56 protein-coding genes (2 of these 56 running past the window's edge) are annotated in these 57671 nt (G+C 40.8%); all 56 read right to left on the reverse strand.

Annotation, left to right across the window (positions count from 1 at the left end):
- Positions 1-388, reverse strand: partial view of a ribonuclease Y gene (gene rny, locus E2L03_RS01465; RefSeq protein WP_038480582.1) — the beginning only. It extends 1190 nt beyond the left edge of the window; only the first 388 of its 1578 coding nucleotides appear in the window; its start codon is at positions 386-388; the stop codon falls past the left edge of the window.
- Between the two features lie 135 nt (positions 389-523).
- Complete coding sequence (locus tag E2L03_RS01470; protein ID WP_038480585.1) at positions 524-1186, reverse strand: AAA family ATPase; 663 nt, start codon at positions 1184-1186, stop codon at positions 524-526.
- Positions 1179-1430 (reverse strand): hypothetical protein, encoded by a 252-nt coding sequence (locus E2L03_RS01475; protein ID WP_038480588.1) that lies wholly within the window; start codon positions 1428-1430, stop codon positions 1179-1181. Before E2L03_RS01475 ends, E2L03_RS01470 begins: the two co-directional genes overlap by 8 nt.
- On the reverse strand, positions 1427-2860 hold the full coding sequence (locus tag E2L03_RS01480) for an AAA family ATPase (RefSeq protein WP_166740166.1): 1434 nt from the start codon (positions 2858-2860) through the stop codon (positions 1427-1429). The genes E2L03_RS01475 and E2L03_RS01480 overlap by 4 nt, the downstream gene beginning before the upstream one ends.
- Positions 2847-3836 (reverse strand): metallophosphoesterase family protein, encoded by a 990-nt coding sequence (locus E2L03_RS01485; RefSeq protein WP_134258479.1) that lies wholly within the window; start codon positions 3834-3836, stop codon positions 2847-2849. Before E2L03_RS01485 ends, E2L03_RS01480 begins: the two co-directional genes overlap by 14 nt.
- A 104-nt stretch (positions 3837-3940) precedes the next feature.
- On the reverse strand, positions 3941-4990 hold the full coding sequence (recA, locus tag E2L03_RS01490) for a recombinase RecA (RefSeq protein WP_038480594.1): 1050 nt from the start codon (positions 4988-4990) through the stop codon (positions 3941-3943).
- A 186-nt stretch (positions 4991-5176) separates the two neighbouring features.
- The gene (locus tag E2L03_RS01495; RefSeq protein ID WP_038480597.1) at positions 5177-6793 is read right to left on the reverse strand and encodes a DEAD/DEAH box helicase; all 1617 of its coding nucleotides are present in this window, start codon (positions 6791-6793) and stop codon (positions 5177-5179) included.
- The gene (locus E2L03_RS01500; RefSeq protein ID WP_124742198.1) at positions 6790-8043 is read right to left on the reverse strand and encodes a competence/damage-inducible protein A; all 1254 of its coding nucleotides are present in this window, start codon (positions 8041-8043) and stop codon (positions 6790-6792) included. Before E2L03_RS01500 ends, E2L03_RS01495 begins: the two co-directional genes overlap by 4 nt.
- A gap of 11 nt (positions 8044-8054) precedes the next feature.
- Positions 8055-8633 carry a CDP-diacylglycerol--glycerol-3-phosphate 3-phosphatidyltransferase gene (gene pgsA / locus E2L03_RS01505; protein ID WP_035397270.1) on the reverse strand — a complete coding sequence of 193 codons (579 nt, stop codon included), beginning with the start codon at positions 8631-8633 and terminating at the stop codon, positions 8055-8057.
- A 120-nt stretch (positions 8634-8753) separates the two neighbouring features.
- Positions 8754-9650, reverse strand: coding sequence for a helix-turn-helix domain-containing protein (locus tag E2L03_RS01510; protein WP_134258480.1), 897 nt, complete (start codon positions 9648-9650; stop codon positions 8754-8756).
- Between the two features lie 21 nt (positions 9651-9671).
- Positions 9672-10439 carry a YmfK family protein gene (locus E2L03_RS01515; protein WP_038480602.1) on the reverse strand — a complete coding sequence of 256 codons (768 nt, stop codon included), beginning with the start codon at positions 10437-10439 and terminating at the stop codon, positions 9672-9674.
- 158 nt (positions 10440-10597) lie between these two features.
- The gene (locus E2L03_RS01520) at positions 10598-10846 is read right to left on the reverse strand and encodes a DUF3243 domain-containing protein (RefSeq protein WP_038480605.1); all 249 of its coding nucleotides are present in this window, start codon (positions 10844-10846) and stop codon (positions 10598-10600) included.
- A gap of 70 nt (positions 10847-10916) precedes the next feature.
- Positions 10917-11630: an elongation factor P 5-aminopentanone reductase gene (gene ymfI / locus E2L03_RS01525; protein WP_134258481.1), complete on the reverse strand. Its 714-nt coding sequence runs from the start codon at positions 11628-11630 to the stop codon at positions 10917-10919.
- Entirely contained in the window at positions 11627-12922 is a 1296-nt protein-coding gene (yfmH, locus tag E2L03_RS01530; protein ID WP_134258482.1) for an EF-P 5-aminopentanol modification-associated protein YfmH, read from the reverse strand. The genes ymfI and yfmH overlap by 4 nt, the downstream gene beginning before the upstream one ends.
- Entirely contained in the window at positions 12919-14202 is a 1284-nt protein-coding gene (yfmF, locus tag E2L03_RS01535) for an EF-P 5-aminopentanol modification-associated protein YfmF (protein WP_134258483.1), read from the reverse strand. The genes yfmH and yfmF overlap by 4 nt, the downstream gene beginning before the upstream one ends.
- A gap of 32 nt (positions 14203-14234) precedes the next feature.
- Positions 14235-16565 carry an FtsK/SpoIIIE family DNA translocase gene (locus tag E2L03_RS01540; protein ID WP_134258484.1) on the reverse strand — a complete coding sequence of 777 codons (2331 nt, stop codon included), beginning with the start codon at positions 16563-16565 and terminating at the stop codon, positions 14235-14237.
- Positions 16566-16651: 86 nt separating this feature from the next.
- Positions 16652-16873: a YlzJ-like family protein gene (locus E2L03_RS01545; RefSeq protein ID WP_038480619.1), complete on the reverse strand. Its 222-nt coding sequence runs from the start codon at positions 16871-16873 to the stop codon at positions 16652-16654.
- A complete protein-coding gene (locus tag E2L03_RS01550) occupies positions 16870-17595 on the reverse strand; it encodes a ClpP family protease (RefSeq protein ID WP_038480622.1) in 726 nt (241 codons plus the stop codon). Before E2L03_RS01550 ends, E2L03_RS01545 begins: the two co-directional genes overlap by 4 nt.
- 358 nt (positions 17596-17953) lie before the next feature.
- Positions 17954-19627 (reverse strand): ribonuclease J, encoded by a 1674-nt coding sequence (locus E2L03_RS01555; RefSeq protein ID WP_038480624.1) that lies wholly within the window; start codon positions 19625-19627, stop codon positions 17954-17956.
- Between the two features lie 480 nt (positions 19628-20107).
- On the reverse strand, positions 20108-20980 hold the full coding sequence (dapA, locus tag E2L03_RS01560) for a 4-hydroxy-tetrahydrodipicolinate synthase (RefSeq protein ID WP_437183217.1): 873 nt from the start codon (positions 20978-20980) through the stop codon (positions 20108-20110).
- Positions 20981-21050: 70 nt separating this feature from the next.
- Positions 21051-22268: an aspartate kinase gene (dapG, locus tag E2L03_RS01565; protein WP_055735323.1), complete on the reverse strand. Its 1218-nt coding sequence runs from the start codon at positions 22266-22268 to the stop codon at positions 21051-21053.
- Between the two features lie 2 nt (positions 22269-22270).
- Positions 22271-23326 (reverse strand): aspartate-semialdehyde dehydrogenase, encoded by a 1056-nt coding sequence (asd, locus tag E2L03_RS01570; protein ID WP_134258486.1) that lies wholly within the window; start codon positions 23324-23326, stop codon positions 22271-22273.
- 98 nt (positions 23327-23424) lie between these two features.
- The gene (gene dpaB / locus E2L03_RS01575) at positions 23425-24015 is read right to left on the reverse strand and encodes a dipicolinate synthase subunit B (RefSeq protein WP_038480633.1); all 591 of its coding nucleotides are present in this window, start codon (positions 24013-24015) and stop codon (positions 23425-23427) included.
- Positions 24016-24036: 21 nt separating this feature from the next.
- Positions 24037-24924 (reverse strand): dipicolinic acid synthetase subunit A, encoded by an 888-nt coding sequence (dpaA, locus tag E2L03_RS01580; protein ID WP_038480636.1) that lies wholly within the window; start codon positions 24922-24924, stop codon positions 24037-24039.
- Between the two features lie 162 nt (positions 24925-25086).
- Positions 25087-25332, reverse strand: coding sequence for a YlmC/YmxH family sporulation protein (locus tag E2L03_RS01585; protein ID WP_035398935.1), 246 nt, complete (start codon positions 25330-25332; stop codon positions 25087-25089).
- A 47-nt stretch (positions 25333-25379) separates the two neighbouring features.
- Positions 25380-26624: a M16 family metallopeptidase gene (locus E2L03_RS01590; protein WP_038480641.1), complete on the reverse strand. Its 1245-nt coding sequence runs from the start codon at positions 26622-26624 to the stop codon at positions 25380-25382.
- Positions 26617-27618 (reverse strand): polysaccharide deacetylase family protein, encoded by a 1002-nt coding sequence (locus E2L03_RS01595; RefSeq protein ID WP_134258487.1) that lies wholly within the window; start codon positions 27616-27618, stop codon positions 26617-26619. The genes E2L03_RS01590 and E2L03_RS01595 overlap by 8 nt, the downstream gene beginning before the upstream one ends.
- Positions 27619-27727: 109 nt before the next feature.
- Complete coding sequence (gene pnp / locus E2L03_RS01600) at positions 27728-29869, reverse strand: polyribonucleotide nucleotidyltransferase (RefSeq protein ID WP_038480648.1); 2142 nt, start codon at positions 29867-29869, stop codon at positions 27728-27730.
- Positions 29870-30033: 164 nt separating this feature from the next.
- Positions 30034-30303, reverse strand: coding sequence for a 30S ribosomal protein S15 (gene rpsO / locus E2L03_RS01605; protein ID WP_035398469.1), 270 nt, complete (start codon positions 30301-30303; stop codon positions 30034-30036).
- A 138-nt stretch (positions 30304-30441) separates the two neighbouring features.
- On the reverse strand, positions 30442-31398 hold the full coding sequence (locus E2L03_RS01610) for a bifunctional riboflavin kinase/FAD synthetase (RefSeq protein ID WP_134258488.1): 957 nt from the start codon (positions 31396-31398) through the stop codon (positions 30442-30444).
- 12 nt (positions 31399-31410) lie between these two features.
- Positions 31411-32328, reverse strand: a complete 918-nt coding sequence (gene truB, locus E2L03_RS01615; protein WP_038480654.1) for a tRNA pseudouridine(55) synthase TruB — start codon at positions 32326-32328, stop codon at positions 31411-31413.
- 69 nt (positions 32329-32397) lie between these two features.
- Entirely contained in the window at positions 32398-32754 is a 357-nt protein-coding gene (rbfA, locus tag E2L03_RS01620) for a 30S ribosome-binding factor RbfA (protein WP_038480656.1), read from the reverse strand.
- Positions 32755-32838: 84 nt separating this feature from the next.
- On the reverse strand, positions 32839-33120 hold the full coding sequence (locus tag E2L03_RS01625) for a DUF503 domain-containing protein (protein ID WP_038480659.1): 282 nt from the start codon (positions 33118-33120) through the stop codon (positions 32839-32841).
- Positions 33120-35309, reverse strand: a complete 2190-nt coding sequence (infB, locus tag E2L03_RS01630; protein WP_038480661.1) for a translation initiation factor IF-2 — start codon at positions 35307-35309, stop codon at positions 33120-33122. Before infB ends, E2L03_RS01625 begins: the two co-directional genes overlap by 1 nt.
- Positions 35310-35322: 13 nt before the next feature.
- Positions 35323-35631 carry a YlxQ family RNA-binding protein gene (locus tag E2L03_RS01635; protein ID WP_035398481.1) on the reverse strand — a complete coding sequence of 103 codons (309 nt, stop codon included), beginning with the start codon at positions 35629-35631 and terminating at the stop codon, positions 35323-35325.
- Entirely contained in the window at positions 35628-35903 is a 276-nt protein-coding gene (gene rnpM / locus E2L03_RS01640; protein WP_038480664.1) for an RNase P modulator RnpM, read from the reverse strand. Before rnpM ends, E2L03_RS01635 begins: the two co-directional genes overlap by 4 nt.
- A 21-nt stretch (positions 35904-35924) precedes the next feature.
- On the reverse strand, positions 35925-37022 hold the full coding sequence (gene nusA, locus E2L03_RS01645) for a transcription termination factor NusA (protein WP_038480667.1): 1098 nt from the start codon (positions 37020-37022) through the stop codon (positions 35925-35927).
- Positions 37023-37049: 27 nt separating this feature from the next.
- The gene (gene rimP, locus E2L03_RS01650; protein ID WP_038480669.1) at positions 37050-37520 is read right to left on the reverse strand and encodes a ribosome maturation factor RimP; all 471 of its coding nucleotides are present in this window, start codon (positions 37518-37520) and stop codon (positions 37050-37052) included.
- Between the two features lie 203 nt (positions 37521-37723).
- On the reverse strand, positions 37724-42004 hold the full coding sequence (locus E2L03_RS01655; RefSeq protein WP_055735488.1) for a PolC-type DNA polymerase III: 4281 nt from the start codon (positions 42002-42004) through the stop codon (positions 37724-37726).
- A gap of 69 nt (positions 42005-42073) precedes the next feature.
- Positions 42074-43771, reverse strand: a complete 1698-nt coding sequence (locus E2L03_RS01660; protein ID WP_134258489.1) for a proline--tRNA ligase — start codon at positions 43769-43771, stop codon at positions 42074-42076.
- Between the two features lie 31 nt (positions 43772-43802).
- The gene (gene rseP / locus E2L03_RS01665) at positions 43803-45056 is read right to left on the reverse strand and encodes an RIP metalloprotease RseP (RefSeq protein ID WP_134258490.1); all 1254 of its coding nucleotides are present in this window, start codon (positions 45054-45056) and stop codon (positions 43803-43805) included.
- A 19-nt stretch (positions 45057-45075) separates the two neighbouring features.
- Positions 45076-46218: a 1-deoxy-D-xylulose-5-phosphate reductoisomerase gene (dxr, locus tag E2L03_RS01670; RefSeq protein WP_134258491.1), complete on the reverse strand. Its 1143-nt coding sequence runs from the start codon at positions 46216-46218 to the stop codon at positions 45076-45078.
- Positions 46219-46258: 40 nt separating this feature from the next.
- Complete coding sequence (locus E2L03_RS01675; protein WP_038480680.1) at positions 46259-47056, reverse strand: phosphatidate cytidylyltransferase; 798 nt, start codon at positions 47054-47056, stop codon at positions 46259-46261.
- A gap of 14 nt (positions 47057-47070) precedes the next feature.
- On the reverse strand, positions 47071-47847 hold the full coding sequence (gene uppS, locus E2L03_RS01680) for an undecaprenyl pyrophosphate synthase (RefSeq protein ID WP_055735315.1): 777 nt from the start codon (positions 47845-47847) through the stop codon (positions 47071-47073).
- A gap of 109 nt (positions 47848-47956) precedes the next feature.
- A complete protein-coding gene (gene frr, locus E2L03_RS01685) occupies positions 47957-48514 on the reverse strand; it encodes a ribosome recycling factor (protein ID WP_038480684.1) in 558 nt (185 codons plus the stop codon).
- Positions 48515-48519: 5 nt separating this feature from the next.
- Positions 48520-49236, reverse strand: a complete 717-nt coding sequence (gene pyrH / locus E2L03_RS01690; protein WP_038480687.1) for a UMP kinase — start codon at positions 49234-49236, stop codon at positions 48520-48522.
- A gap of 83 nt (positions 49237-49319) precedes the next feature.
- Positions 49320-50204 (reverse strand): translation elongation factor Ts, encoded by an 885-nt coding sequence (tsf, locus tag E2L03_RS01695; protein WP_038480690.1) that lies wholly within the window; start codon positions 50202-50204, stop codon positions 49320-49322.
- Positions 50205-50293: 89 nt separating this feature from the next.
- Positions 50294-51037, reverse strand: a complete 744-nt coding sequence (gene rpsB, locus E2L03_RS01700; protein WP_035398923.1) for a 30S ribosomal protein S2 — start codon at positions 51035-51037, stop codon at positions 50294-50296.
- 170 nt (positions 51038-51207) lie between these two features.
- Positions 51208-51606 carry a DUF6115 domain-containing protein gene (locus tag E2L03_RS01705; RefSeq protein WP_134258492.1) on the reverse strand — a complete coding sequence of 133 codons (399 nt, stop codon included), beginning with the start codon at positions 51604-51606 and terminating at the stop codon, positions 51208-51210.
- A 13-nt stretch (positions 51607-51619) separates the two neighbouring features.
- Positions 51620-52375 carry a FliA/WhiG family RNA polymerase sigma factor gene (locus E2L03_RS01710; protein ID WP_038480696.1) on the reverse strand — a complete coding sequence of 252 codons (756 nt, stop codon included), beginning with the start codon at positions 52373-52375 and terminating at the stop codon, positions 51620-51622.
- A 15-nt stretch (positions 52376-52390) separates the two neighbouring features.
- On the reverse strand, positions 52391-52876 hold the full coding sequence (locus E2L03_RS01715) for a chemotaxis protein CheD (RefSeq protein WP_134258493.1): 486 nt from the start codon (positions 52874-52876) through the stop codon (positions 52391-52393).
- The gene (locus tag E2L03_RS01720) at positions 52873-53472 is read right to left on the reverse strand and encodes a chemotaxis protein CheC (protein ID WP_236702347.1); all 600 of its coding nucleotides are present in this window, start codon (positions 53470-53472) and stop codon (positions 52873-52875) included. The genes E2L03_RS01715 and E2L03_RS01720 overlap by 4 nt, the downstream gene beginning before the upstream one ends.
- Positions 53473-53474: 2 nt before the next feature.
- Positions 53475-54086 carry a CheB methylesterase domain-containing protein gene (locus tag E2L03_RS01725; protein ID WP_134258494.1) on the reverse strand — a complete coding sequence of 204 codons (612 nt, stop codon included), beginning with the start codon at positions 54084-54086 and terminating at the stop codon, positions 53475-53477.
- Entirely contained in the window at positions 54083-54667 is a 585-nt protein-coding gene (locus E2L03_RS01730) for a hypothetical protein (protein WP_038480705.1), read from the reverse strand. Before E2L03_RS01730 ends, E2L03_RS01725 begins: the two co-directional genes overlap by 4 nt.
- Positions 54651-55637: a flagellar biosynthesis protein FlhF gene (locus E2L03_RS01735; protein WP_055735311.1), complete on the reverse strand. Its 987-nt coding sequence runs from the start codon at positions 55635-55637 to the stop codon at positions 54651-54653. Before E2L03_RS01735 ends, E2L03_RS01730 begins: the two co-directional genes overlap by 17 nt.
- A protein-coding gene (gene flhA, locus E2L03_RS01740; protein ID WP_038480708.1) for a flagellar biosynthesis protein FlhA crosses the window boundary here: on the reverse strand, positions 55634-57671 show its 3' portion. The gene runs 2 nt beyond the window's last position; 2038 of the gene's 2040 nt are visible here — the last part of the coding sequence; its start codon straddles the right edge of the window (only 1 of its three bases is visible, at position 57671); it ends in the stop codon at positions 55634-55636. Before flhA ends, E2L03_RS01735 begins: the two co-directional genes overlap by 4 nt.

Raw genomic sequence — 57671 nt, forward strand, 5'->3', positions numbered from 1 at the left:
GTCGTTGTTTTTTGGCGAGAGATTCCTCCCGTTTTTCTAATGACTCTTCTTTCTTATCGAGAGTTTCACTTTTCCGATCTAGAATCTCTTCTTTTTGAACCAAACGATGCTCTTGTTTCTGAATCTCATTTCTTCGCTCACGTACGTCGCGTTCTGCATCACTTCTTAGCTTGTGAACCTCGTCTTTCACTTCGAGAATCGCTTCTTTTTTGTTCGTTTCTGCTTCACGCGTCGCATCATCAATAATTTGCTTTGCTGCTTGCTCCGCACTTGAAATTTTCCGTTCAGCGATTGATTTTCGAACAAGATATCCAACAACTGCAAAAACTACAGAGAAAGCAAGTACAATGAGGCTTAGAACCAAGAGATTTAATTCAATGCTTGGCATCGTTACACCTCCCTTGCTATCCAATTGTTGGTTTAAATGTTTCACATTTGTTAATCAATAATGAATATATTCATAAAAATTCAACCTTGATACATTGTGTATCATCCATTATTTTACGCTTCACATCTTTTAATGTCAAGGGCTCGTCGCTTCTTCTACTTGGCTGATTCCATCCCGAATGGTAACGATAAATGCTTTATCTCCTGATTCCGTTAAATGATGGTTGTGTGTAATCATAAGTATCTGTCGATCAAACATTGTCGCAAGGGACTTTAAAAACTCATATAAATAATGTGTATATTCACCTGACACATGTTTCCCCGGCTCATCTAAGAGTATCGGACCTGATTGCTTTGGTTGAGTTGTTTCCATTAATGCGACACGTAAAGCAAGAGTGACAATGTCTACAACCCCACCCCCTCTAGCGTCTTGAGGTTTCGTTTTTATTTTCATACCATCGAAATTAGAGACAACAAACATTTCTGCCACCGCTCGATTACCGTGTTCTTCAAGTTCAATTTCAAAAGCAATCATTGGCCCAAATACATATTGAAGTGCGTTCGTTACTAATGTTTCCATTTGTTGTTTTGCTTGCTTTCGTGCATACTCTGCTGATTGCTGTAAGAGAACTCTTGCCTTTTCATATGTGTCGAGGGTTTCTTCATAGTCGTTTAAAGCCGCTTTAGCTTGCTGAATGGTCTCAAGAATAACATTTCTCTTTTCATCTAAGCGCGTCCATTGATCGTTTTTCTCTCTTAATGCACGCTCAAGTGCAACAATGGATTCATGATTAGTCACGTGCCATCAATTCTTTCGGAATAAGCGACCATGCCCGTTCCATTGATTGCTCAATCTCTGTCTCTAACTTTACAATTTCATCATCTAAGTCTTCTGGTTTCACACCTAACTCTTCTAGCTCTTCAAGCAAACGTGTTTTTTGATTCTCTAATTCTTCTAGTTTCGCTTCTGCTCGATAACGCAGATCTTTTGCTTTATCAATGGCTTGCTTCATTTTATCTAAGTCTTGCTCCACTTGTTTCATGATAACTCCTCCTTCTGCTGTATTGGTTGTCCACATGTGGGACAAAGATGTAACGTGTTTAATGCTTCTGTATAACGAGCAACTTGTTCTTCTTCTTGTTGTTTGGAATGTGCTACGAACGCCGCCCCTTCTTCTAAACGCTTCTTTAAAAGAACAATTTTTTCTTGGTAGCGTGAAAGCAATTGAGTGCGTTCAAATGCTTGGGCAACACTTTCCGTTAACGGGTACGCTTGTAGAACCTTATGTGCACGTTGCTTTTTCTTCAATAACGCATTCTCTTCGTCAGTCATTCTTTGCAGCCGTTCAAAACGTTCTCGTAACTGTCGGGTTTTAAGTACTTTGTTGCGTACATCCGTTACATGTTCTTCATTAAACGATTGTAAAAAATGCGTACGCTCTAAGCGGGCGTTTAATGCTGTTATACTCTCTTTTACATATTCTTCACTCTTCTTAAACTGTTGCAATTTAAGAGTTTGAGATACATGATTTGCTAAAGCTCTCGCTAGCTGCTCAGCCTCCTCAATGGACTCTGTTTTTGTAAGCCACTTTTGACAGGTTGAAAGGTCTTTAGCAATACGTTGCCACTCTCTTTGGACAGAAGAAAGCTGGTAGCGCTTCGCTGTTAGTTGCTGTAAGTTTAAAAAAAGCACTTCCCATGTATCGAGATCTTTTATCTTGTGAATCGTTTGTTCTAGTTGACTCTTTTGACCTTTCAATTGCTTAAACTGTTCACTCAGACGCTTTAGTTCTTGAACCTTTTTTGCTTGATCCTTTACTCGTTCAAGCAAACGAAACCCTTCGTCTAATTGCTGCTTCGCTTGATCGAGAGGCTTAAATGGTTCCAACTCTTTCTCCGCTGCTTCTAATTCTTGTTCTTTCCACTTCACTCTTTGAGTTAACTGAGAAACGTCTTTAGATGTGTCACGAATAGCCATATCTAAATAATGAGCGCCACTCATTCGACCAATGGTTTTTGCTCGTATTGAACCAGTTTGTTCTAGTAGAAACGGTCCTTCTAATTGTTGGGCAATTTGCAACTGCCACTCATGATCCGCATCGATTCGAAACGGTCTCATTTGATGAGCATTTAAGACTTCTTCAGGCACAGATGAACCGAATCCTTCTAACACTAAATCCTCTTCACCCTTTTTTTTAATGATGTAGCGATTTTTTGATGATGTTCGTTCACGCACAAGTGTATGACCGTTTTCAAATTCGATTGTTACCCGTACAAAGTCCGCTCCAACTTTTAAAAAATCTGTCCCTCGTGGTTGATTAAAAAGAGCCCAGCGAATCCCTCTCAACACTGCTGTTTTCCCACTATCTGATTGTCCGACAACAACGTTTAACCCTTTTGATAAAGACAGTACTGTATCTAAATGAGATTGAAAATTTTCAAGCCGGACGGAAACCATTTTACTCAGTTTCATCACGCTCCCATCGCTCTTCTATAAGCGTCATACGTCTTAATGCTTCTTCTCTTACTTTTTCTTCCACATTAGACATAGCTGCAATTTCCCGAATAATGTCACCCATTTGTAGCGTTTCAAAATTTGCTTTTTCTTTCACTTGTTGAACAAAGGCATGGAGCTTTTCCTCTTGGTGACTCGCTTTTTCGACGTAGGATCGGTCTAAAACAGCTTCACCCTTTTGTGCTTTCAGCTGAATCTCTTTTAGTCTAATTCCAGCTTTGTCTACTTCACCAAGAATGACAGTTGGCATCCGCTCAATTTCTGTCCAATGGTTGTTTATTCGCGCAAGTGCCCCTGGGTTGCAAATAAATGTACCGTCTTTTTCCTTAATCCCAAATCCACTATGAAAATGTCCAGTGAAAATGACATCTGCAGTTGTTCCCCAAATATGATCAATTAAGGTATGAGACACTCCTTCTGGTAACGCTCTTTCAACGAGCATACTATGAACGAGGTGAATCAAATAGGTAGCATTCGTTTCATTAATAGGGTAATAATCCAGCTTTGGGTCTCGTTGATCAAGATCATAGTGGTAAGGCTGTCCAGATAGCTGAAGTCGAACACCCTCTTTTTCTACTACTACTGGTTGATCTGGGTGAATAAGAGTCATTATACCAAAAGCATCAAGTAGCCCCAGCATCGTTCGTGTTACGGTTAGAGGATTATGCCCGAATGTATCATGATTACCCGCTATTGCATAAATAGGCGCTTTAGCCTTCCTAAATAACTGCGCAAACTGACCAACTGTGCTCGGAGACAAATCAGGTCGGTCAAACACATCTCCACCATGGAGTAAAAAATCAACCTGATGCTCATTAGCTAAAGCCATTACTTGATCAATTTTATCTTTAATAGTATCAGGAAACGAATCTAAACGATTTTTCGGAGTTGTTCCACGTATATGGGTATCAGTAAAGTAGAGGAATGATATCATATTCTATCCTTCGTTCCTTTCATTGCTAAACTATTTCTTTGTTTAAAGACTATCATTATGATAAAAGACTTTCCTTAACAAGCAGGAAAGTCTTTTATCTATCATTATTTTAAATCAAGAGGAACATCTTCAAAAGATTCTTTATCGGCTTCTTCTACTTTTGCTTCTCCATCAAGATTGTGCTCATCACGGATTTTCCGTTCGATTTCAGTTGTAATTTCTACGTTTTCTTTTAAGAATTGTTTCGAGTTCTCACGACCTTGACCTAAACGATCACCGTTGTAAGAATACCAGGCACCACTCTTATCAACAATTTCTAAATCCGTAGCAATATCAAGAATAGATCCCTCTCTTGAAATTCCTTCTCCATACATAATATCCACTTCAGCAAGACGGAATGGAGGCGCCACTTTGTTTTTCACAACTTTAATTTTAGTACGGTTTCCGACTATATCGTTTCCTTGTTTCAGTGCCTCAGCTCGTCGAACTTCTAAACGAACAGAAGAATAGAACTTAAGCGCACGACCACCTGGTGTTGTTTCAGGATTACCGAACATCACGCCGACCTTTTCACGAATCTGATTAATAAAGACCGCTACGGTTTTCGATTTATTAATCGCACCAGATAATTTTCTTAACGCTTGAGACATTAAACGAGCTTGCAAACCGACGTGAGAATCTCCCATTTCGCCTTCAATCTCCGCTTTTGGAACAAGAGCAGCCACACTATCAATAACGATCATATCCAGAGCACCACTACGTACAAGCGCTTCAGCAATTTCTAATGCTTGCTCCCCTGTGTCAGGTTGAGAAAGAAGCAATTCGTCTACATTTACACCAAGCTTACCAGCATAAACGGGGTCTAACGCGTGCTCTGCATCAATAAATGCAGCTTGACCACCTTGACGCTGTACTTCAGCAATAGCGTGAAGAGCAACTGTCGTTTTACCAGAAGACTCTGGTCCGTAGACTTCAATGATTCTACCTTTTGGATAGCCGCCAACACCTAAAGCAATATCTAAAGCTAGCGCACCACTTGAAACAGTTGAGATTCTTTGCTCCGCTCTCTCTCCTAATTTCATGACAGAACCTTTACCAAACTGCTTTTCGATCTGGCGCAAAGCCATATCTAACGCTTGTTTCCGATCACTCATTCTTCCATCTCCTTTAAATCATCTTCATGTATTGTTGAGACATAGAACGTTCTATATCTTGTTTCATCGTTAGCTATCGTTCTTGTTCTATCATACCTCTTTTTTGATCGTTTGCCAATAGGTTTTACGAACATTTATTCGGTTTTTTTCAATAGAAAAAGATCGGGGCATAACCCGATCTTCTTTTTAAGAGCGGCGACCTGCAGCATGAGGACGACGCTCGCGCTTAGGACGTGGCTTTGCCGGCTCTAAGTTTACTCTAGCACCATTAATTCTCGAATAGCGCAACCCTTCATATGCAAATGGGGCGCTCTCTTCCGGTACATCGACAAACGAGAAATTATCAAAAATATCAATTCGGCCAATTGTTTTCACTGGAATACCAATTAAGCGACTAATTTCATCACCTAGAATCTTCGGCGTTAAATTAACGTTGCGACCAACATTAATAAAGAAACGAACCATTCCTTTTGCTCCACCTGTTTCACCAAAGCTATAGCCTGCATCCTCACTTGCTGTTTCAGTTGAGAACTTCAGTTTCAATAATGCAGAAATGATTTCTTTTGCATCGACTTCCTCTTCTAGCATTTGATCAGCCAGTGGACGGAATAATTCCATCTCTTTTCCACCAGTTTCAATCGTTTCTTTAATCAAATTCTTCCATGACGTTTGTTGTTTTTCGACTACATCTTCAATTGTTGGTACTTCTTGAGATGGGATGTACATTTTAATTTCTTTTTCGATTGAACGCAAGTGCTTCATTTCCCTAGGCGTAACAAGCGTAATTGCGGCACCTGTGCGACCTGCACGACCTGTTCGACCAATGCGGTGAACATAACTCTCTGGATCTTGTGGAATATCGAAGTTAATAACGTGACTTACGTTTTCAACATCGATTCCACGAGCTGCTACATCTGTTGCAATTAAAAATTCAATGGAAGAATCACGGAATTTTTTCATCACGACATCACGCTGAGACTGTGTAAGATCTCCATGTAAACCGTCTGCTAAATATCCTCTTGCCTGTAGGGCTTCTGTTAATTCAGCAACTCCTTTTTTCGTACGGCAGAATAAAATGCCAAGATCAACATCATCGCTATCAATGATCCGACATAGGGAGTCGATTTTGTTACGTTCTAGTACTTTATAATACACTTGATTGATTGAAGGAGCCGTTACTTCTCCTTTATTAATCGTTACAGTCGAAGGGTTGTTCATATAATTTCGTGACAACTTACGGATGGCTGGTGGCATTGTCGCTGAAAATAGAAGCGTTTGTCTTACATCATTCACTTCTTTTAAAATTGCTTCAATATCTTCAACAAAACCCATATCAAGCATTTCATCGGCTTCATCAAGTACAACTGTATGAACAGATTGAAGCTTTAGAGTCCCCCGACGCAAGTGGTCAAGCATTCGACCTGGTGTTCCGATAACAATTTGAACACCTTGTTTTAGTGCTTTAATTTGATGACCAATTGACTGCCCACCATATATCGGTAGCGTGCGAATTGCTTTGTGCATAGACAATTTTTGTAGTTCGCCTGCCACTTGAATAGCAAGCTCACGCGTCGGCGTTAAAATAAGCGCTTGAATGGCCCGATCACTTGTTACTTTATCCACAACAGGAATACCAAAAGCCGCTGTTTTCCCAGTTCCTGTTTGAGCCTGGCCAATAACGTCGCCTCCAGTAAGAATAGCCGGGATGGCTTTTTCCTGAATCGGAGAAGGTTCTTCAAATCCCATCTCCTTAATTGCTTGTTTTACTTGGTCTGAAATCTCGAAGTCTGAAAAAAATGTCATTTACTACCATTTCTCCTTTTTAATTCGTCCAACAAATAGAAAAATCCGTATTTAACCGCACGCATTCGTACAGCATTTCTCCCACCAGATAATGAGAGTGGAATGGTTCGTACAGGTTGTTGTGGAAAGGCAATGCCAATGACAACCGTACCTGGCTCTAAATCTCCTTGCTTTTCAGGTCCTGCTACCCCGGTAAACGAGATGGCTACATCGGTTTGTAACCTTTCTTGAATTCCTTGAGCCATTTCAGCTGCACATGCTTCACTTACTACCCCATGATCTTGGAGGGTTTTTTGAGATACACCGAGCAAAGCAGTCTTAGCTTCCTCTGTATAAGCTGTAATACTCCCTGTCAAGATCGATGATGCACCTGGCAAAGATACGAGTTCACTGGCAAATAATCCACCTGTAAAGCTTTCTGCACAGGCAACAGTAAGCCCTTGCTCATCTAAGTAGCGAGACACTTCTTTAACAAGCGTTGTTTCATCATAGCCGTAAAGATAATCCCCTACACGATCCATAATGACTGACTCTGTTTCATCAAGCAATCGCTTAATTTCATTTTTATCTGTATGTTTCACCGTCAGCCTTAACTTCACTTCACCGTCACTTGCAAGCGGTGCAATTGTCGGGTTTTGTTGGTTTTCAATAATATCCTCCAGATCGGTTTCAAGTTGGGATTCACCAATACCGAAAAAATGAAGTACCCGCGACGTAATTGACGCTTGATCGTTTGCTCCTAACAAAAAAGGTAAAAGCTCTTTTTCAAACATAGGCTTCATTTCACTTGGCGGCCCAGGCAATAGAACAATTCGCTTTTCGTTAGCTAGCTGAACAACCATTCCAGGTGCCATTCCGTGGCGATTGGCCAGAACATGAGCACCTTCTATAACATATGCTTGCTTTTTATTATTTGGCGTCATCGTCCGATTGTGTCGTTTAAAGTATGCTTCAATATGATCAAGGGCCTCTCGGTCATACACAAGCTTTCGCTCACAAAACTTTGCCACCGTATCTTTTGTTAAATCATCTTTAGTCGGGCCTAACCCGCCTGTTAAAATAAGCAAATCTGCACGAGCAAATCCCTCACTGATCGTTTTAAATAGCCGGTCTTCATTATCACCAACCACTGTATGTGAATAAACGTCAACACCAACACTTGCAAGTTGCTTTGAAATGTATTGGCCGTTTGTGTTGGCAATTTGGCCAAGCAACAACTCTGAACCAACTGCAATGATTTCCGCATTCATAGGACCAACCCCTATACTGACTTTAGAATAATATGTTTGTTTTTAACAAAATAATCAACGCCAGACCAGATTGTCAAGATGGCTGCAACATAGAGCATTAAATCAGCGAAAGGAAACGAAATCGCCGAGAAAGGAATGTTATGTAGGAGTGTCGCGATAATGGCAACCATTTGCGTTAATGTCTTCCATTTCCCTAAATTACTCGCCGCGATGACATCACCCTCAGCCGCTGCCACCAACCGAATGCCCGTCACAATAAATTCTCTACTAATAATAACAATGGCAATCCAAGCTGGAATAAGTTGAATTTCCACTAACCCAATTAAAGCTGCCGTTACAAGCAATTTATCTGCCAGTGGATCAATAAACTTTCCAAAGCTCGTTATAAGATTTAATTTACGGGCGTAATACCCATCTAGCCAATCCGTTCCAGCGGCAATAACAAATATAAGCGCTGCAATTAGTAGCGACACAGCAATGGTATCATTGAACATTTCGAGCTCACCAAAAGGTAGATCAACAAGCAAGAACAGCATGAATAGGGGAATTAAGCAAATCCGTGCGATTGTTATTTTGTTAGGTAAATTCAATTTCTTCCCTTCTTTCCAACTACGATAAGCGAATCCTTTTTTATTGTACCACAGTCACGTCTGTACTGAAAAAGAACGAACTCAAAAAAAATGATTTCCGCCTTTAGACGGAAATCACCTTTATTCATTTTCAGATTCAAGCAACACTTCAATCACTTGGACGCTTGATGTATCTAAAAGATCAATTTCGAATCCATTCACAGTAAACGTATCCACTTCCGCACCGAAGCCAATTCGAACGTAAAGCGATTCTAAATCGGAGACGTCGGGTTCAAAGTCTTCATTGAACGGTGGGTAATTTTGTTCGATCGTGCCTGAGCCTTCATTTTCACGCAATTCAACATACGTACCTTCATTGTTCATTTCAATTAATAGCGAATCAAAAGAATCCGCATTCGTTAAGGTATACGTTTTTGTCGTCGCTTCTTCATTCTCTAAAACGAGTTCTGATTCAGCCTCATTATCTTCCGTTTCATTATTCGCTTCTTCATCTTGAGACTCATCTTCACCTGTTGGTTCTTCTTCATCACCATCGTCTTCATCATCGTCAGCAGTTGGCCCATCATAAGAAGAGCCTTCTTGCGGTTCTTCCGCTGTATTATCTGTATTCGGACTATCTCCTGCACTCCAAACAAAATAAAGAATTAGCGCAATAACGATAACAAGTAAGATTGGAATAAGAATCGTTCCAATGGATCGATTTCCGCTTTTAGCTGGTGCTTTTTGTTTTGGTGGCTTTACTCGCTCCGCTCGAGAGGGCAAATCAACGTTTTCGCTTTGTGGGCTGGGAAGTTCATTCTTATACGTTGTTAATACTCCCTCTGCATTTAAGCCGACTGCTTCCGCATACGTCTTCACAAATGCTCTTGCATAAAAAATACCTGGAAGCGTATCAAAATTCCCTTCTTCAATTGCTACTAAATAGCGCTTTTGAATCTTTGTTCGTTGCTGAAGATCATCGAGTGAAAGTTGTTTTTCTTCACGATTTTCTTTTAAATAATTCCCTAGTTCTGACATCTTTACACCTACCTAGTAACGTTAGCTAATATCGAATGAAGAAAAACCCGATTCAACCACATCGTACGTAATCTCTTCATTATCATCGTTACGTAGTTCAATAATACAGTCAAAGTCTTCTAACTCATACTCTGTCTCTCGAATAAAAATATCCGGATGCTCTACAACTTTTACAGCTGGTAGACGCATAATATCATCAACTAGTATACGATGTTTTTCTGTTGCCCGCATAGTTGAAACAATGCCATCAATAATAAAAATGTTATCTCCATCCATTTCATCTTCAGCGAGCTGGCTGCGGACAGTTTGCCTAAGCAATGTGGAAGAGATAAATGACCATCGTTTATTCGCACAAACGCTTGCTGCTACAACGGACTCCGTCTTTCCTACTCGGGGCATACCGCGAATACCAATTAAATAGTGTTCATCTCTTTTCATCATTTCCGCCATAAAATCAACGAGTAAGCCTAATTCACGGCGAATGAATCGAAACGTCTTTTTTTCTGTTACATTTCGCTCAATGTAGCGACCATGTCGAATTGCTAACCGGTCTCGTACCCTTGGTTCACGAAATTTTGTTACAGTCACACTGCCAATGGTATGTAAGATTGCTTTAAATCGCTTGACATTGTCATCGTCCGTACTTCGAAGTAACATGCCTCGACGCGTATCGTCAATCCCATTAATCGTCACAATGTTTATAGAAAGCATACCAAGAAGAGAAGATATATCTCCAAGTATCCCTGGCCGGTTTTCGTGTAGCTGGTACTCAAAATACCATTCTTTCACCGTGCCACTCCCTTTCTCTAATAAATTGACAAATAAAGCTAATCTTCTTGGCTCTATGATATAGGATTCACTTTTAAAAGAAAAGCATTTTCCTTTAGAAACCACAAAACTACAAAAAGAAAAACCGCTTGTTCGTGTATACGAACAAGCAGTTTATCCTATTTATGACCGACTAATTTCACCATCATATTTGCAATAGCATGTTGTTCTTTTTCATCAGCCACTTTCCAAAGTTCAGCAAGAACGCGCTCTTGCTCGTTTTTAGGTTCTACTTGTTCAGCTAAATACTCACCAACTTGGTAAGCAACGTCACTCACGATATTTTCGTTCATTCCTTCGTGTTGTGCTTGATCAAGTCGATCACCTAAAAATTCTTTCCAATGATCCCAGCTATCTAATACAGACATGTGAATCCCTCCTCTAAGTTTTAAAAAAGATTCACACCTAGTATGCCTTCGTCAAACGGAAATATACATGCTAACAATGCCACGCACCATTCACTGAAAGTATTTGTCCATTAATATACGATGACCGCTCCTGGCTAAGAAACCAAACCGCGTCTGCAACCTCTTCTGGACGTCCTAGTCGACCAGCTGGAATATCATCAGCCAATTCGGCTCGTTCTTGTTCGCTATAAATGGATAACATTTCACTGTTAATAGCTCCCGGAGCCACCGCGTTCATACGCACCTTACTGCGGCCCACTTCCTTAGCGATGCTCTTCATAAAGCCATGAACACCACTTTTTGCAGCTGCATAAACGCTTTCCATACTGGCGCCCTCCAGCCCCCAAATGGAGGTGATGAGTGTAATAACCCCTTTTTGATGGTGTATCATTTGTGGCAGCACCGCTTGTGTCAGTTTCATTACACTTGTTAAATGCAATGCTATGGTTTCTTCTAATTGTGAAGCACTAACATCCTGAATGAGCTGCGGCTCGGATGTGCCAGCGCAGTATACCACAATATCCGGAATATTTGGAAGCTGGTCCATAAGTGTGGAAACACCGTCGTTTTTCTTCAAATCAGCATAGACTGGAATGGCATCACATTTCAAGGACATACACAAGTCCTTTGCTTTCTGTTCGTTACGAAAATAATGAACGTAGATGTTGCTTGCCTCTAATTGAAAAGAGCGACAGACGGCTTGCCCAATTGCCCCTGTCGCCCCAGTTACTAAGACATTTGTCATGACCGGGATTCGTCGTCCTTAACAATAAGCGTTGTTTTTGCTTGATCAGTAAAATGTGCATGTAAGACTGTTTCAAGGTCGTTCACTGTAAGCTCTTCTAAAGTTGGCAATACGGCGAACAAATCCATATCGTTAAAACGGTAGCGAGTAAACTCATTCGCAATGTATTCTGGCGAGTTTAACGCCTTAAGAAATCCACCAATTTTCTTTTTTATCACACGAGCTGTATCCTCTTCGTTCAGGGAACCTGCTTTAAAAGCTGCAATCGTCTGTTCTACTTTTGTAATAAGTTGCTCCGGTTGCTGACTTTCACCACCAATTATTGAGAAACCGAACCCTTTTTCAGCAGTAAAATCAAACGAAAACGAGTCATCTGCAACGCCCAATTTGTACATATTCTCATATGCTTCTGAACTTGGTCCGAACATTAAGTCTAAGAGTACATTGAGTGACAGTTCGTAGCGAAGCAAATCTTGCCCTTGACGGCTAGCATTCGCTTCTTTATAGCCAATGAACACTTTGGGCGTTTGCACAGGCATATGGATAATATTTGTCCGCTTATCCACTTCCATCGGCTCGTCTGGAAACGTACGTTCAATGCTTTCTGGTTCTGGAAACGATTTACGTGCTTGGTTTTCACGGATAAGTGCCATGATCTCTTCCGGCTCCACGGAACCAACAATGAACAATAACATATTATTCGGATGGTAAAAAGTATGGTAGCACGTATATAAATCTTCTTTTGTAATTTTATTAATGGAAGGAACAGTACCCGCAATGTCGATTTTAACAGGGTGATGTTTATACATGTTCTCGATGGTTCCGAAATAAGCACGCCAGTCAGGATTGTCATCATACATCGTAATTTCTTGTTCAATAATGCCTTTTTCTTTTTCCACAGTTTGATCTGTAAAGTAAGGATGTTGTACAAAATCCATTAACGTTGTTAAATTATCCTTTACATTGTTTGTACTTGAAAACAAGTAAGCGGTACGAGTAAAGCTCGTAAAAGCATTGGCAGAAGCTCCTTGTTTGCCAAACGTATGAAAGACATCTCCTTCTTCGCTTTCAAACATTTTATGCTCAAGAAAGTGGGCAATACCATCAGGGACGCGAACCTGCTTGTCTTCTCCAATTGGCTTAAAATGATTGTCAATGGAGCCGTACTTTGTCGTGAACGTTGCAAACGTCTTGTGGAACCCTTTTTTCGGCAAGATATACACATCTAATCCGTTGTCTAATTGTTCATGGTATAAGGTTTCCTCCAACTGTTTGTATTCAATCGGCTTCATACTTTCCCCCCCTGTCCTGTTAAAAAGTAAATCGTATCGAGCTCCCATTTGGAAACAGCTCGAACGACATCCTCTTTCGTAACGGTTTTTATCTTCTCTATTCGCTCTTGAATGGACTTACGATGATTTGCTACAATTTCATGGTAGGATAACTCTGCAATTCCTCTCGGCGCATCCAACGCTTCTAACGCTTGATTTAAAAGCATGCCTTTTGCTTGCTCTACTTCGGCTTCTGAGAATTCACCGTTTTTCATAGCTTTTTCTTGTTCCTGAATGATTTCAACAGCACGGTCATATTTGTCAAATTCAATACCTGACATGACCATTAAAACCCCTTTATGGCTCTCAATTTGCGAAGCTGCATAATAGGCCAAACTTTCTTTTTCACGTACATTTATAAACAATTTCGAAGAAGGAAATCCTCCAAATAATGCATTTCCAACTCGAGCTGCTTCATAGTCATCATCTGAAAAAGTAGAATGGGTTCTATAACCTAAATGAAGCTTCCCTTGCTTCACTTGCTGTTCATCATGAACAATGTGAATCTGTTCAATCCTTTTATTCGCTTTTGTAGGCTCAATTGTTTTTCCAGTTTGGTGCTGTTCAGTAAACACTCGGCTTACAATTTGTTTAACATCTTCTTCTTGAAATGAACCGATAACATACAAGTCAAATCGATCTTGTTTAAGCATTGACTGATAAGCCTCATACAAGGTTTGCGAATGTATTTGATCCAAATCTTTTTCTCTTCCATATGGAGGCAATCGATAGGCTTCCTGTTGGAACATTTCTTCTGTAATACGGACATTGGCATAGCGCATCTTGTCATCATAAATAGAAGCAATTCGCTGCTTTAACGAACGTTTTTCTTGTTCCACTGTTTCGGAAACGAACACCCCATTCTCCAGAACAGGCTGGTAAAGGAGTTGGTGTAAAAGTGTTAAAGCCTCTTCCACTAACGAAACGGAATCTTTGAGGTACTGCTCTGAGGCAACATCCATCCGAAATGTAATCACTTGAGCATCGCCTTTTTTTTGCACATCTGCTGTTAACGTAGCACCATACATTTCTTCTAGCTTTTGTTTTAATTGCTTACGATTTGGATAATCCGTTGTCCCACCTTGAAGAACATGAGGGATTAACGCTCTTGCTGTTACGGTATCCTCTCGAAGTGGTGCATTCACCATTAACATAATGCTGATCGTTTTAAACTTATCGGTGGCACCTAAATGGAGATGTAACCCATTCTGTTCCGTCGACTTCACTTGTAAATCCGTCAATTTTCATCTTCCTTCCGTCAATCGTTCTACTTTTAGGATGTCGCCTCTTCATCAGATCTATTCCCTATAAGCACTTCACGCGGCTTACTACCTTCATAGGGACCAACAACGCCTCTTGCTTCCATTTCATCAACTATTCGAGCAGCCCTCGTGTACCCAATACGGAAACGACGCTGTAGCATGGACACCGATGCTGTACCGACTTCTATCACAAGATCTACTGCATCATTGTAAAGATCATCCTCTGGTGCCTTTTCTTTCGATTCGACGACTGTCGGCTCCATTTCTTCTACATACTGGGCTTTTTGTTGAGAGACAACATAGGAAACAATTTTCTCTACTTCTTCATCAGAAAGAAACGCTCCTTGTATTCTTGTTGGCTTAGTTGCTCCCATCGGCAAGTACAACATATCCCCTCGTCCAAGAAGTTTTTCTGCTCCTCCACCATCTAAAATCGTTCGAGAATCGGTTTGAGATGAAACGCCGAAAGCAATTCTTGAAGGAATATTTGCTTTTATGACCCCTGTAATGACATCAACAGACGGGCGTTGCGTCGCAATAATCATGTGAATACCTGCTGCCCTAGCCATCTGAGCAAGTCTTGCTATTGAGTCTTCAACGTCTCCAGACGCAACCATCATGAGGTCGGCAAGTTCATCAACAATGACGACAATATACGGCAACGTCGGTTGCTTCGCATCCTGTAGTTCATTTTGACGCTTAATGTAGTCATTATAGCCTTCCATATTACGCGTTCCTGAATGTGAAAACAAATCATATCGTCGCTCCATTTCTGCAACGACTTTTTTTAGTGCTTGAGATGCCTTTTTTGGTTCAGTAACAACGGGTGTTAACAAATGAGGAATGCCATTGTATACATTCAGTTCAACCATTTTAGGGTCGATCATCATCATCTTGACTTCGTGAGGTTTCGCCTTCATTAATATACTAGTAATAATGCCGTTAATGCATACACTTTTTCCACTTCCAGTTGCACCTGCAACAAGAAGGTGCGGCATCTTATTTAACGGTGCCAAAACCGGTTCACCAGAAATATCTCGACCTAAGCCAACAGAAAGAACTTCATGTTGACGATCAGTTGATCCACTTAATACTTCTTTCAGTGATACAATGGCTACTTCTTGATTTGGCACTTCAATTCCAACAGCAGATTTCCCTGGAATTGGGGCTTCAATACGAATATCTTTCGCTGCTAATGCTAATGCTAAATCATCTGCTAAATTAACAATTTTACTTACTTTTACACCAACGCTTGGATTCACTTCGTATTTCGTAACAGCTGGCCCTAAGTGTACTTTTGTCACTCGAACGTTCACTCCGAAACTTTCTAACGTTTTTTCAAGCTTCCGTGCATTCGACGTTAATTGTTGCTTTTCTGTAAGCTGATCAGGCTTAATTGGCGTATGTAATAGATCAAGATCCGGTAATAAATAAGACTCATTTGTCTCTTCATTTACCAGTTCTGTTGGAATTAACTCCACTTCTTTAGCGTCTTTTTCATTATCGTTTGAGACTTCTTGAGCAGGCTGTTGACGTTGATCAACTATTGTCTCTTCTTTAGTCTGCTCTCTTTGTGAGAAATCAACAATTTCAGGCTCTTGCTTACTGTCCCAACGATCTTTTTCTCGTGTTTCTTCCTCAGGTCCAATCTCTTCTTTTTTCTTTGTTCGCGCTTGTTTACTACGTCTTTCGTCATCCATCTTTTCTTTCGCTTCATTTCGCCACTGAGTAAAGTCAGACCAAGTTGATTTCACAAAATCTGTTACGAATAAATAGCTTCGTCGATACCATTTACCTAGCATATCGCTTAATGAACGCCCAGAGATTAAAATGGCCCCGACGACAATAAGCATAAGACATAACAGATAAGTTCCAGCATTATCAAACAAAAAGTGGCTTACTGCATAGCCAATCGCTCCTAGCATACCGCCACCTAAATCTTCTGTTTGTCCGGTTGTTAGCTCTTGCCAAAACAATGCCCACGTGCTTTGAATGACTGAGCCATTTTCAAGTGTGCCTTCAATAGTAAGCTGTCGAAATAAACTAACATGCGCAATAATAGCGAGTGCTAGTACAACTGTATACATGCCACTCAATTGACGATTCCAAATGGTTGGCCTTTTCCTCTTAATCATAATGTAAAGGGCTGTAATAAAAAAACCTAAAGCCAGTAAAATAAACCACTCACCAAGAAACAGGCGAAACAATCGTACAAATGCTTCTCCTACACTTCCTAAACGAGCGAGTGTTACAAGTGCGATGACGAGCAGACCTAACCCAATTAGTTCAAACGTTAATTGAGACTTCCATTGTGTTTTTTTTCGTTTCTTTCGTTTTGCCATCCTGTCACCTTCTACGTCATACTCGAACAAGCAGTCTATAAGTTAGACTGCTTGTTTCATCCTTACCAGTATAACATATCTGTATTTTAATAGCGTAACGTACTGGATAAAATTGTACCAGGCTCATAGGCGGGATTTAAGTAAGCATGGGGATCGCTCGAGAGCAAACGAATGATCCGATAGTCACCATCTCCTTGTTGCTCCACCATTAACGAGCCTGCTTCACACGGTATGGTTATTTGTTTCTCATAATCACTTTGATCTGTTGGGTACAGTTGTTCTAAAGGGACGGTCGTATATAAAATCATTGCACAACCTCCGAAGATTTTTGTTTATCGATGAGCTCATTTAACTTCTTAATTGCTTGCCCAATCCCACCAACTTCATTAATTAATCCATATTCGACTGCATCAGTTCCAATGACATTCGTCCCAATATCTCTCGTTAAATTTCCTTTGGAGAACATTAACTCTTTAAATTTTTCCTCCGTTATGGAAGAATGGTTTGTCACAAAATTAATTACACGGTCTTGCATCTTATCTAAATATTCAAATGTTTGCGGAACACCTATTACAAGACCAGTTAAGCGAACTGGATGGATCGTCATTGTCGCTGTTTCAGCAATATACGAATAGTTAGCAGCTGTTGCAATTGGCACACCTATTGAATGACCACCACCTAAAACAAGCGTGACTGTTGGCTTTGAAAGAGATGCAATCATCTCAGAAAGGGCAAGCCCTGCCTCTACGTCACCACCAACCGTATTTAAAATAATGAGCAACCCTTCAATTTTCGGGTTTTGTTCAACAGCTACTAATTGAGGAATCATATGTTCATACTTTGTCGTTTTATTTTGTGGTGGTAGCTGCATATGACCTTCAATTTGACCAACGACCGTCATGCAATGAATATTTGTCGGTCCCATATCTGGTACACTAGTCTGACCTAACGCTTGTATTTTCTCCACCAACGAACCTTTTTCCTCTTTTGGTTTTGCCGTATCTGGTGCTGGTTGCTGTTCGTCTGACATGGTTCCACACTCCTTTTAGTCTTAAGAGTAGTATGGTCTGCTTTTAATGGAATATGTGACAGACAACCGAAAAAGAGGCTGGGACATAACGAAAAGTCGTATTTGAAAAGACGAATAGTTTTAAATATGTGAGTAGCACCGCTACAGGAGAATCCTTCGCTTTCCGGGGACACGGCCTTAGCCTCCTCCGTGGAAAACCGCCACTTCAGAGTCTTCAGACACGTGCTGATCCCCCAGGAGTCTTCGTATTCTCCTTCCGCTAATTTCCATATAAAACAAACGACGAACGTTCCTATTTTCAGGAATGTTCGTCATTTTGGTCTGTCTATCTACTTTTTGTCCCAGCCTCTTCCTTTTATTACACTTCCATAATAATTGGTAAAATCATTGGACGACGCTTTGTTTTTTCAAACAAGAATCGGCTTAGCCCTTCGCGAATGTTGCTCTTTAAACTAGACCACTCGCTTACATTTTCCGTCACACACTTTTGTAAAATCGACGACACCAACTCGTTAGACTGATCAAGCAAGGCTTCCGATTCACGTACATATACAAAACCACGAGAAATAATATTTGGACCAGACACAATCGTACTTGTCTTTTTGTTTAATGTAACAACAACAACAAGAATTCCATCTTTTGAAAGCAAACGACGATCTCTTAACACAATATTACCAACGTCACCAACCCCAAGACCATCAATAAGGACGTGTCCAGAAGGAACTTTCCCTGCGCGGCGTGCTTGATTGTTTGAAAACTCGACCACTTCACCTTTTTCAACGATATAAATACGCTCCGGCTTTATACCAACGTTCATTCCTAGGTCTCTATGAGCGTGCTGCATACGAATCTCACCGTGAATAGGCAAGAAATATTTCGGCTTCATTAAATTAAGCATTAGCTTGAGTTCTTCTTGAGAACCATGACCTGAAGCGTGTACAGCCTGCGACCCATAAACAACATCAGCACCAATCCGATGAAGTTGATCAATGACAGAAGAAACGCTTTTTTCATTCCCTGGAATCGCAGACGCCGCAATAATAACCGTGTCATTTTCTGTTATGGTAATGTGACGGTGCGCGCCTCTTGCCATCCGTGTCAAAGCAGACATTGGCTCCCCTTGGCTACCTGTAGTTAAAATGACAACTTGCTCTGGCTTATAGCGATTGACTTCATCAATATCGATAACCAGATCCTTAGGCATCTTTAAATAGCCTAACTTAGAAGCAATGGTAATGACGCGAACCATACTCTTTCCAACGATTGACAATTTACGGTTCGCAGCAGCTGTCGCTTGAATCACTTGCTGTAAGCGGTGCACATTTGAAGCGAAAGAGGTAACAATTAAACGTCCTGATGTTCGTGCAAATACATCTTTAATACCAATACCGACTTCTGCTTCAGACTTCGTCGTTCCTGGTCGTTCTGCGTTCGTTGAGTCTGAAAGTAAGCAGAGTACACCTTTTTGACCAATTGCCGCCATTTTACCAATTTCAGCATGTTTTCCATCAACTGGTGTTTGGTCAAACTTAAAGTCTCCCGTATGAACCACTGCACCTTGAGACGTTTCAATACATACGCCTACACAATCAGGGATACTATGGCTTGTACGGAAAAATGATACAGGTGTTTTCCCTAGTTTTACTCTTGAATTAGAATCAATTAAGCGAAGGGTGGTTTCTTTTAAAATGCCTGCTTCTTTTAATTTTTCTTCTACTAAACCTAGGGTTAATTTTGTACCATAGACAGGCACATTTATTTTCTTTAACACATAAGACAAGCCACCAATGTGGTCTTCATGACCATGTGTTAAAATAATTCCTTTTACTCGTTCTTCGTTTTCTACTAAGTACGAAACATCTGGAATGACGATGTCGACACCAAGCATGTCATCGTCAGGGAACATTAACCCAGCATCAACAACAATAATGTCTTCATCGACTTCAATGCCGTACATGTTTTTTCCAATTTCTCCTACACCTCCGAGGGCAAACACTCGGACTTTTCCGTTTTCTATTTCTTGCTTAGACAATGATTTATCCTCCTAAATAATTGGTTAGATTCTCTATTTTATTTGTTGATCAGAACGTAATCACGCGTATACTAGGTTCATTATTAGGTCACCGTTAAAGAAACATCTAGAAAGCACAGCGCTAAAAACCTTTTGAACCGCTCATCAGCATTTGCCTAATGTCCCTGAAATGAATGGCAATATTCATACTACACAAGCTTCAAAAGATAGACACACAGTCTTTCGTACAGTCCCCGTCAACAATGAAAAAAAGAATAGATGGTGATCTTCTCACCTTACCCGAACGCATCACTTGAAAACTAGTATACCTTAATTTTCTAGTTAAAAACAAGAGCCTTTCCTCGAACACCGATTCTCCGACAAAAATTATCGATCCTTTTCAAATGGTTTCTTTTTTCGACAAGCGCACACTCTCCCATTTACTAAACAAAAAAAGACATGCAGAGCAACAAGAAATGATTTGCTCCACATGCCTCACATTTAATTCAATTCTGCTTTATTTTTCATCGTTGCGAAAGATGCTAATGCATAATCCACTTGTTTCTTTTCCAGCTCATTTAGTGGAATTAACGGCAGCTGTACATCACCAACGTTTACACCTAGCTGATTTAGAGCATATTTAACACAACTAGGGTTCGGAGCTAAGAACATCGCTTTCATCGCTGGCAGTAATTGTCGATGGGCCTTTGCAGCATCTTCTTTCTGTCCTGTAAGAAATGCGTTAACCATTTGTTTCATTTCCTGTCCAAGCACGTGGGAAGCAACAGACACAATGCCGTCTCCACCAATGGCTAGAACGGGTAATGTTAGTCCATCATCGCCGCTATATACTGCAAATGAGTCTGGCGTTCCTTCAATGATCGCCGCTATTTGTTCCAAATCCCCACTCGCTTCTTTAATGGCAACAATTGAGTCAATAGTCGATAATCGAATGACTGTTTCAGCTTCTAAATGACAACCTGTGCGGCCTGGAACATTATAAAGCATAATTGGTAGCGACGTTTTCGTTGCCACATGTTGAAAATGAGCATACAACCCGTCTTGTGAAGGCTTATTGTAGTAAGGTGTCACAAGCATAATTGCATCTACACCTGCTTCTTCCGCCATTAGCGATCGTTCAACTGTTGTTTTAGTCGAATTCGTTCCTGTACCAGCGACGATTGGCACTCTACCGTTTACATACTTCACACAAAAGCGAAATAACTGCTCGCATGCTTCAAGGGTTAAAAACGGGGACTCACCCGTAGTGCCAGCAACCACAAGTACATCTGTACCGGTGGCTATTAAATGATCTATTAACGATTCACACGCTTTAAAATCAATTGACCCATTCTCATGAAACGGTGTTACCATCGCCGTCCAGAGTGGTCCATACTTCCCAGTAGGTTTCACTTGCAATCCCTCCATTTACGCGCTAACGGAATTACGTGATGACTTCATTAAGCTGAAACATTTTGTGAAGAGCATTCACTGCTTTGCTCATATCTTCATTTTTAACGAGAACCCAAATGGTTGTGTGCGAATCAGCGGATTGTAAGATTTGAATGTTTTCCCCGCTTAAAGCTGAAACAATACGCGCAGCAACACCAGGCACACCTGTCATTCCTGCCCCAACAGCGGATACTTTTGCGCACCCTCGCTGAAGCTGTGGCTTGTAGCCTAACTCTGTTAAGATTCGTAAAGCATCGTCTGCCGCTTCGTCTAAGACCGTATACATAACGCCGCTAGGGCTTATATTTATAAAATCAACACTAATTCCCGCTTTCGCCATCGATTTAAACACATTCTCTTGTAAATCAAATTGTCCCTCTTTGGCCGAAACTTTAATCTGCGTTACATTAGACACATGAGCGATACCTGTAATCATTCGTTCATGAATATCCATTCCATGATTTAAAACCCCTGAATTGACTAACGTTCCTTCTGAATCAGAATACGTAGACCGAACACGAATTGGAATTTTCGCCTGCATCGCTATCTCTACTGCTCTTGGATGGATCACTTTTGCGCCTTGATATGCCATATTACAAATCTCATTGTAAGACATTGATTCAAGCGCTCGAGCATCTTTAACAATACGAGGATCAGCTGTCATCACCCCTTCAACATCCGTAAAGATATCAACGTAATCGGCTTGGATGGCAGCACCTATTGCCGTAGCAGACGTGTCACTACCTCCACGACCAAGGGTCGTCGTTTCACCACTCTTAGACTGACCTTGAAAGCCTGTTACAACCGCAACATCACACGACTCTAATGTCTTTAACAAATGGTCGCATTTCATTTCTCTTATTTTTGCATTTTGGAATTCTTCGTTTGTTACAAAACCAGCCTTTGCCCCAGTCATCGCTTCTGCCTGAACACCGTGAGCGTTTAGTTGCTCTGAAAACACAACCGCTGAAATGGTTTCACCACACGATACGAGCATGTCTTGCTCACGCTTTGAAATGTGAGCTTTATGAACTAATGAAAGCAAGGTATCCGTTGCATAAGGATCACCACTTCGTCCCATTGCCGATACGACCACAACGACTTTGTAGCCATCATTTACTGCATTTTGAACATGTTTTATCGCAAGATCTCGTGATTCCTTGGATTTTACTGATGTGCCGCCAAATTTTTGTACAATGATCTTCTTCATACTTATGCCTGCTTTTTTATCAGATTCAATTTAATAAGACTTTCCGCAATTTGAACAGAATTCCATGCAGCACCTTTTAATAGATTGTCAGATACGATCCATGCATGAAAACCGTTATCACGATCTAAATCTTTACGAATGCGACCAACGAATACATCAGGCTTACCAACCGCTGTTGTAACCATTGGATAAACTTGATTAGTCGGATCATCTTGCAACGTGACACCAGGAGCATTGCTTAACCGTTCTTTTACTTCTGCTGCAGATGCACCACTTTTTTCTGTTTCGAAATAGACCGACTCTGAGTGACCTGTTTCAATTGGCAATCGCACACAAGTCGCTGCCACTTCAAGAGAAGGCAAATGCATAATTTTCTTAGTTTCATTGATCATTTTCATTTCTTCAAAGGTAAATCCATTCTCTTGAAACAAGTCAATTTGTGGAATGGCATTAAAGGCAATTTGATAATGATTTTTATCACCTGAAACGGGCAATACCGATGCAGACGCTTCTTCTCCAGCAAGTACCGCTTTTGTTTGAGCTTCCATCTCATCTACAGCATCAAGACCCGCGCCTGAAACCGCTTGGTAAGTTGAAACAACTACCTTATTTAAGCCGTACGCTTGGCGAATAGGCTCAAGGGCAACCACCATTTGAATGGTTGAACAGTTTGGATTGGCGATAACCCCTTGATGCGACTGTAAATCGTGTTCGTTCACTTCTGGAACCACAAGTGGTACATCTTTATCCATGCGGAACGCACTTGTATTATCTACACAAACAACACCGCGTTTAACGGCTTCTGGAATTAATGCTTTTGATACAGAACCGCCAGCAGAAAAAAGTGCAATATCGATCCCTTCAAATGATGCTGGTGTTGCTTCCTCAACTGTATACGGCTGACCGCGAAACGTAATTGTTTTACCAGCTGATCGTTTTGAAGATAATAGTTTAAGAGTGGATATTGGAAAATCACGCTCTTCAAGTGTTTTTAACATTTGTTGTCCAACCGCACCTGTAGCACCGACAACGGCTAATTGATAAGATTTGTTCGTCATGGTATTCTTCCTCCCTAAAGTTCAGCAGTGGATCTTCTTTATCTTTGTCCTCTACTAAACTTTACGGGATTTAAGAGCAAGACGCAACTGTCCTGCGCCTATTTTTGTGGTTCCGTCGTTAGAACGGGCTGAAGTTGAGTGTAAGAAAGCGCTGCTTCCGCCGCTGGAACAAGCTGATTCATGTCTGCAACAAGAGAATTAGGTTTTTTCTTATAGTCATCCTGACCATAAGGGATAAAGAAAATATTTTTCGTTGCCATCAACCTCATAATGTTCACTCCATTTAAACCAAGACCATCATTTGTCGAGATCCCTAATAAGACCGGTTTACCATTTCGTAGGGTTGATTTGGCCCCCATTAGAACAGGAGAATCAGTCATGGCATTTGCAAATTTAGAGATTGAATTCCCTGTAATTGGTGCAATAATCATTAAGTCTAACGGTGTTTTTGGTCCGAACGGCTCTGCCTTGACCATAGAGTTGACGAACGGTTCTTGTGTAATGCTTTTTAACCGTTTCATCCAATCTTCACTATCCCCAAACTTTGTATCCGTATGCTCAACCGTATAAGTTAAAAAAGGGGATACTTTTGCTCCTAACTGGACGAGTTTTTCAATTTGAGGATACACAGCTTCATATGTGCAGTGGGAGCCTGTTAAACCAAATCCAATATGTTTACCTTTTAACATGTTTTAAACTCCTTTTCCTTCTTATTGGGCGCGTGTTTGTTCAAGCAATAAATCACTCAATACATTGGCAAGAATTTTTCCAGCTGTTTTTGGCGCTACCATACCTGGCAACCCTGGAACAATCATGGATTTCAATCCTCGTTTTTGGGCATAATCATGGTCAATGCCACCTGGTTTTGACGCTAAATCTAATAGAAACGCATGCTGCATCATTTCAGTTAATACGCTTGAGGTTACAATTTTTGCTGGAATTGTATTGATGACTACGTCTGCTTGTTTTAGTGCCTGTTTTATGTCATCTAAATGAAACGGCTTCATACCTAGTTGAAAGGCTCTCGCAAGTGATGCTGACTCTTTATCGCCTACAGAGACGTTTGCACCTAACGTTTTAAATGTAGTAGCAAGGGTCATTCCAATTCGACCAAGTCCTAATATAGCGACATTGGCACCATGAATGGTTGAATCCGTATGCTGAATAACAAACATAACAGCACCTTCTGCTGTTGGTATGGAATTGTAGATTGCCACATCATCTCTGTTCATGAGTACCACAATCTCTCGTTTTGCTTGGCTTGCCATTTTCTCTAATCGATTAGACGTAATTCCTGTAAAAATGGTGCATGACTCCGGTGTTTGCTTTAAATGCTTAGCCTCTAGCTTGATTTTATTGGAGGAGAATACACTATTAATAAAACCATCATTACCGATGCCTCCTACCGGTAACAAGATCGCTTCAACGGTTTTCCAGTCAATATCATCCATCTCTTCTTTACTAACCCCGATAAAGCCAGCTTCTATCTGTTCAAATCCAACAAGAGAAACACGTGCATCCAATGTTGATAGTTTTCGAACAATTTCAATCTGCCTTGCGTCGCCACCGATCATTACAACATGAATTCCTGTAAGCATGATTGGCCCTCCTACTCGTTCGATTACCCGTCACGATTTATCCGTGCTTCTCTACCATATGTCTTGAAAAACAATTCCGTGCAAACAGAAAAAGCCTGTCACGAATGACAGACTTCTAGCTTTCTTACAACGCTTTTAAAGGAAACGTCGTAGCTCAAGTATTTAATTTCTTAAGGATTGTGTATCAATAATAATCATATCTTGACCGATCTTTTTTATTTGCTGCCAGTAAACGGTCACTTCTTTATCTTTACGATTAAATTGATACCACTTGGAAACCGGAACAACAAACGCATGGATATCACCTGATTGCTCATCTAACAACACATCTGTTTGACCTAAAATGCCGAGCCGTTCCCCTTTTTCAAAATCAATAATTTCTTTGTTGGCAATTTCGCTTAATCGCATCACGCTCACCTCTTTCTTCATCGTATGAGGCTTGTCGCTATTCTAGACTATCTCGTAAAGATTGTATCTGGCATTGTTTCGCTTGGTGAAACAATGGATAAAGCAGGAGCATCTTTAAATAGTTGATGAGCTAATTCGTTCACATCATCTAAAGAAATATCGTTAATTCGATTTAGTAGTTCATCTAAACTTTGGTGTTTCTTTAAGAGTAACTCGTTTTTTCCATTCCGGCTCATACGGCTACTTGTACTTTCCAGTCCTAGCATGAGACTGCCTTTTAGCTGTTCTTTTCCATTCTCTAATTCTTTTATTGTTAACCCACCTGCTTGCAGTTGCACTAATACGTTGCTCATTGATTCAGATAAAGCTTGAAGCTGATTCATTTGTGTACCTGCATACACAGTAACCGAGCCGATGTTTTCATAGGCAGAGTGATAGGAAAACACAGAATAACATAATCCTCGCTCTTCCCTTATTTCTTGAAACAAACGACTCGACATACTTCCACCTAAAGCATTATTTAATAAAATTAAATTAAACATTTGATCTGAGCCCACTTCAAGACCGGGATAGGCTAAGCAAAGGTGAGCTTGCTCTGTTTCTTTTTGCAAATGCTTTTGTACAGGAAGAAACATGGCTTTCCGGGTCTGATGTTGCTTATTAGCAGAAGGTACAGCTGAAAACGTATCTTCTAATTGCGCTAGCAAATCTTCTTGATAATGACCGGCTACCGAGATCACAACACGCTCACCTACATAGTAGTTGTCCATATACGATAAAATTTGCTCTCTAGTAAAGCTAGCAAGGGTTTCTTCTGTTCCCAAAATCGGATTTGCTAAAGTCGACTGACCAAACGATGCTTCACTTAACAGCTCATGAACAAGATCGTCTGGCGTATCTTCTACCATTCGTATTTCTTCTAACACGACATTTTTTTCTCGTTCTATTTCTTGCTCGTCGAACACAGAGTGAAAAAACATATCTTGTAATACGTCTACAGCAATGTGGGCATGTTCATCTAGCACTTTGGCGTAATAACATGTATATTCTTTTGCAGTAAAGGCGTTTACTTGTCCGCCTATACGGTCAAAAGCTTCTGCTATCTCTTGTGGGGATCTCGTTTTTGTTCCTTTAAACAACATGTGCTCAATAAAATGAGAAATACCATTCTGTTCATTGTCTTCATTACGAGAACCTGTTTTCACCCATATGCCAATTGCTACTGAACGAACTGTATTATTTTTTTCAGCCATAATTCGTACACCGTTACTTAGCTCTCTTTTATTAATCACTACTTGAACCCCCATTGATGTCTACTTCCATGTTTCGCGGTAAACGGTTTTCGCTCATCAAGTCAGAAACCGTCCCTATTAGTAAATTCTTCTCTTTGATCCCTTTTATCATCGCGTCGAGTCCTTGTGATGATGACTCTGTTGGATGCATGAGTAACATTGATCCAGCTTCCATTTTTGGCACAACTCGATTGACCATTGATTGAACCTCAGGTTTCTTCCAATCAATCGTATCGACTGTCCACATAATCGTATGCATACCGTGAGCATGAGCACGATCAACAACAAGCTGATTATAATCACCACTAGGCGGGGCAAACCACTTAGGTGTTTCGTCTACTGTTGCTTCAATTACTTCTGTTGTTTTTTCTAGCTCTTCGTCTATTTTTTCTATACTTAGTTTACTCATTTGCGGGTGGGAATAAGCATGACTCCCAATCTCGTGTCCCTCTTCTTTTATCATCACAGCTAATTGGGGATTTTTCTTTACCCAAGAACCATCTAAAAAGAACGTGGCATAGACTTGGTGCTGACGAAGCGTTTGAAGCATATCAGGTATATACTCATTTCCCCAAGCCACATTAATAAGCATGGCAGTCATTGGTTTCTCTGACACTCCTCGATAAATGGGTGCAGGGTCTAAATCACTTAAATGTACCTCTGGCTTAGCATCTTTAAAGATCAGCATCGATTGGTTAAATGTGCCAGATTCTTTCATCTTATCATAGGATTTTTCAACGTCAACCTCTAGTCCATTGTATCCAGGCATTGCCTTCCAAACACGATCCATTCTCGCATCAATCGCCGGAATATTCACTTTATTGGCGTGTTCAAGAATGGCTTCGTAAAGTGGATCTTCAATGGCTTCAACCATCATCGATGCGTTTAATTTAACCGTTTCTACATATTGATTTGAAAATGGATTTTGGATTGCAACAAGAGCTACTATAACAACGATAGAACAAAGGATAACATGAATAACTTTGTGCTTCATTTATTCCCCTCCTTAACCATGGAAATGCTTCTCTTAGCATGTCTATGTTTTAAGAAGGGCAACTAGAATGAGCAAACAAAAAAGACTAGGAATTTTCCTAGTCCATCTATTACGACTGTTCTTGCTCGTTTGATTGTTCTTCTTGAGCTTTCTCTTCTTTCTCACGCTGTTCCTTTAAAAGAACTTTGCGAGACAAGTTAACACGACCTTGATTATCAATTTCCGTTACACGAACGTCGAGCTCATCACCTAATTTTAAGATGTCCTCAACTTTGTTTACTCGTTCTTCCGCAATTTGTGAAATATGCAGTAAACCATCTTTGCCTTTGAAAATTTCAAGGAACGCACCGAATTTTTCAATTCGCTTTACTTTACCTGTATACGTCTTTCCAACTTCAACTTCACGTACAAGGTCTTCAATAATTTGTTTTGCTTTTCGATTCATTTCAGCATCAAGGGAAGAAATGTAAACCGTGCCATCCTGTTCGATGTCAATCTTTACATTTGTTTCTTCAATAATCTTATTGATGACTTTCCCACTTGGCCCAATGACATCACGAATCTTATCAGGATTAATGGCTAATGTTAAAATTTTCGGTGCATAGTCCGAAAGTTCTTTACGTGGTTCTTGAATAGCCGTTAACATATTATCAAGAATTTTCAAGCGACCTTGTTTTGCTTGCTCAAGGGCTTGTTCAAGTACTTCTCGGTTTATACCAGAAATTTTGATATCCATTTGTAATGCAGTAATACCAGTTGCTGTACCTGCTACTTTAAAGTCCATGTCGCCTAAGGCATCTTCCATCCCTTGAATATCTGTTAGGACAGTCATATGGTCGCCTTGCTTCACAAGACCCATTGCGATACCTGCTACTGGTGCTTTAATTGGAACGCCAGCATCCATCATCGCAAGAGTACTCGCACAAATACTTGCTTGCGACGTTGAACCGTTTGATTCAAGCACTTCTGACACAAGACGGATCGTGTAAGGAAACTCCTGCTCTGAAGGAATCACTTGCTCAAGCGCTCGTTCACCTAATGCACCGTGTCCAATTTCACGACGTCCAGGAGCCCGAATAGGACCTGTTTCACCAACGCTAAATTGCGGGAAATTATAATGGTGCATAAAACGCTTCGTTTCTTCAATGCCAAGGCCGTCCAAAATCTGAACATCCCCTAATGCACCTAAAGTACAAATGCTTAACGCTTGAGTTTGTCCACGTGTAAACAAACCTGAACCATGTGTACGTGGCAGCATATGAATCTGTGAATCAAGTGGGCGAATTTCGTCTACACCGCGACCATCAGGACGAACCTTATCAACAGTAATAAGACGACGAACTTCTTCTTTTACAAACATTTGTAAAATGCCTTTGACTTCACTTACTTCAACTGTTTCGTCTTCTTCATAACGCTCTACTTGTGCTTTAATAACAGCGTCAATCGCATCTTGACGAGCGTGCTTTTCTTCCACACGAACAGCTTCTTTAATTTGCGCCTCTACAGTTTCTCTAAGGGCATTTTCTAGCTCAGCATCAAATGTTTTTAATTTCAGCTCGCTTTTTTCTTTTCCACATGCTTCCACAATTTTTTCTTGGAACGCAATCATTTCTTTAATATTTTCATGACCAGCTAGAATCGCTTCCAACATCACTTCTTCAGGTACTTCTTTTGCACCTGCTTCAACCATATTAATGGCTTCTTTAGTACCAGCAACAATTAGTTCAATATCACTCTCTGCTAATTGAGCAGGAGTAGGGTTCATAATAAATTCACCATTAATACGACCAACCGTTACCCCAGCAATTGGGCCACCGAAAGGAATATCTGAAACAGATAAAGCAAGAGATGAACCAATCATTGCAGCCATTTCAGACGATGCGCTTTGATCAGAACTCATGACGATGCTAATGACTTGTACTTCATTTCGAAACCCATCGGGGAATAATGGACGAATGGGACGATCAATTAAACGACTTGTTAAGATCGCTTGTTCACTTGGACGCCCTTCACGTTTAATGAACCCTCCTGGTATTTTTCCTGCTGCATATAAACGTTCTTCATAATTGACCGTTAGTGGAAAGAATGGTAGATCTTTAGGTTCCTTCGACGCTGTTGCTGTCGATAAAACCGCAGTCTCACCATAACGGACAAGAACTGCACCATTTGCTTGTTTTGCGAGTTGACCAACTTCAACGCTGAACGTACGTCCAGCCCAGTTGATTGTAAACTCGTGACGTTCTTGATCCATGTATGTGTACTCCTCTCGTACATCTAAAAAAATTCTCATTCTTTATTATGACCGAAACAGCCTAAGTTTAAAAGAGCGAATTACAGCTGTTTCAATGTTTTTTAGATTCCATTGTTTTTCACATGAAGAAAAAAGCGGGAGAACATCCCCCGCTTTTACAAACCTTATCGACGTAAGCCAAGTTTGTCAACTAAGTTACGGTAACGCGTAACATCTTTTTTACGCAAATACGTTAACAAATTACGACGTTGTCCAACCATTTTCAAAAGACCGCGACGTGAGTGGTGATCTTTCTTGTGTGTACGTAAATGATCGTTTAATGAATTAATTTGCTCTGTTAAAATCGCCACTTGAACTTCTGGAGAACCAGTGTCCGTGTCGTGTGTTTTGAAGTCTGCAATTAGTTCATTTTTACGCTCTTGTGTTAAAGCCATTAGAGCCACCTCCTTGTAATGTAACCCTAGTTTCCGAGCAAACGTTGGTGAATCGCTTTGCCAAGAAGCGGGCTGTCCACTGAAAACTTCAGCGAACATTAGTTATTATAGACGGTTGCTCGTAAAAATGCAAGTGCTTTAGTGGATGTTCTCCTCAAGCCATCGCAAACTCGTTTCTTTGTCACGGGTGAGCTGAGCTTTGATCTCATCAATACCGTTAAACTTCTGTTCTGCTCGAATCCACTTAAGGAACTCCACTTCAACTATTTCTCCATAAATATCCTCAGCAAAATGAAAAAGATTCACTTCCACACTTGGTTCTGGTAGATTGTCTACAAAAGTCGGCTTGTAACCAACATTAGCCATACCGTTATACTTGTTCCCCTTTACATAAAACGCAACAACATATACACCGGTTTTCGGTATATGATAGCGATCAGCAGCACTCACGTTTGCAGTCGGGAAGCCAAGTAAACGTCCCCTTGCATCGCCATGGATGACCTCTCCTTTTACTTTATAAGGATAACCAAGGAGAAATGATGCTTTTTGAACGTTGCCTTCCTCCAATTCTTGGCGAATACGTGTCGATGAAATTTTTTCGTCTTCATCCGTTACTTTTTGGATTGTACTATATGTGAAGCGCTCGTTTGCATAGGCGCCGAGCTGCTCCATCGTTCCAGCACCTTTTACACCATATGTAAAATCAAACCCTGCAACGACATGCTCAACCTGAAGGGAAACAATAAAGTCATCGACAAATTGCTGCGGTGTTAACTTAGAAAATGATGGCGTGAAACGAACCGCATAAATTCTGTCGACACCAAGAGCTTTTAAGCGCTCAATCTTTGAATCAAATGGAGTTAAATAGCGCATAGGCACTTCTGGATTTCCAAGAACCTCTTTAGGATGAGGGAAGAACGTCATAACTGCTGCTTCAATTCCTCGTACGTTTGCTTCGTTTATTGCTTTTTTTATAACAGTTTGATGCCCTTTATGAACACCATCAAAATACCCTATTGCCAGAACAGAACGAGTGGCTTCTCTCGTCCACTCTTGTTTATTCATTTGATCTAAATCAATTTTTATAAGCTTCATTCCATAAGCCTCCTAAAGTCCTGCTGCCTGAGAGAAAAGCTTTACTGGCTTTATCAATCCTTCTTTTGTCGGGTGAGGTTGATAAAGCGCTAGACATTCTCCATCCTCATTATAAAATAAAAAACGCGTGTCTCCAAAAATTTGGTCTTCGTTCGCTAGTACAGCGCCATTTTTTATTCGTTCTTCGAGAGTACGGTCAGCCGTTCTTCTTGGAAAGTTTGTTAGCGCATGATCAAACGGTAACAGCTTCTCGTACCGTTCTTCTAACGTTAGATTCTCTAACGTTTCAAAGGTGATGGTGTTGGCTAGCTCAAATGAGCCGGAAGCCGTCCTAGTTAAAGAAGACATATGGGCAGGGAAACCAAGCAGATCACCAATATCCACTGCTAACGTACGTACATACGTACCTTTACTGCAGCGTACATGAAAAGAAAAACGTTGGGTGTCATCCTTCGCTTCTTCTACATGTGTTAAGGTTAGCTCATGAATGTTCACTTGCCTCGTCGGTCTATCTACTTCAATACCTTTCCTTGCATATTCATACAATCTTTTCCCATTTACTTTAACAGCCGAATAATAAGGAGGCGTTTGCATGATAGCACCTTGAAATTGTGTGAGGGCTGCTTCGATTTGGCTCTTGGAGACAGATTGGAGAACAGGACGTTGTTCTACTACTTCTCCATAAGCATCCTCAGTCGTCGTCGTAAATCCTAATGTAACGTCTCCTTTATAGGTTTTATCGAAGTCAGACATATACTCAGCCACTTTTGTCGCTTTGCCAATACAAATAGGCAGTACCCCATCAACTTCTGGGTCTAGGGTCCCTGTGTGACCAACTTTCTTTGTTTTGTACAACCGACGAATACGATTCACGCAGTCGTGTGATGTCATTCCCCTTGGTTTATACAAAGCTACTATTCCTGCATCCATTAAGACGATTCCCTTCGCTTAAAGTTATGTAAAAAATGAGGATAGCAATGTTTGCCACCCCCACTTTTTTTACTGACTTTCGTTATCGCTTTTGACTTCTCGTAAAAGCGACTCAATTCGATTTCCGTACTGAATTGATTCATCAATTGAAAAACTTAGCTCTGGCGTTTTTCGAAGACGGATTCTTTTTCCGATCTCTGATCGGATAAACCCTTTTGCCTTTTCTAATCCAGCAAGCGTTGCTTTTTGTTCTTCTTCATCACCAAGAATGGTAATAAAAGCCGTTGCTTGTTGAAGATCACCAGTTACATCAACACCTGTTATGGTGACAAATTTAACTCGTGGATCTTTAATTTCACGTAGAAGAATGTCGCTAAGTTCTTTCTTCATTTGTTCACCAACTCGTTCAGCACGATTGTTCGCCATGACTTTCACCTCTATCAATCTGACTATTCATCGAATCCGTTTGATTCGATCCTACTTCCATGGAGTGCCCTTTTTTAGGACAGATTAAACCCATTCCCAGTCGGTTAAAGTACGCTCTGCCTCGTCATGCCGATCAAGAAGATCGAGGGCTTTTTGCAGTTCTGTTTCAACGCTTTGTTTAGATGAACCGACTGCCGCGATGGTTAGTTCTGCTCGCTGCCATACATTTTGATGGTCAGTTTCTGCAACACTAACATTTAAACGTTGCCGCATTCTCGTTACAATGCTTTTAACAACAGATCGTTTATCCTTTAATGACTGCGCCATAAAGATAAAGCATTCACAACGGACAACCGCTACGTGCATTAGCGCTTAACTTCTTCCATCACGTAGGCTTCAATAATGTCGCCTTCTTTAATGTCGTTAAACTTCTCAAGGGTAATACCACATTCATAACCTGCAGCAACTTCTTTCGCATCATCTTTAAAGCGTTTTAATGCGTTCAGTTCACCTTCATACACAACAATTCCGTCACGGATTAAGCGAACAGCAGAGTTACGGGTAATTTTCCCTTCGGTTACATACGAACCTGCAATGGTACCGATTTTCGATACTTTGAACGTTGTACGCACCTCTACCTGACCAATGACTTTTTCTTCAAACTCAGGGTCAAGTGCACCTTTCATCGCTTGTTCAATTTCATCAATTGCGTTGTAAATAACACGGTGTAGACGAATATCTACATTTTCGGCTTCAGCTACCCGCTTCGCATTAACATCAGGACGAACATTAAAACCGATAACGATGGCATTTGATGCAGAAGCTAAAATAATATCCGACTCGGTAATAGCACCAGCGCCTGTATGAATGATATTCACTTTTACGCCAGCGACATCAATTTTTTCAAGTGATCCTTTCATTGCTTCAACAGACCCTTGAACGTCCGCTTTAATGATGACATTAATATCTTTAATATCCCCTTGTTGGATTTGATTAAAGAGATCATCTAAGCTGACTTTTGATGTTTCAGACAAGTTTTGTTCACGGAAACGAGCCATTAAGCCTTCACCAACCTGGCGCGCTTTTTTCTCGTCTTTAAATGCTTGGAAACGATCGCCTGCTTGTGGAACTTCATTTAACCCTGTTATCTCGACTGGCGCAGACGGACCAACCGTTTTCACACGGCGACCAAGATCATTTACCAATGCACGGACACGACCGAATGTGCTGCCGACAACAACCGCATCTCCAACGTTTAACGTACCACTTTGAACAAGAAGTGTTGCAACAGGGCCACGACCTTTGTCAAGCTGTGCTTCAACAACAGTACCTGTAGCAAGCTTATCAGGATTTGCTTTTAACTCTTCTACTTCTGAAACAAGTAGAATCATTTCGATCAACTCGTCAATGCCGTCTCCATTCAATGCGGATACGTTAACAAAAATAGTATCCCCGCCCCAAGCTTCTGGCACAAGTTCGTATTCTGTTAATTCTTGCATAACACGGTCAGGATTGGCAGTTTCTTTATCCATTTTATTAACAGCGATAATAATTGGTACTTCTGCTGCTTTTGCGTGACTAATCGCTTCTTTTGTTTGTGGCATCACACCATCATCAGCTGCTACAACAATAATTGCGATATCGGTTACTTGCGCACCACGTGCACGCATCGTTGTAAATGCGGCGTGTCCAGGTGTATCTAAGAACGTAATCTTTTTATTGTTTTGCTCAATTTGATACGCGCCGATATGCTGGGTAATACCACCAGCTTCACCTGCTGTTACTTTTGTATTACGTATAGAATCAAGTAATGTCGTTTTCCCGTGGTCAACGTGACCCATGATGGTGACAACTGGCGGACGCTCTTGCAGTTCTTCTTCTTTATCTTCGCTATCATATAGCTCAATATCAAGTTCATCCACAAACACTTCTTCTTCCACCGCTACGCCGTAATCGGCAGCAAGTAATTCGATTGTATCTTTATCGAGTTCTTGATTGATAGTGGCCATTACACCAAGCTTCATTAGTTTTTTAATTAGTTCAGATGCTTCACGGTGTAGTTTCGCTGCAAGCTCACTTACACTTAAGCTACCTGAAATCATAATTTTTTCAGGTAAAGGCATTTGTTGGTGATTTGGACGGTTTTGTGGTCCGCCACGTTTCTTCCCACGACCTTGATTACGTCGGTTGTTATTTCCAGGTCGTCCTTGATTGCGGTTTCCGCCACCACCAGGACGATTTCCTTGCCCTTGGGCACGGTTATTTGGACCACGGTTTCCACCTTGAGTCGCGTTTCCTTGCTTTTGCGCGCCGCGCTGTTCTTGGCCTGCTGGTTTTTTATCGTTCGGTCGATCATCTGTTTTTTTGTTCATACTTTTTTGATCTCCATTTCCTCCAGAAGCCTGTACTTGTTGGTTGGCTTTCTTTAATGTCTCCTCTTCCACAGTCGACATATGGTTTGACACAGTTTCACCCATCGCTTTTAGCTTTTCGATTAATTGTTTGCTTTGAACATTATTTGCTTTTGCGTATTCATGAATTCGCATTTTTGACATATACATACCTCCATTATTGGTTCAGTAATGCAGCAATTTTCTTAGCAAACCCTTTACTTCGTATGCCTATTACAACACGTGCTTCTTTCCCAATTGCAGAACCGAGTTCGTAACGATCACTAACTGCAAAAAGAGGAACATGATAATAGCTACATTTATCCCGCACTTTTTTTGCTGTATTCTCACTTGCATCACTAGCTAGTAAGACAAGTGCTACATTCTTTTTGCGGACTGCTTCTAACGTTAATTCTTCACCTGTTACAAGCTCGCCTGCACGCATACAAAGCCCGAGTAATGATAAATAGTGTTGGTTAGGGTTCATTTCTTTTTAACCTTCTTTAAATCAGTTAAAAGCTGATCATACACTTCAGCCGTTACGTTCACTTGTAAGTGTCGTGTCAAACTATTTCTTTTTTTCGCCAGCTCAAATACATCTTCATCGTGTGATAAGTAGGCTCCACGACCGTTCTTTTTTCCAGTCGGATCTAGCTCTACGGTTCCTTCAGGTGTTCGGACAATTCGAATCAGTTCACCTTTAGGCTTCATTTCATTAGTGACGATACATTTTCTAAGCGGTATTTTTCGTTGCTTCATCTTGACCCCCGCCTTATTCGATTAATCTTGCTCTTGTCCAAGAAGATCTTCATCTAGGGTTTCCTCAGCGTCAAGTAAACCTAACTCTCTAGCTTCTGTTTCATTCTTAATATCGATTTTCCAACCGGTTAATTTAGCTGCTAAACGCGCATTTTGACCACGCTTCCCGATCGCTAAAGAAAGCTGATAGTCGGGTACGATCACTTGAGTCATTTTATCCTCTTCGTTTACATTCACACGCATCACTTTTGCTGGGCTTAATGCATTTGCAATATAAACAACTGGATCGTCAGACCATTCAACAATGTCAATTTTTTCCCCTTTAAGTTCGTCCACAATAGTTTGAACGCGTTGTCCTCGTTGTCCAACACATGCACCAACAGAATCCACTTCAGGATTTTCAGAGTGAACGGCAATCTTCGAGCGGTCACCAGCTTCTCGTGATACCGATTTAATTTCAACGGTTCCATCATAAATCTCTGGTACTTCTAGCTCAAACAACCGCTTTAATAAACCCGGGTGCGTACGAGAAATTAAAATTTGAGGTCCTTTTGTTGTTTTTTCGACTTTCGTAATATACGCCTTAATACGATCATTGTGGCGATATACTTCATTCGGCATTTGTTCTGTTAATGGTAATAGTGCCTCTACTTTACCAAGATCGACATAAATAAAGCGGTGATCCTGCCTTTGCACAATTCCATTCATGATGTCTTCTTCACGATCAATAAAGTCTGAATAAATGATGCCACGCTCTGCTTCACGCACACGCTGTGTGACAACTTGTTTTGCCGTTTGCGCAGCAATTCGACCAAAATCTTTTGGCGTAACTTCAATTTCAACGACGTCGTCTACTTCAAAGTTTTGATTAATTCCTTGTGCTTCTTCTTCTGATATTTCTAGTCTTTTATCAAACACTTCTTCAACCACGACTTTACGTGCAAACACACGGATGCTTCCGTTCGTACGGTTTACATCAACACGAACATTTTGTGCTTGCCCAAAATTCCGTTTATAACCAGAAATAAGTGCTGCTTCAATCGCTTCTATGATGACTTCTTTTTTAATCCCTTTGTCAGCTTCAAGGGTTGTTAAAGCTTCCATAAATTCGCTATTCATGGAAAGCACCTCCTTCGTTTTCTTAACCTAGAACAGAATCGATAAGCGGATATTCGCAATTTTATCGTAAGGAATGGTGTACGTCACAGTACGTGTTTTCACTTTTGTATCCACAGTAAGCTGATTATCTTCAAAAGCCTGCAGCTTCCCTTCAAAGGTTTTTTCGCCATTTAAAGGTTCGTAAGTTGTAATGTAAACACCTTTTCCAACCGCTTTTTCCACGTCTGCTTTTTTCTTTAATGGACGCTCCGCCCCTGGTGAAGACACTTCAAGGAAATAAGCTTCTTTAATAGGGTCCGCTTCGTCTAGCTGTTCACTAAGTTTTTCACTGACCTTTTCGCAGTCATCTAGATCAACGCCTTTATCTGAATCAATATAAACGCGTAAAAACCAGTTCGGCCCTTCTTTTTTGTATTCTACTTCTACTAGTTCAAGCTGTAAGTCGTCTACAATTGGAAGGACCAATTGTTCCACTTTACTAGAGACAATTTTACTCAAGCATCTGTCCCTCCTTTTTCACATAATAAAAACGTATGCCTATCACCAGCATACGTCATCAGGCATATCCAACTTTTCATGCGCCTAGCGAGTTGCGAACAAAAAGAGTGGGTTGCCCCACTCTTTCATCATTCCGTATGCTAACTATTACCATAAACGATTTTATCACAGGATAGAGCCTCGCGCAAGGCTTGTTCTATTTCTTAGAAAAGTGATAGCTGGTTTGACTCAGGTAGATCGTGTAAACATCCATGATCAGACAAATTTTCGACAACTGTTTTTGTTAACTTCGCACGTTGTTGTAGATCCTCTTTTGACAAAAAGTGACCGTTTTCTCGTGCTTTCACTATATTAAGAGCTGCGTTTGTACCAACCCCGTTTAGTGAGTTAAATGGCGGAAGTAACGTATCGCCATCTACAATGAATTCAGTTGCCGACGATTTATAGAGGTCGACTTTTTGGAATCCAAAGCCACGTTCACACATCTCAAGAGAAAGTTCAAGGACAGTTAAGACTGCTTTCTCTTTCGGCGCGGCATCTAAGCCTTTTGCGTTAATTTCATCGATTTTAGCACGAATGGAACTTGAACCTTTTATCATCACATCCATCTCAAAATCATCTGCTCGTACCGTAAAGTACGTAGCATAATAAAGGATAGGATGATGCACTTTAAAATAAGCAATTCGTACAGCCATTAACACATACGCTGCAGCGTGGGCTTTAGGGAACATATATTTTATTTTTGTACAAGAATCAATGTACCAGTCCGGCACATCATGCTTTTTCATTTCTTCAACCCATTCAGGCTGGAGTCCTTTTCCTTTACGAACAAATTCCATAATTTTAAATGCGAGTGAAGACTCTAGCCCTTTGTAAATTAAATAAACCATAATATCATCACGACAGCCAATAACGTCTTTTAATTCACACGTACCATTATAGATCAACTCGTTAGCATTGCCGAGCCATACATCCGTACCGTGGGATAACCCAGAAATTTGCAGAAGTTCAGAGAACGTGCTCGGCTTTGTTTCTTCAAGCATTTGACGCACAAACCGTGTTCCAAATTCAGGAATGCCTAAAGTTCCTGTCTTACACATAATTTGCTCTTCTGTTACGCCTAAAATGTCTGGAGAAGCAAATATTTTCATAACGTCTGGATCATCTGTTGGGATGGTCTTTGGATCAATTCCACTTAAGTCTTGAAGCATTCGAATTGCCGTTGGATCATCGTGTCCGAGTATATCCAGTTTCAAAAGGTTGTCGTGGATGGAATGGAAATCAAAATGAGTGGTTTTCCACTCTGAATTTTTATCGTCTGCCGGGTATTGAATTGGTGAAAAATCATGGATATCTTTATAATCCGGCACAACAATGATTCCACCAGGGTGTTGGCCAGTTGTTCGTTTAACACCTGTACAACCTGAGACGAGCCGGTCAATTTCTGCTCCCCTCATTAATAAATCGTGATCACCTTGATAGCCTTTCACAAAACCATATGCCGTTTTTTCGGCAACTGTTCCGATTGTTCCCGCACGATAGACATACTCTTCACCGAATAAGTCTTTCGTATACGCATGGGCTCTCGGCTGATATTCACCAGAAAAGTTCAAATCAATATCGGGTACTTTGTCTCCTTTAAAGCCTAGAAACGTCTCAAAGGGAATATCTTGACCATCTTTTTGATAAGCTGATCCACACTTAGGACAATTTGCATCTGGTAAGTCATATCCAGATGCAACAGAGCCATCATCAAAGAAATGGGAATGCTGACAGTTCGGGCATACATAGTGTGGCGCTAAAGGATTAACCTCAGTAATTTCCGTCATCGTTGCAACAAACGAAGAACCGACGGAACCTCGGGAACCAACAAGATAGCCATCATCAAGTGATTTCTTAACCAGCTTCTGTGAAATTAAATAAATAACTGCAAAGCCGTGCCCAATAATACTATTAAGCTCTTTTTCTAGACGCGCCTCAACAATGTCAGGAAGGGGATTTCCATATATAGCTCTAGCCCTTCCATAGCTCATTTCCCGCATTTCATCATCTGCACCTTCAATTTTCGGTGCATATAATTCGTCTGGAATAGGGTGAACCTCTCCAATTTCATTTGCAATACGATTCGAATTCGTCACAACGAGGTCGTAAGCTTTTTCATCTCCAAGAAATGCAAATTCAGCCAACATTTCATCGGTTGTACGGAAATGAACAAGTGGAAGTGCTTGTCGATTTAATGGATTCGCACCACCTTGAGAAGCAATTAAAATTTTACGGTAAATGGCATCATTTTCATTCACGTAATGAACATTTCCTGTTGCTACAACAGGTAAATTGAGCTGATCTCCTAACGAAATGATTTTCCCAATAATTTCTTGAAGCGCCTGTTCATCTTTAATGAGTTCTCGTTCAATAAGGTGGCGATAGAGACCCGGCGGTTGAATTTCTAGAAAGTCATAGAAACGTGCGATGTTCTCAACTTCGTCTGCTGATTTCTGCATCATGCCTTCAAACACTTCGCCTTTGTCACATGCTGAACCGATTAACAAGCCTTCACGATGCTTGTTTAATTCAGAACGTGGAATTCTCGGCGTGCGGAAGTAATAATTGACGTGAGACATCGTTACAAGCCGGTAAAGATTTTTTAATCCTTCTTGAGATGTTACATGAATCGTTGCGTGAAAAGGGCGCTGCCGATGAAAATTGCCTTGTCCCATATGATTGTTTAATTCATCGTGAAACAAAATCTCTTTTTCCGCTGCATCCTTTACCATTTTCCATAATAAGTAGGCTGTTGCTTGGGTATCGTATATAGCACGGTGATGACTGACCAGCTCGATATCAAATTTCTTACATAATGTATTTAATCGATGATTTTTTAATTCAGGATAAAGAAATCGACCTAGTTCCAATGTATCAATGACTGGATTTTGCACTTCTGTAAAGCCCATTTTCTTATAGCCAACATTTAAAAATCCAATATCGAAACTTGCATTGTGCGCAACAATCGTTCCAGTGCCTGCAAATTCTTTAAATTGCTTCAGCACATCTAGTGGGTCAGGAGCGCCTTGTAGCATATCATCTGTTATCCCTGTTAAATCAATAATCGTTGAGGATAGAGGCTCTTTAGGATCAGCAAACGATTCAAACGTATCAACGATTTCACCATTTTTGATTTTGACTGCTGCAAGCTCAATCACTGTATTGTAAACTGCAGATAGCCCCGTTGTTTCCACGTCAAACACAACATATTCTTCATCCAGTAGTTTTCGATGATCTGAATTGTAGGCAATCGGTACACCATCATCGACAATATTGGCTTCCATTCCGTAAATCACTTTTATTCCATGTTTTTTACTAGCGTTATATGCTTCTGGAAAAGCTTGTACAACACCATGATCCGTAATTGCTACTGCACGATGGCCCCATTTCGCTGCTTGTTCAACATATTGACCAACCGAAGCCATTCCATCCATTTGGCTCATTGTTGAGTGGGTATGCAGTTCAACTCGCTTCTCTTCTGCTGTATCGATACGAGATTTAGGTGTTATTTGATTAAAATCATTTGCAATCATCACAAGATCGCGTACAAATGTATCGTTTTGGATACCTCCGCGGACCTTCATCCACATCCCTTTTTTCACAGCTTGTAAAATCGGAATATCTTCTTTATCCCGTGAAAACATCTTCACTAATATTGAATCGGTGTAATCGGTAATTTTAAACGTTAAGAGTGTTCGACCACTTCTTAGCTCTCGGGTTTCTGCAAAAAACACATATCCTTGAACCGTAATTCTTCGTTCTTCATCCACAATTGCTTCAAGGGGAATTGGATCATCCTTAATCGGATAGCCCATTGATAAATTCGCAGCAGAAACTTGTTTCGTCATCTCTTCTTCTTGACGCTTTTTCTCAAGCATTGCCTCTACAACTTTAGAATGATCTTCTTCTTGACGCTTTCGTACAAATTCATCATACGCTTCTTTTGATTCTTCCACCGATATGTGCAACGGAATCGTCGGTAAGCCATAACGAGTACAGATCTGTTTGAACGGTTCCACAAGTTTCCGCTTCATAGCTTGTCCCTCTGCATCATTTTGCGCCACAAGCGCCAAAGCGCCTTTGCTCATGTCTGGCGTTTGCTTTTGTAGTGCAGCTGCAAGAGGTGGTGACAATAGGGAAAACTCACTCATAATAATTGGCCAGTAGTTGTTCCAAGCCTCTTCTGTCATTTCGTTATGATCATATGTGATTGTACAGGTCGCTTTCGCAATCTCTTTAAACGTTACTTCTAATTTCGAGGTAAACAATTGGGCTAAATCAGCAGGAAGAATCGTTTGCAAATGAATATAAAAATGCCACGATTTCGTCTCTCGCGTGATCGCCAATTTTTTTATATAACCGTTTTCGAAATACGCATGTCCATCTGTCGGGACTTGTAGTTGTTCAAGTAATAAACGAAGGCGTTCTTCTCTTGATCCCATTTCATTGTTCACTAAAAATCACTCCCCCGTGCAAGGAAATGGACTGACCGATTGGCCAGTCCACTTCTGTCAATTGGCAAATTCCTTTACCCATTGTACTAGATCTTCTTTTGATAGCTCAAGCTGTTCGCCTGTTTTTCTTACTTTCACTTCAACAATTCCTTCACCTGCACGTTTACCAACTGCAATTCGTACAGGAAGACCAATTAAGTCAGCGTCTTTGAACTTCACTCCGGCGCGCTCACCACGGTCATCAAATAATACATCGATTCCAGCCTGTTTTAAGTCTGTGTAAATCGCTTCTGCTAGTGCTTGCTGCTCTTCATTTTTCACATTAAGGGCTAGCAGGTGAACAAGAAACGGTGCAATAGATACCGGCCATACGATCCCATTTTCATCGTGATGCTGTTCAATCACTGCCGCAATGGTTCTTGAAATGCCAATCCCATAGCAGCCCATTAAAAACGTCTGCGCTTTGCCGTTTTGGTCAAGGTATTTGGCTTGTAAAGATTCAGAGTATTTACGACCAAGTTTAAAGACTTGACCTACTTCAATGCCTTCTGCAAATTGAAGGGTTCCTTGTCCATCAGGAGAGGGGTCTCCTTCTTTTACTGTACGCAAATCTTTGTACGCGGTAGCTTGATAATCTTTCCCAGGCCCTACATGCACATAGTGGTAGCCAGTTTCATTTGCACCACAAGCAATGGTTTCCATTCCGTGAATGCGGTGGTCTGCATAAATAGGTACATTGTTCACGTTGACCGGTCCAATAGAACCTGGTGTTGCTCCAAACAGGTCAACAACTTCTTCTTCTGTAGCCATACGCATCTCTTTAGCACCTAACTCATGAAGAGCTTTTACTTCATTTAGCTCATCATTCCCTCGGAGCAGTAAAAGCGAACCTTCACCATCAACGAATACAACTAACGCTTTTAAAATATGATCAGGATTAACACCTAATGCAGCTGCTGCATCATTGACTGTTTTTGCATCAGGAGTTGCTTTCTTTTCAAGTAAGCCATATTCCTGTGATTGAGGCGGTTCTGGTGCGAGGCTCGAAGCCATTTCAAGGTTCGCCGCATAATCCGATCCGTCTGAGTAAGCAATGGTGTCTTCACCAACGGAAGCGAGTGCCATAAATTCATGTGTATCCTTACCACCCATCGTACCAGAGTCAGCAATAACCGGACGGAATGTTAGCCCTACACGTGAAAAAATACGGGAATACGCTTCGTGCATGGCCCAATAGGTCTCATGTAAACTTTCTTCTGAGTCATGAAACGAATACGCATCTTTCATAATAAATTCACGACCACGCAACAAACCGAAACGAGGTCGGCGCTCATCTCTGAATTTCGTTTGGATTTGGTATACATTTAATGGGAGTTTCTTATAAGATGTAATGCCATCTTTAATGATAGTAGTAATGACTTCCTCGTGGGTTGCACCGAGGGCAAAATCACGATTATGACGATCTTTTAACCGGATCAATTCATCGCCCATATCTTCCCACCGCCCAGACTCTTGCCAAAGTTCAGCTGGGTGCAAAGCTGGCAACGTTAATTCCTGAGCGCCAATCCCATCTAATTCTTCACGAATAATCGCTTCAATCTTCGTCATCGCTTTTTTCGCTAATGGAAGATAGGCATATACTCCTGATGCAAGTTGGCGCATCATTCCAGCCCGAAGCATAAGTTGGTGACTTATCGCTTCAGCATCGGCGGGAACATCACGCATCGTTGGTACCAAATAAGTTGACTGTCTCATTGCGTCACTTCCTTTACTCACTTCATCTAACTTAAGAGAATAGCTTGCTTATATCGTTCCACGTCACCACAATCATTAATAACATAACTAACGCAAAACCGATAAATTGAATGGCTCCTTCTTTTTCTGGCGAGACGGGTTTACCTCGAATGCCTTCGTACGCTAGAAACATTAATCGTCCACCGTCTAGAGCAGGAATTGGGAACAAATTAATGACCCCTAAATTGACACTGAGCAGTGCCGCAAAAAAGAATACTTGGTACGTGCCTGCAGCCACAGCAGAATCCGTTATATTATAAATCCCAACAGGACCAGAAATATAATCTAGTGAAAACTCACCAGTAAGAATCAAACCTAGTGTACTAAAAATAGATGTGGCGAAATCTACAAATGTTGTTGCCGATTCGCCAACAGCTGCAACGAACCCGGATTCTCTTAATGGCGCTACGCCAATCACACCGATTTCTTCGTCAATTTCTGACACATAGTTTGAGCCAGTCGTCAGAGTTACTTCTTGCTGTGAACCATCACGTTCAAAAGTAATCGCCACATCTTGATTTGGTCTTTCACCAATGGCTTGTTGCATATCTTGCCAACGTTCTGTTGCATTTCCATCAACAGCTACGATTAAATCCCCAGCTTGCAAACCGGCTTGTTCTGCTGGCGATCCTTCTATTGGATCAATTTGATTTGTAGAAAAGCCCGCAATGGAGAACAATCCTAACAAAATCACGTACGCTAAAATAAAGTTCATTAATGGTCCTGCAAAGATAGCCATTGCACGAGCCCCTAATGATTTAGACCCAAACTGCCGATGCCATGGCGCATTCATTTGTGCAACTTCATCTTGCACAATTATTGCTTTTTCATGAATAGAATAGCGTATAAGCTCGCCTGAATCCTCATCCATCGTTTCAATATACAGATCATGAACAAGATCAATTCGTTCAACTTGCACAACATGAGCTTCAGGGTGTTTTGATTTGTTGTTAACAATAATTTCGGTTACGCGCTGCTGGTCATCAAATACGAGTCCAACTTCATAACCTGGACGAATAACCGTTTGCTCTGGCTCTTCACCAGCCATTCGAACGTAGCCACCGATCGGTAGTAGACGCACTGTATAAATGGTGTCGTTTCTTTCAAAAGCAAACAGCTTCGGCCCCATTCCGATTGCAAACTCGTAGCAAAGAATGCCTGCCCTCTTTGCAAAAAATAAATGACCCCATTCGTGTACAAATACAAGCACACTGAATATGGCAATAAAAGCTAGTAACGTATTCAACAGCCATACCGCCTTCCTGTTAGTTGTTCATTACACGTGCACGAACTGCTTGGTCAACAGCAAGAATTTCTTCAAGTGAAGGATTCGCTTGCCGTGTGTGTGTATGTAATGCTTGTTCAATTACGTCTTCAATCTGTAAAAAAGTAATCTCACCTTTTAAAAACTTCGCTACAGCCACTTCATTTGCCGCATTTAAAACCGTTGGCATTGTGCCTCCACTTTTGCCTGCTTCATATGCAAATTTCATACAGCGATAACGCTCAAAGTCAAGATCCTTAAAATGGAGCTTCCCAAGTTCGGCAAGATTTAAGCGCTCTCCTTCGGGTCGCGCAAAACGATCAGGGTACGTCAGTGCATACTGGATAGGGACACGCATATCAGGTGTTCCTAATTGAGCAATGACACTCCGATCATGAAACTCTACCATTGAGTGAATAATACTTTCCTTATGGATTACTACATCAATATGGTCATAATCTGTGTTAAATAACCAATTTGCTTCAATCACTTCCAAGCCTTTATTCATCATTGTAGCAGAATCAATCGTAATTTTTGCTCCCATTGACCAGTTTGGATGGGACAGAGCTTGTTCCACAGTGACATCCTGTAGCTCATGACGAGCTTTATCCCGGAAACTTCCCCCTGATGCAGTTAGGATTAATCGATCAATGGCTTTATGAGGTTCTCCATTTAAAGCTTGAAAAATAGCAGAATGCTCACTATCGACAGGAATAAGTGAAACACCTTTTTTTTGCGCTGCTTCCATCACTAGATGACCTGCTGTTACGAGGGTTTCTTTGTTCGCAATGGCAACAGGCTTGCCAGCATCAATGGCAGCCAATGTTGGTAGTAAACCGACAGAGCCTGTAATAGCCGTAACCACTACATCGGCATCAGACGACTTTGCAACCTCTACTAAGCCAGCGTCACCATAATAGAATTCCACTTCTTTGCCAAATTCCCTTTGAAGATTTTTAGCATCCTCTTCTTTTGCCACTGAAACAAGCTTCGGTTTAAATTCTTTAATTTGGTTACGTGCAAGCTCGATATTCACCCCACAGGATAATGCTACTAAGGAAAATGCTTGAGGGTGTTCCCGAATCACATCTAATGTCTGTGTACCAATTGAACCTGTCGAGCCTAATAAACTAATTTTTTTCATCGTTTCTCCTCTCCATCTCGCAAGCGTACTACTTTATCTTTTAGATTAATTGCAAAAGATGCAAGAGCGGCATGACAAAGATTAAGCTATCAAATCGATCCAAGATACCACCATGTCCAGGTAGTACATTTCCTGAATCTTTCACGGCATAATGTCGCTTTAACGCTGACTCTACTAAATCACCAATTTGCCCAAAAACGGCTGTGGCAAGCATAATGAAGACAGCGGTTATGTATGAAGTAAATGCCGGAGTAAGGAAAAAGAACAGACTTCCGACGATAACAGCCAATACAATCCCACCGAGAGAGCCTTCAATCGTTTTATTTGGACTAATTTCTGGCCAAAGCTTGTGTTTCCCCATCGCTTTTCCGACGAAGTAAGCACCTGAATCAGTTGTCCAAATTAAGATGATGACAAATAAAACGAGCCATAGGCCAACTTCGGTTACGTTTCGAGCCTCTATTAAGAAATGAAAACCAAAACCTACATATACGCTTGAAAGGATAATAAACCCAACCTCATCAAAGGTCAGTTTATTCTTCGTTAATACCGTTAGCATTAACAAAATGAGGATAAGAAAAATAAACAATTCTATTTTCGTATTTTCTATCGGAATAAATTGATCAAACCAGTTCGTTGGGATTAATAGCAACCACATTGATATCAGGCCGGCTATTCCTCTTAACGATAAGGCTTGAATTTTTTTCATTTTAAGTAATTCCATCATCGCGATTGTTGCCATTAAGGTTACAAAGATGGAGAACCACCAGCCACCTAAAAAAACAAATGCTAAAATGACAACCCCAATCGCTAATCCTGTTACAATTCGTGTTTTCATTACTGTCGCCCTTCCTATAATCCTCCGTAACGTCTACCACGATTTTGATACGTCGCAATGGCTTCACGGAAATGATTCTCATTAAAATCGGGCCAAAGTACAGATGTGAACCAGAATTCACTATACGCAAGTTGCCACAGCATAAAATTACTTAGTCTGATTTCACCACTTGTGCGAATCAATAAGTCTGGATCTTTTAGCTGACAACTCATCAAATGCGCACCAATCACATCTTCATTGATGTCTTCTGCTCGAAGCTCACCTGATTCTACTTTAAACGCAATTTGTTTCATAGCTTCCGCCATCTCAAATCGACTGCCATAATTAAGAGCGAAATTAAGAATTAACCCGGTATTATGCTTAGTCTTTTCAATTGCCTCATCCACAGCTTGAATGGTATGAACTGGCAACGCTTCTTTTGTTCCCATAATTCGGACTTGTACATTTTCTTTAATAAGTGTTGGGAGTTCGCTTTTAAGATAGCGTTCCGGTAAACTTAATAAAAAATCAACCTCCGCTTTCGGGCGCATCCAATTTTCTGTTGAAAATGCATACAGGGTAAGTACTTCCACGTGTAACGCATTTGCCGCTCGGACAATTTTGTTTACATTTTTCATCCCTTCACGATGACCAGCAATGCGAGGGAGGCCTCGGCTGGATGCCCATCTACCGTTGCCATCCATTATAATGGCGACATGCTTTGGAATTCGACTTAAATCAAGGTTTCTATCATATTGCTTTTCCTCTTCTGTATGAAAAGCTTGCTTCCATTTAGAAAATTTCTCGAGCATTCTTCGCCCTCCGTCTCACTAGCGGTTCGCCCTTCACGATGCTTAAAAGTGTAAAAAACCCCCTATTAAAGAGGGTCTCCTACTTTTCTTTATCATACACGTAATTTAATCAGACTTCCATAATTTCCTCTTCTTTTTCTTTAGCACGTGTATCAATTTTACTAATATAAGAGTCTGTTAACTTTTGAATTTTGTCGGTCTCTCCACGAAGCTCGTCCTCTGTCATCTCGCCATCTTTTTGACGTTTTTTCAAATCGTCATTGGCATCACGGCGAATATTACGAACAGCTACTTTAGAGTCTTCGGCAGTTCTTGACACAATTTTACTTAATTCTTTCCGACGCTCTTCTGTTAACGCTGGAATAATAATACGTATAACTTGTCCATCACTTGATGGTGTCAAGCCAAGGTCAGCCTTCATAATTGCTTTTTCAATATTACTAATTGCTGATTTATCAAAAGGTGTAATTAAAAGCAGACGCGCTTCAGGTACCGTAATTGAAGCAAGCTGGTTTAACGGTGTTTCTGCTCCATAATACTCTACCGTAACACGGTCTAAAAGAGCTGGATTCGCGCGACCGGCACGCAATTTCGCTAGTTCACGGTTTAAAGACTCAATGGCTTTATCCATTCTTCCTTTAGTATCATCTTGAATTTGTTTTGACATATCAATTATTTCCCCCTGACCACTGTACCAATTTTTTCGCCTAAAACGGCGCGTTTAATATTGCCTTCTTCCATAATAGAGAATACGACAAGTGGAATGTCGTTGTCCATACATAAGGATGAAGCAGTTGAATCCATTACTTGAAGCCCTTCTTTTAAAACATCCATATACGTAATCGTGTCATATTTTGTTGCATCCTCATTCGTACGAGGGTCTGCATTATAAACGCCATCTACATTGTTTTTCGCCATTAAGATGACTTCTGCCTCGATTTCCGCCGCACGTAGCGCAGAAGTAGTATCCGTTGAAAAGTATGGGTTTCCTGTTCCAGCGGCAAAGATCACAACCCGCTTCTTCTCCAAGTGGCGAATGGCTTTTCTACGAATATAAGGCTCTGCCACTTGTCTCATTTCAATTGATGTTTGCACGCGTGATTCAACACCAATGGATTCAAGGCTATCTTGAAGAGCAAGGGAATTCATTACTGTCGCGAGCATGCCCATATAATCAGCAGTGGCGCGATCCATTCCTTGAGCACTACCAGCCATACCACGCCAAATATTCCCGGCACCAACAACGACGGCTACTTCTACTTCTAGTTCAACAATCTCTCTAATTTGTGTAGCAATAGATTTAATGATTGTCGGATCAATTCCATACCCTTGTTCTCCAGCTAATGCTTCTCCACTAAGCTTTAAAACGACACGATTGTATTTGTTCATTGTGACCTCCGAATTTGCTTTGTTCCTTATCTTTTCTTGTAAAAAAGGGACACGAACGAATGTTGTGTCCCTTTACTAGGTTGTTATTTTTTCACTTGAGACATAACTTCTTCAGCAAAGTTATCTTCACGCTTTTCAATACCTTCGCCTACTTCGTAACGCACAAACGTTTTCACTGTAGCATTTTTCCCTTTAACATACTTCCCTACTTTTTGATCGCCATCTTTAACGAAAGGCTGGTCAAGTAGACATACTTGTTCAAAGAATTTGCTTAAGCGACCTTCAACCATTTTTTCAACGATGTTTTCAGGTTTGCCTTCGTTAAGCGCTTGTTGCTTAAGAACTTCACGCTCACGATCAACAACATCACCCGTTACCTCATCGCGAGAAACATAAGTTGGGTTAATAGCAGCAACGTGCATCGCAATATCTTTAGCAAGTTCTTCATCATTTGAAGATCCAATTAACGTAAGAACGCCAATACGCCCACCCATGTGTAGGTATGAACCAAATACATCACTGTCTTCTTTTTCAACAACTGTGAAACGGCGTAGGGAAAGTTTTTCACCAATTTTTGCAATCGATGAATTAATGTGAGAGAGAACAGTGTCGTCTCCACCTTTAAAGTTTTGCTCTAACGCTTCTTCAACTGTTGCTGGGTTTTCAGCTAAGATGTGCTCAGCCAATTCTTTAACAAGCCCTTGGAAGTTTTCATTTTTCGCAACGAAATCTGTCTCAGAGTTCACTTCAACGATAACCGCTTTGTTTCCACTTGTTACAACTGACGCAAGACCTTCTGCTGCAACACGGTCTGCTTTCTTCTCAGCTTTTGCAATACCCTTTTCACGTAGAAAGTCAATTGCTTTGTCCATATCTCCATCAACCTCAACAAGTGCTTTCTTACAATCCATCATGCCAGCGCCTGTTTTTTCACGAAGTTCTTTTACCATACTCGCTGTAACTGCCATTTAAATTCCTCCTATTAACAAATCTTTTTCACAAAAAAAAGGCGGGAAAGGGTTAATCTCCCTTCACCACCCTTTTTGGAGTCCAACATTTATGCTGTCGTCGTTTCCTCAACGTCTTCAGAATTCGTATCTTCTAAGACTACTTCTTCTTCACCAGCAGTTGCTTCAATTACAGCATCAGCCATTTTTCCAGTTAGTAATTTAACAGCGCGAATCGCGTCGTCATTACCTGGAATAACATAATCCACTTCATCTGGATCGCAGTTTGTATCTACAATCGCAACGATTGGGATATTAAGCTTGTGTGCTTCAGCAATTGCAATACGCTCTTTACGTGGGTCAATAACGAATAAAGCGTCAGGAATGCTATTCATGTCTTTAATACCGCCTAAGAATTTTTCTAGACGATCCATTTCTTTTTTAAGAAGGATAACTTCTTTTTTAGGAAGAACATCAAATGTGCCATCTTCCTGCATTTTTTCAAGATTCTTTAAGCGTGTAATACGCTTTTGAATTGTCTCGAAGTTCGTTAATGTTCCACCTAACCAACGTTGGTTAATGTAGTACATTCCAGAACGAATCGCTTCGTCACGAACCGAATCCTGTGCTTGTTTCTTAGTACCAACGAAAAGAATTTTTCCTCCGTCAGCCGCAAGATCGCGAACAAAATTATACGCACTCTCGACTTTTTTGACCGTCTTTTGAAGGTCAATAATATAAATACCGTTTCTTTCTGTGAAGATGTAGCGATCCATTTTTGGGTTCCAACGACGAGTCTGATGACCGAAGTGAACACCAGCCTCTAGTAATTGTTTCATGGAGATAACTGCCACACCAAACACCTCCTTATGGTTTTTTTTATCCTCCGCAGCATTCATTTCTTGACGACACACTTATCAATGATAAGAGCACCTTCGCCAAAATCCTTCTGCGTGTGTATTTAACACCGTCAGTAATCGTATCACATTTGCCGTTGATAAGCAAGGAGACGGTGCTAATTATTTTAGTTTTGCTTGTTTAAATGTTGAATAAGCTCGACTTCTCGTATGCCAATCTGTAACGTTTTTGCAATATCAGCAGGGTCCTTTCCATTCTGCTGGTAAGTACGCACCTTATCTACTACTTGATCACGATTAAACGATGCCGTTTTATTTTTAGTAGGACGGCTCGTTTCCGTTTTAAAATCGACGACAGTAGACGGTTTTTCGTTCGAATGATTGATTTGTTGATGAAACGTATCCATGACGATTTCATTATCCTTTTTAATGTCGTGTAAAAAAGTAGCAAGCGCTTCTTCTAATTCTTCTTTCGTTAAGCGTTGATTTAGCTGCTGCTGAAGCTTTGTTATCTTGATAGCTAATCCAATGACAGCGAATACAAGTAAGATAATCCATATATCCATTCAACCCCTCCTTCTAACGAACGAACGCTCGTTCCACAAATCCTTGCTTTAGTTTTTTTATCGCTTTTGCGTGAATCTGTGAAATCCTTGATGTAGATAGATTTAATACTCTACCAATGTCGGTTAACGATAGTTCTTCGAAATAACTGAGTTGAATGACAAGCTGCTCGTTTTCATTTAACGCCTTTAGTCGCTCAATCAGTTCATTCTTTGTATCTGTTTGAATAAGACGCTCGCCAGGTTGTTCCATTTGTTCGTCTTTTACCTGCGTTTGATAAACACCATCACCTGTTGATGACACTAGCTCGTCAAACGAAACATTCATACTGATAAATTGATCATATCGAATAGAAGAGATTTCTTTTGATGATAATTTCATTTCAGCAGCAATTTCAGCTTCATGTACGGATCGACCTTGAGCTTGCTCTAGTTGCTCAACAATTTGATCCATTCGCTTAATTTTTTCGCGAATCGTCCGTGGTAAACGATCTTCTTTCCGAAGACCGTCAATCATTGCACCTCGAATACGAAACGACGCATATGTATCAAATTTTAAGTCACGACTTGGATCGAATCGCTGGATGGCATCAAATAATCCTTCTAAAGCATGACTTTTTAATTCATCTTTCGTCACTGTTGCGGGCAATGTTTTTGATACACGCTGAACATGAAATTGAACGAGAGGTAAATAATAGTGAATTAATGCTTCAATCGCTTCACTTGATTTTGATTCGTGCCACAATGCCCAAAGCTCAGCTTCTGATTTCATTCTCTTCCTCTCCTTCTATATCTGTTTAATCGTTTTGCTCGCCGTACGCACATGCAAGACGAAAGTAGGAAGTGTAAATTCCACGGTTCTTCCACATGCTCCACCAACATCTTTTGCAACTACTGGGATATAGGCATTTTCAAGCCATTGTGTTACCGCTTCTACATTTCGCCTTCCGATTTGCATGTATTCTTGTCGCATTGCGTGACGGAACATTTGCGCGCCACCTGCTATTTTTGCTTGTAAGTTGCCAGCACCTTGATTAACTAACTCCCTATGTAAAAGCGTCAACGCTGTATCCGCATAGCGCCAAGGATTAAATGCTGTTTTTCTAGCTTGTTTTGAATCTGGAAGCATAATATGCACCATACCGGCGTGCATATGAGTATCATCGTATAGAACAACACAAACACAAGAGCCTAAGCCACACGTTCGCAGTGTTCCTGTATGACTCAACACTTTCCATTCACCTATTGAGATTGTTTCACGTTGCTCTATCATGGACGATCTCTTTCAAGAGCTCTTTTTAATACTGAAACAGCCCTCTCATTCGGTATAAATAGCAAGAAACCTTCCATTCCTTCTTCTTCATTTTTCACTCTCATGGCCGTTTCCATTAGAAAAAACTGATCTACTTCAACAAGCTGATAGGTCGCCTCTGCTAAAACTGCACTTCCAATATCAATGGTTAACTCCGTTACAAGTGGGTAAAGGGTTAATGACGTGAGAGAACCAATCGCTGTTACATAAGAGCCTATAACAATGTTACCAATCTCTTGAAACGCAGAGGAAGCAAGTGGATAAGCTTGTACATCAAGATCATTTACCACATTCGGTAAAACCATATTGACTAGGCGGACCGCTGTATCCATACTTGTTAAGAAAAACATTGTCCCTTCCACGTCACCAGCAATTGGTGCATGTACCGTCGCACACACTTCATGGTGGTATCCACTCAATCGTGGTAAATCTTCCATTTCATGAAGGGCGATTTCTGGCACATTCATCGCTACTTGTCGCTGTAAAAGAGTTGACAAAGCCGTTGCCGCATAGCCTGTACTAATGTTGGCAACTTCTTTTAACAAATCTTGTTCCATTGTCACAATGAGCCTCCCCTTTCGTGTAACCATTTTCCAATGTCGATATGAGTCAATTCCCAGTCTACTTGTCCAGTCTTAATGGCTGCATCAGGCATACCGGAAATAATCGCACTTTCTTTCGCTTCCGCTAAAATAGTGCAGCCACCTGATTGTTTTACTGCTTGTAAAGAAGCAGAACCATCTCTTCCCATACCGGTTAAAACAACCAAGATCTTTTTGTTAAAAAACGTAGTCGAAGCAAACAATGTATTAATGGAAGGATGATACAAATCAGCTTGATGCGGTTCTGTGATTTCGAAAAAAGCACGATTTCCTTTCTGGACAAGGGTTGTTTGCCATCCTCCAGGTGCTATATAGACAACACCATTTTGAACTACCTCATCATGCTGGGCTTCCTTTATTTGAAATGAAAACTGCTCATTTAAACGTTTAGCCAATAAAGCGGTAAAATGCCCGGGCATATGCTGGGCAATAACAATTGGGTATGACAAGTGATGTGGTAGCTGTTCAAACAGCTTTTGCAAAGCATTTGGACCACCAGTGGAGCTGCCGATGGCAACAATAACAGAGTGACCATTCCGATCATTCACTTGATTTCGTTCAACCATCATTTTTCTAATAACCAATCTTTTATTAGCAACCCAATTGCCTCATAGACCGCATCCGTAAAACTGGCGCTTGCTTTATTGACTAATCCGAGATCCACTACTTCAATTTGCAGAAAGCGATTTGCCGTTTCACGTAAGTTTAAACGGGCTTGTTGATTTCGTTTCGTTGAATCTATTTCAGATCCGATGATGTAAGCACGGGGAGGTGTATGTTTTTTTAATAATTGATACGCGGTGATGAGTCGCTCTTCATTTGCAGATAGAAACAAAATAGCTGGAATATCGGCTGATCGTAGCACTTCTTCTCCTTCAACTTGGATGAAAAGACATACATCGATCCGCAAAGACGAAGATTGTTGTAGAACATCTGGATGCAGAAGCTGATCTTGAAATTTCGGTCTAAAACGTGCCTTCGCTTCTGGTGTGGCAACGCAAAACGATTCATATCCGTAATCACTCAATGATTGAATCAGTTGCTCAATAATTAGCGCATCCTCTTTATGCTGTATATAAAGATGCAGTGACTTTCTTTTTTTAAGTGCATGCTCAACTGATCGTTGCCGTAAATCATACGCTTGATCCATTGTGTTCCTCCTCCAAACGTAGCCATCCCATTAACTGCTTGGCAGTTGGATAACACAAATCGTTTGGTACATGTTGTCCTGTTGTAACACAGGAAACAGGCTCTTTACGTTTATAAAGTAGCTCTGTCAATAGAGACATGGTTCGTGTTTCATCTTTTTTTGTTAAGATAAAGCTATCGATGGTGATAGGTGAAAACGGCTTTAACAGTTCTTCAAGATCGCTTGATTTCATTGTTAAGCTTAACGCTACGTGGCATTCGACGTCGCTCCTTGTTGTTAAAAATTGAACAAGAGGATCGGCGAGTTGTGAATGCAAATAATTATCTCCTGGTGTATCAATAAAAATCATATCAGCGTTGACCTTCGTGCATAAGGCAGTTAATTCAGATGCATCATATGCAACGTGGCACGGACAGTCTAAAATCTCACTATATTTTTTTAACTGCTCGACTGCAGCAATTCGGAACGTGTCTAATGTAATAAAAGCGATTGATTTTCCTTGCTCATACCGAGCATGAGCAGCAAGCTTCGCAACGGTTGTTGTCTTTCCTACACCGGTTGGTCCCAAAAGACAGCAGATCCGCTTTTCTCCGATTACCGTCGTTTGCGGTTTGATCACAGCCTGTAGCATTTGGTTATAAACTGTTACACCCCCTACTACACCACGATCTTCTATCATTTTTGCCGTTAGGGCCAATCCTTTTTTTACTGTTGGTGTAACCTCTAAACGATCAATATAGGTGTTGACGTTTTGAGCTTCTTTCACAAAGGTACTTTCGTAGGAGGGGGTTCGTTGCTTTTGTTCTTCGATCCCAACCGTCAGTTGACATACTTCTTTTTTAAAGAATCCGAGCCAACCACCCTCCGTTACATAACGAGAGTGCAAGATAACGGCTTTTGAACCGATGCTTTGGCGCATCAATTCATAGGCTTGCTCATACGTAGGTGCTTTGATTTTTTTTATGATCACTGCAACCTCACCACCCCTACACTTTGTACCTCAACACTAGCATCTAATTCATTGTATGAAATGACTGGTACTTGAGGAAGGTAACGTTCAATTAAATGTCGCATATACATCCGAACAGCTGGTGAACATAGAATGACAGCCTGTTGCCCCATTTCTGCTAATTTCGTTGTTTCCGATGCAGTCTGCTGCAAAATCGTTTGTGAGTCAGCCGGTGCTAAAGCTAAAAAATGCCCGTTTTCATTTTGTCCAACTGCATCAGCGATACGCTTTTCTACTTCACTAGCAAGGGTAATAACGGCTAGTTTATTTTGCTCGTCTGTTAACTGCTCTGAAATTTGCCGAGAGAGTGCTTGACGAACATATTCTGTCACTACGTCCATATCTTTTGTTCGTGAACCATAGTCTGCCAGAGTTTCGAAAATCATTGGTAAATTACGAATGGATAGCTGTTCTCTTAATAGATTCTTCAATACTTTCTGTACATCTCCAATAGATAAAGGTGTTGGCGTAACCTCTTCCACTAGAGTTGGGTACGTTTCTTTTACGTGTTCAATTAACGCCTTGGTTTCTTCTCTTCCTAAAAGTTCGTGCGCATAGGTTTTTAACAACTCGGTTAAATGAGTCGAGATTACCGTTGGCGGATCAACAACCGTGTAGCCAGACAGCTCCGCTTCTTCTTTTACATCTTCTGTTACCCACATGGCTTCTAAACCAAAAGCAGGCTCGACTGTTGCTATGCCTGTAATTCGCTCATCTTCAATCCCTGTGCTCATCGCCATATAATGATCAAGAAGAACCTCTCCTTTTGCAACCACATCACCTTTAATTTTTATTGTATACGCGTTAGGTTCTAACGATAGGTTATCTCGGATGCGAATAACAGGAATCATGGTTCCAAGTTCAAGTGCCATTTGTTTACGAATCATTACGACGCGATCAAGCAAATCGCCCCCTTGATTCGCATCGGCAAGAGGGATCAAACCGTAGCCAAATTCAAACTCTATTGGGTCCATCTTCATTAACGACAGTACAGATTCAGGACCTGTAGGCTCTGGTACATCTGTTGTTTCTTCTTGTAATTGGTGTTCCATTTCCTCTTCAACTGTCCGAGCCTTCGATAAGCGATAACCAGCAAACGCAAGCAATCCAGCAACAGAAAACGTCACAACTTTTGTGATAGGCGTCGTAACCCCTAAAAGGAAAATTGTGGCAGCGGTCACATACAACAGTTTTGGATAAGCTAAAAGTTGCTTTGTTAAGTCATTTCCTAAGTTGCCCTCAGAAGCAGCTTTTGTAACAATGACACCTGTTGCAGTTGAAATGAGCAATGCTGGAATTTGCGTAACAAGACCATCTCCAACTGTAAGTAATGTATAGGTACTCGCCGCCGTCGATAAATCCATTCCCATTTGCATCATGCCAATGACAAGACCAAAAACCATATTAATGATGACGATTATAATGCTAGCAATAGCGTCTCCTTTTACAAACTTACTTGCTCCGTCCATTGAGCCGTAGAAATCGGCTTCATTTTCAATCTTTTCTCGACGGGCTTTTGCTTCACGATCAGAAATTAACCCAGCGTTCAAATCGGCATCAATACTCATTTGCTTTCCTGGCATTGCGTCAAGGGTAAAGCGGGCACCGACTTCCGACACTCGTTCAGCACCTTTTGTAATGACAAGGAACTGAATAATAATGAGAATCAAGAACACGACAAATCCTACAACCGCATTCCCACCAATTACGAAGCTTCCAAACGTATCAATAACGTTCCCCGCGTGTGCTTCACCTAAAATGGAACGGGTTGTTGACACACTTAATCCTAAGCGAAACAGCGTCACAAGAAGAAGCATTGTCGGAAACACAGAAAATTGAAGGGCGTTTTTTGTATTTAGTGCCACAAGTAAGATAAGCAAAGATAAAGAGATATTAAAAATAATTAATACGTCTAACAAAAATGGAGGGAGTGGTATGATGAGCATCACAATGATTAAAATCACACCAGCAAGTATACTTAAATCTTTCGCTTTC

The organism is Shouchella oshimensis, assembly GCF_004375095.1.
GTDB lineage: Bacteria > Bacillota > Bacilli > Bacillales > Bacillaceae_D > Shouchella > Shouchella oshimensis.

Excerpts from the sequence above, each read along its gene's own strand:
- dapG (WP_055735323.1), bottom strand. The coding sequence starts at position 22,268 with ATGAAGAAGATCATTGTACAAAAATTTGGCGGCACATCAGTAAAATCC.
- E2L03_RS01715 (WP_134258493.1), bottom strand. The coding sequence starts at position 52,876 with ATGATAGAGCAACGTGAAACAATCTCAATAGGTGAATGGAAAGTGTTG.
- E2L03_RS01725 (WP_134258494.1), bottom strand. The coding sequence starts at position 54,086 with ATGATGGTTGAACGAAATCAAGTGAATGATCGGAATGGTCACTCTGTT.
- E2L03_RS01480 (WP_166740166.1), bottom strand. The coding sequence starts at position 2,860 with ATGAAACTGAGTAAAATGGTTTCCGTCCGGCTTGAAAATTTTCAATCT.
- E2L03_RS01500 (WP_124742198.1), bottom strand. The coding sequence starts at position 8,043 with ATGAATGCGGAAATCATTGCAGTTGGTTCAGAGTTGTTGCTTGGCCAA.
- pnp (WP_038480648.1), bottom strand. The coding sequence starts at position 29,869 with ATGGATCAAGAACGTCACGAGTTTACAATCAACTGGGCTGGACGTACG.
- E2L03_RS01550 (WP_038480622.1), bottom strand. The coding sequence starts at position 17,595 with ATGTCAGACGAACAGCAACCAGCACCAGATACGGCAAAACCAAAAGAG.
- dapA (WP_437183217.1), bottom strand. The coding sequence starts at position 20,980 with ATGGTAACACCGTTTCATGAGAATGGGTCAATTGATTTTAAAGCGTGT.
- ymfI (WP_134258481.1), bottom strand. The coding sequence starts at position 11,630 with ATGACAAATGTCTTAGTAACTGGGGCGACAGGGGCAATTGGGCAAGCC.
- nusA (WP_038480667.1), bottom strand. The coding sequence starts at position 37,022 with ATGAATAGCGAATTTATGGAAGCTTTAACAACCCTTGAAGCTGACAAA.
- dpaB (WP_038480633.1), bottom strand. The coding sequence starts at position 24,015 with ATGTTAAAAGGTAAACATATTGGATTTGGTTTAACAGGCTCCCACTGC.
- E2L03_RS01660 (WP_134258489.1), bottom strand. The coding sequence starts at position 43,771 with ATGAGACAGTCAACTTATTTGGTACCAACGATGCGTGATGTTCCCGCC.
- E2L03_RS01710 (WP_038480696.1), bottom strand. The coding sequence starts at position 52,375 with ATGAAATCAGAAGCTGAGCTTTGGGCATTGTGGCACGAATCAAAATCA.
- tsf (WP_038480690.1), bottom strand. The coding sequence starts at position 50,204 with ATGGCAGTTACAGCGAGTATGGTAAAAGAACTTCGTGAAAAAACAGGC.
- recA (WP_038480594.1), bottom strand. The coding sequence starts at position 4,990 with ATGAGTGATCGGAAACAAGCGTTAGATATGGCTTTGCGCCAGATCGAA.
- E2L03_RS01495 (WP_038480597.1), bottom strand. The coding sequence starts at position 6,793 with ATGACATTTTTTTCAGACTTCGAGATTTCAGACCAAGTAAAACAAGCA.
- E2L03_RS01705 (WP_134258492.1), bottom strand. The coding sequence starts at position 51,606 with ATGGATATATGGATTATCTTACTTGTATTCGCTGTCATTGGATTAGCT.
- pyrH (WP_038480687.1), bottom strand. The coding sequence starts at position 49,236 with ATGAACAAATACAATCGTGTCGTTTTAAAGCTTAGTGGAGAAGCATTA.
- rbfA (WP_038480656.1), bottom strand. The coding sequence starts at position 32,754 with ATGGCGAACAATCGTGCTGAACGAGTTGGTGAACAAATGAAGAAAGAA.
- yfmH (WP_134258482.1), bottom strand. The coding sequence starts at position 12,922 with ATGAAGCCGATTGAATACAAACAGTTGGAGGAAACCTTATACCATGAA.
- E2L03_RS01625 (WP_038480659.1), bottom strand. The coding sequence starts at position 33,120 with ATGCACGTAGCGGTTGTCCGTTGTGAATGCTTTATCTTTATGGCGCAG.
- E2L03_RS01610 (WP_134258488.1), bottom strand. The coding sequence starts at position 31,398 with ATGAAGCTTATAAAAATTGATTTAGATCAAATGAATAAACAAGAGTGG.
- E2L03_RS01720 (WP_236702347.1), bottom strand. The coding sequence starts at position 53,472 with ATGGAACAAGATTTGTTAAAAGAAGTTGCCAACATTAGTACAGGCTAT.
- E2L03_RS01510 (WP_134258480.1), bottom strand. The coding sequence starts at position 9,650 with ATGTCAGAACTAGGGAATTATTTAAAAGAAAATCGTGAAGAAAAACAA.
- asd (WP_134258486.1), bottom strand. The coding sequence starts at position 23,326 with ATGACGAACAAATCTTATCAATTAGCCGTTGTCGGTGCTACAGGTGCG.
- E2L03_RS01730 (WP_038480705.1), bottom strand. The coding sequence starts at position 54,667 with ATGGATCAAGCGTATGATTTACGGCAACGATCAGTTGAGCATGCACTT.
- E2L03_RS01655 (WP_055735488.1), bottom strand. The coding sequence starts at position 42,004 with ATGGGATCAAGAGAAGAACGCCTTCGTTTATTACTTGAACAACTACAA.
- E2L03_RS01475 (WP_038480588.1), bottom strand. The coding sequence starts at position 1,430 with ATGAAACAAGTGGAGCAAGACTTAGATAAAATGAAGCAAGCCATTGAT.
- dxr (WP_134258491.1), bottom strand. The coding sequence starts at position 46,218 with ATGAAAAAAATTAGTTTATTAGGCTCGACAGGTTCAATTGGTACACAG.
- uppS (WP_055735315.1), bottom strand. The coding sequence starts at position 47,847 with ATGCTCGAGAAATTTTCTAAATGGAAGCAAGCTTTTCATACAGAAGAG.
- dpaA (WP_038480636.1), bottom strand. The coding sequence starts at position 24,924 with ATGCTTACAGGAATTCATGTTGTAATGATCGGTGGCGACGCAAGGCAG.
- truB (WP_038480654.1), bottom strand. The coding sequence starts at position 32,328 with ATGGATGCAGGAATAGTAGCTTTGTATAAACCAAGGGGAATGACATCA.
- E2L03_RS01540 (WP_134258484.1), bottom strand. The coding sequence starts at position 16,565 with ATGGCAAAACGAAAGAAACGAAAAAAAACACAATGGAAGTCTCAATTA.
- infB (WP_038480661.1), bottom strand. The coding sequence starts at position 35,309 with ATGTCAAAAATGCGAATTCATGAATACGCAAAAGCAAATAATGTTCAA.
- E2L03_RS01485 (WP_134258479.1), bottom strand. The coding sequence starts at position 3,836 with ATGATATCATTCCTCTACTTTACTGATACCCATATACGTGGAACAACT.
- E2L03_RS01520 (WP_038480605.1), bottom strand. The coding sequence starts at position 10,846 with ATGTCTGTATTAGATAGCTGGGATCATTGGAAAGAATTTTTAGGTGAT.
- rnpM (WP_038480664.1), bottom strand. The coding sequence starts at position 35,903 with ATGAAGCAACGAAAAATACCGCTTAGAAAATGTATCGTCACTAATGAA.
- E2L03_RS01675 (WP_038480680.1), bottom strand. The coding sequence starts at position 47,056 with ATGAAAACACGAATTGTAACAGGATTAGCGATTGGGGTTGTCATTTTA.
- E2L03_RS01545 (WP_038480619.1), bottom strand. The coding sequence starts at position 16,873 with ATGATTTTATATACGACCGTCCCTTTAGAACAACTGTACCCAACAGAT.
- E2L03_RS01585 (WP_035398935.1), bottom strand. The coding sequence starts at position 25,332 with ATGCGATTAAGCGAAATTGCCAACAAAGAAATTATTGATTTTGAAAAA.
- rpsO (WP_035398469.1), bottom strand. The coding sequence starts at position 30,303 with ATGGCTTTAACACAAGAGCGTAAAAATGAACTAATTGCAGACTTCAAA.
- E2L03_RS01595 (WP_134258487.1), bottom strand. The coding sequence starts at position 27,618 with ATGAAGCACAAAGTTATTCATGTTATCCTTTGTTCTATCGTTGTTATA.
- frr (WP_038480684.1), bottom strand. The coding sequence starts at position 48,514 with ATGTCAAAACAAATTCAAGATGATACTAAAGGAAGAATGGATAAAGCC.
- E2L03_RS01635 (WP_035398481.1), bottom strand. The coding sequence starts at position 35,631 with ATGAACCCTAACCAACACTATTTATCATTACTCGGGCTTTGTATGCGT.